The sequence below is a fragment of the Capnocytophaga genosp. AHN8471 genome, assembly GCF_016806945.1.
Taxonomy (GTDB): domain Bacteria; phylum Bacteroidota; class Bacteroidia; order Flavobacteriales; family Flavobacteriaceae; genus Capnocytophaga; species Capnocytophaga periodontitidis.
In genome coordinates, this window is the sequence record NZ_JAESPJ010000029.1 from 57,672 (window position 1) to 115,342 (window position 57,671).

Here is a 57,671-nt window from a genome sequence, read left to right on the forward strand (position 1 = left end):
ATACCGGCTAAGTGTCCTGCTAACTGTTTTATAGTAAAATCAAAAGGTTTTTGGGGAAAATCAGGAATGTATTCGTATAGAGACATATTCCAATCAAATTTTTTCTGCTCTTGCAGGCGCGCTAAAATTACTCCAGTAATGGCTTTAGACATACTTGCCACCCTAAAAATTGTAGTTTTAGGGTCAATAGGCTTTTTTTTAGAAATATCGGCATAGCCGTATCCACCTTGCCATATTGTTTTTCCTTGTTTGGTAACTGTGATAGAAGCGCCAGGAATCAATTCTTCTTGAATGAGATATTGCAATATTTTTTCAGCTTCTTTTTGAGCTTCTTCAAAAGAAGTTACTTCAGAAGGATTTTTACGGAATACATCGGTGTCAAGTAGTTTTTTTTGACCAAAAAGGTTGTTGAAGAAAGATATAATTGTAGAAATCAAAACAATAGATATTAGTTTTTTCATTGTAATGTAATGTTTTACTTTTCGGGGTGCAAAAGTACAAATATTGAATGAGTTAATCAAAAAATGCATAAAAAAACTGTCTAAAAAAGTATATGGAACTTTTTAGACAGTAATCAAACAGTTTGAGTATTTCTATTTTTTGAGTATTTTGGCTACTTTTTCACCTATTTTGGCAGGTGAATCGACTACGTGGATACCGCATTCTTTTAAAATGCGTTTTTTAGCTTCGGCGGTATCATCGGCACCACCTACAATAGCCCCAGCGTGGCCCATAGTACGCCCTTTAGGAGCTGTTTCGCCTGCAATGAAGCTCACTACAGGTTTTTTGTTACCATTAGCTTTGATCCAACGGGCAGCTTCGGGTTCTAACTGACCTCCTATTTCGCCAATCATTACGATACAATGAGTTTCAGGGTCGTTCATCAGTAGTTCTACAGCTTCTTTAGTAGTAGTTCCGATGATAGGATCGCCTCCTATACCGATAGCTGTAGTAATACCTAAACCTTGACGAACGATTTGATCGGCAGCCTCATAAGTGAGTGTTCCCGATTTGGAGACAATTCCTACGTTGCCTTTTTTGAAGATAAAACCAGGCATAATACCTACTTTAGCTTCCTCAGGAGTAATAACTCCAGGACAATTAGGTCCTACCAAACGGCAATTACGGTTTTTGATATAGGCAGCTACTTTTACCATATCAGCAACTGGAATGCCTTCAGTAATAGTAATAATCACTTTGATACCAGCATCGGCAGCTTCCATAATAGCATCGGCAGCAAAAGCAGGAGGTACAAAAATGATAGAAACATCAGCACCTGTAGCTTTTACAGCGTCGGCTACGGTGTTAAATACGGGTTTTCCTAAGTGTGTTTGTCCACCTTTGTTAGGGGTAATACCGCCTACTACATTCGTGCCGTAAGCAATCATTTGCTCAGCGTGAAAAGTACCTTCACTTCCGGTGAAGCCTTGTACAATCACCTTTGAATTTTTATTCACTAATACACTCATTGCGATTAACTTTTAGTTTTAGTTGAAGCAAAGGTAAATGTTTTTTTTGATATATACAATTGTTATGTAATAAAATAAAAAGAATAATATAAAGAAGTTTTATATATTGTTCATAATCAGGTGATTTTGAATTTTAAAATTAATAAATTAACAAAATGATAATTTGACAAATTGGCTAATTGACAAATTATTCCTACTTTTGCCGCGTTTTTTAATACAATAAAAATGCAAATAGAAGTATTGAAATCTAAAATTCACCGTGTGAAAGTTACAGGGGCAGATTTAGATTACATAGGTAGCATTACCATAGATGAAGCTTTGGTAGAGGCTGCAGGAATGATAGAAGGTGAGAAAGTATCAATAGTAAATGTGAATAATGGAGAACGTTTTGATACTTATATCATCAAAGGGAAACGAAATTCAGGAGCTATTGTACTAAATGGACCTGCAGCGCGTAGGGTGCAAAGAGGAGATATAGTAATTATCATCTCGTATGCTTTAATGAATTTTGAAGAAGCAAAAACCTTTAAACCTTCTATAATCTTCCCTAATGAACAAACAAATCTTTTGGAATGAAAAAATGGTTAAAGATTACCCTTCCACTACTTGTGGGAGGGTTTTTATGTTGGTATGCTTATCAGCAATTTACTGAAGAACAATTTACTGAGATAAAAAAAACATTTCTTGTTGCTGATTATTTTTATATAATTTTAGCTGTGTTTTTAGGATTCTTAGCAGATATATCGCGAGCAGTTCGTTGGGAATTGATGTTTAGACCAATGGGGTATAAAACCTCTTTATTACATCGAATAATGGCAGTGTTTATGGGGTATTTAGTAAATGTAACCATACCGCGCTCAGGTGAAGTGTCACGAGCTTTATTAGTAAGCAATTATGATGGAGTACCTTTTGAAAAATCGTTTGGGACAATTATCTCTGAACGTGTGATTGATTTACTCTTGTTATTTTTGTTTACCGCTACAGCTTTTGTATTGCAATTTGAGGTGATAAGCAACTTTATACTCTCTAAAATTCCGTTTGAAAAACTCTTATGGATCTTGCTAATAGGAGGGCTATCATTTGTGATTTTCTTATACCTTATATATACTTCAGAACGCAAGTTTTTTATAAAAGTGAAGACGTTTTTAAACGGTATAAAAGAGGGCGTATTTTCAGTGTTGAAAATACGCCATCGTTGGATTTTTTTGGTACATACATTATTTATATGGGCAATGTACTTTTTGATGTTTTATATTCCTTTCTTCGCCTTACCAGAGACTACTAATATAAGTTTACCAAACGTACTTACAGCTTTTGTCATAGGTAGTTTTGCTATGACTTTCACCAATGCAGGATTTGGTGCTTACCCATTTTTTATAGCAGAAGTATTATATCTCTTTGGAGTTCCAACTCCTATAGGTACTGCTTTTGGATGGCTTGTTTGGACTTCACAATTTGCTATAACACTTCTTCTTGGGGGGGGGGCGTTTGCTTTGCTTCCTTGGCTAAAAGAAAATAACCACAAGTAATGAGCCACGCTATCCAAAAGAGATAAAATCCAAAATGAAAACTGAATTTCATCATCTTATGAGAAGTAGTGGTGAAATCTACATACGAGAGATAGAACCCCACTGCACCTACAACAGCAAGTAAAAGCGCTAAAGCACGAGCAAATCCTGCGCTTACTTTTGAGCGGAAAGTTTGCAGAAATAACAGTAAGATGAATTGTACTATAAATAGCAAGATAGCTGTTTTCCACCACGTTTTAAACACTGCATATTGGCTGTAAAAAGTACTTACCCCTATCTTACCTATAAATGACATTTTAGAGATAAGGATAGCTGAAATGAGGCTCATTACAGCTTGTATGAGAGTAAGGATACTAAAATTTTTCATAGTTTATTTTTTTATGATTTTCCATCCTGATTTCTCGTTATATTTTAATTTAAACTTTTGAGTAATAAAGTTGCTATTGGGATAGGGGTCTTTTCCAAAACTATAGAAAGGAGTTTTTTCCTTATCTAAAACTACTACACAAGTAGCCATTTTTTCAGTACTTTTTTCGAGAGTTATCTTTTTATTATTTAGTTTGTAGATAATGGTCTTTACTTGAGCACTATTTTTGTTTTGTTTTACTAAATAGGGGAGAGCCTCTTCAGTTAGGGTAGGGGAGATCACATATACACTATCCTTAGAAAACCACTTTTTACGTGTTTTTTCATTGTTGATAGCTATCAATCCTTCATCAGATAATCGCTGAATGCTCTCAATGAGTTCTTTATCCTTATTGGTTACTAATTTTTGTTTATTAGTATTGAATTTACCAGTTTCATAGAGGGGATTTTCCTCTAAATATTCAGTGATGAGTGTAGTAGCCTCATCAGTATTGATTTTGTTGCTTGTGTTACAAGCTACCAAAGTAATGAAAATGGTAGCTATCGCTATAAGATTTTTTCTCATTGTTATAGTGTATTAACGTTAATTATTCCATTGTTAGTTGTTACCAAACCATCCTTCACGATCTAAACTTCGATACTGAATGGCTTCACCTATGTGATGAGGTTGTACATTGTCAGTACCTTCTAAGTCGGCAATAGTACGAGCTACCTTCAAAATACGATCATAAGCGCGTGCGGAGAGGTTGAGTTTCATCATTGCATTTTTTAAAAGTTTTAAAGATTCCTCACTTACTTTACAGAATTTTTGTATTTGTTTAGTATTCATTTGAGCGTTGTAATGAATGTGTTCATATTCTTTAAAACGCTCTGTTTGAATGTTACGTGCGGCAATTACTCGCTTGCGTATTTCGCTGCTACTTTCCCCTTTGCGATCATCAGAAAGTTTTTCAAAAGGGACAGGATTGACTTCTATATGAATATCTATTCTATCTAATAGGGGACCTGAAATCTTACTCATATAACGTTGCATTTCGGCAGGAGTAGAGTTTACAGGAGCTTCAGGATCATTGAAATAGCCACTGGGACTGGGGTTCATACTCGCTACTAACATAAATGAAGAAGGGTAGGTGATAGAGAATTTAGCACGCGAAATGGTAACCTCTCTATCCTCTAAAGGCTGACGCATCACTTCTAATACAGCACGTTTAAATTCAGGCAATTCATCAAGGAAAAGTACACCATTATGCGCTAAGGATATTTCACCAGGTTGAGGATATGTACCGCCTCCAACAAGGGCTACATCAGAAATTGTGTGATGTGGACTACGGAAAGGGCGATGACTCATCAAACCTGTATCTTTGATACGACCTACAACACTATGTATTTTAGTAGTTTCGAGAGCTTCGTGAAGTGTCATAGGAGGGAGGATACTAGGTAATCTTTTGGCTAACATTGTTTTACCAGAACCAGGAGGACCTATGAGAATGATGTTATGACCTCCTGCAGCGGCTATTTCCATACAACGTTTTACAGTTTCTTGTCCTTTTACATCGGCAAAATCAAACTCAGGGAATTCTAAATTTTTATAAAATTCTTTACGAGTATCCACTACTGTACGAACAAGTTCTCTTTCGCCATTGAAGAAATCAATTACTTCTTTGATATTTTCAACACCATAAACCTCTAAATTATCTACAATTGCCGCTTCTTTGGCGTTTTGAGCAGGCAAAATAAAACCTTTAAAACCTTCTTTACGTGCTTGAATAGCAATAGGGAGTGCTCCTTTAATAGGTTGTAGCCCTCCGTCTAAAGAAAGTTCTCCCATAATGATATATTTTTCTATTTCGTCACTTTGTATTTGTTCGTTCGCAGCCAATATGCCTATTGCAAGACTAAGATCATAGGCTGAACCTTCTTTACGCATATCAGCAGGAGCCATATTGATAGTGATTTTCTTTCCTGGGATTTTATACCCTGTATTCTGTAAGGCAGCAGCAATGCGAAAGTTACTTTCTTTAATAGCAATATCGGGTAGTCCAACAAGGTGATAGCCAATTCCTTTAACAATATTTACTTCTATAGTAATGGTAGTAGCTTCTACTCCAAACACTGCACTTCCGTATACTTTTACTAACATATTCTTCGGTTGATTTATTTTTTTGACAAAAGTAGTATATTTTTTTGAAAAGACAAGTTTTTAGCAGAGAATTTAACTTGAAAGATTATTTTCAATGCACTTAGCCAACCGCTGAGTAAGGGCTTTACGACTGTATTGTTCTACTTTTTTTGGGTTGGTTTTAAGTGTTTTATGTAGGAATTGATGATAGAACTCTACTATTTTGGCTTTCATCTGAGAGGCATCAGTATATCCCACAAAAGTACCTGTTTGTGTTTCAGTGAGAATAGGTATAACATCCCAGTTATGAGGTCCTATGGCGAGAATAGGTCGCCCCGAAATCATATATTCAAACAGCTTACCCGGAATAATACCTTGTGTTTCTTCGGAATCTATTTCGATGAGCAACAATACTTGCGATTGCTTTTGCAAACCAATAGCTTCTTGATGACTAATATAACCTTTATTAATATAATAAGGTGTAAGTCCGTTATGGCGAATATCTTCTTCGATTTCTTCACTTACTTTGCCTGCAAAACAAAGTGTGAAATCTTCGGCAAAATGAGGTTCTTTGCGTACTAATTCGGCTAATATTTTCCACAGCATTTTGGGGTTTCTATCTGATAATAAGGAACCTATGTGCGAAATAAGGAATTTATTGGATAGGGGAGGGGTGATTGTTTTTTCCTCATCGTAACCATTGGTAATCACCTCAATAGGAGTATTGGTAAGCTGATGAAAGTCTTTTTGCGTCTTGAAACTTGTTGTAATCACCAAGTCTGATTGTTGTAACACTTCTTTTTCCCAATAATGCTGACGTTTATCTGCCCATTTAGTAAGGCGTAAATCTTTGTAATAACCAATAGTTGTCCACGGGTCGCGGAAATCGCTAATCCATTTGAGGTGAGGAATTTTTTTCTTTAATTCATAACCTATAAGGTGTACGCTGTGAGGAGGCGAAGTGGTGATGATAGTTTCTATCTGGTTTTCTTTTATAAACTTATTCAGATACTTTATAGAAGGTTTTACCCAGAATTTACGAGCATCGGGAATAAAGAAATTACCACGTATCCAAAGTAATACTTTATCTAAAATAGAAACTTTTTTACGTGGAATGATACCCGAACTAATTTTTTGGGTTTTCTTTTTAGAGAATAACGAAGCCCAAGCATAAGGTTCCCATATAGGATGTTTGATAATTTGTATATCGGTAGGCAAATCGTTTCCTATTTCATTATCGATGATAGGATAAGTTGGGTTTTTAGGAATATATACAATAGGTTCTATATTAAAATCTCGTAAATATTTTACAAATTTTAACCAACGTTGTACACCAGGTCCGCCAGCAGGCGCCCAATAATAAGTGATGATAAGTACCTTTCTCATATCCTTTTCTTATCCTCTATTTTACATAATATACATTATAGTTTATTTGGTAAAGGTGTTTTTTTGCTATGAAATCACACCGCTACCCACCAATTCATCTCCGCTGTACCAAGCCGCAAATTGTCCCTCAGTAATAGCACTTTGAGGTTCTGAAAAATGAATATATAAACCATTTTTCACTTTGTATAAAACTGCTTTCTGTAATGGCTGACGATAGCGTATACGTACCATAAACTCTTTCGATTCATATACTTTTAATGCTAAATCTTCACGAATCCAATGTTCATCAGGGGTTGCGATAAACAAAGCACTGCGGAACAATCCGCGATGAGTGTGTCCTTGTCCTGTATAGATGATATTCTTCTCAATATCAGTTTCTATGATGAACAAAGGTTCTTTGGTTCCTCCCACATTTAAACCTTTGCGTTGCCCTTTAGTAAAATAATGAGCCCCTTGATGGATACCTACTTTTTTACCGTCTTCGGGGCGATAAACAAAACGTTGTGATAAATATTTTAATTCATCTTCATAAGTTTCAAAAAGGCGTAGCATATCAAAGTCAGTATATCCTTTCCAATCATTGGAGATTTCAATAATATCGCCTTGTTTGGGTTGTAGTTTTTGTTGTAGGAATTCGGGTAAACGCACTTTCCCTACAAAGCAAAGTCCCTGAGAATCTTTTTTATCAGCGGTTATCAAATCTTGAGCTTTGGCAATGGCTCTTACTTCTGATTTCTGCAATTCCCCGATAGGAAAAAGTGCTTTACTAAGTTGCTCTTGTGAAAGCTGACATAGGAAATATGATTGATCTTTATTTTCATCTTTTCCCGATAGCAATCGGTAGATTTTTTTACCGTTTATCTCTATTTCTTCTTTGCGACAATAGTGTCCCGTTGCTACGTAATCGGCACCTAAACTAAGAGCAAGCTTCATAAAGACATCAAACTTGATTTCGCGATTACATAACACATCGGGATTGGGCGTTCTGCCGTGTTCGTATTCATTGAACATATAATCGACAATACGGGCTTTGTAGGGTTCACTCATATCCACTGTCTGGAATGGAATGCTGAGCTTTTCCGCTACTAAAAGCGCATCGTTACTATCTTCTAACCAAGGACATTCATCTGAAATAGTAACCGAATCATCGTGCCAATTCTTCATAAAAAGGCCTATCACTTCATAGCCTTGTTCTTTTAACAAATAGGCTGCTACGCTACTATCTACTCCCCCACTAAGTCCTACTACTACTCTTTTCATTTAATTATTTAGTGTTTCTAATTTATCTAATACTTCTTTGAGAAAAAAAGAAAAATCTGTATAAGCTTCTTGAAAAGTAGTATCTTTCCAGCCATACCACCAATCATTAGATTGAAATTCTCTATCTTTTAGAAAATTGCTGAAAAAGTACTTTATCTCTTCATTTAAGACTGAAGCAGAAAAATGCTTTGCAATACCATAATAAATACCTTCTGAAAACTCATATTCTATTGCTACAATAAAAGGGGCTCCCTTATATTTAAGTTCTAAATAGACATCACACCAACCTTCTTTAATTTTAGCTTTGATATCATAGTTTACAAATTTATTTTTTAATTGTATTTCCCAATCTTTAAAACATTTCTCTCTTGTTATTTCAACTAATGCTTTCAAATGTTTTTGAAGCTCATCAATTTCACTAATTTTTGTGGTAATAATATCTATATTTTTAACATTATTGTCATCAGTTAGTTGTAACTTTTCAACTAAGAAATCTTGTAACTTGTTGTCCATCTCTTTAAATATTTCTCTGCTATTAAAAACGTGCTTCAAATAATCTATATATTGTATTACTGCACTTTTTACAATAGTTTCTCTTTCAGATATTACTTGTAAATATTCCTCAAGCCAAATAATTATATCTTCTTTATAGGCTATTTTTATATAGCGTCCTGCAAAATCACTTTCTTTATAATTTCCCCACGTTTGTATTGTAGGTTTATTTTCAGCATAACGCGTTAGGTATAGAATGTAAATCTGTTTTAATTTATACCCTAATTGTTTGCATACATCAATATAACGACCAATTTGCTCTTTTTGTTCAACAGCATTATGAATCTTGTTTTCTATTATGAAAGCATATTTTCCTTCTTCTTGAACAAGTCCATCAATACGCCATTTTTCTACTGTAAGAATAGGTTTATCAATTAATGATATATCAAAATTTAATTTTTTCTTTGTGAGAAAATTCAAAAAGTGACACAATGCAGGTTTATATTTTAACAATGAAATCAGCAAACGACTATGTGCATTTTCGTTTACATTAAAACTATCCAAAAGATTAGTTCTAAAAGGTATTTTCGATAACTCTTCTTCGTAAATCTTTGAGAAATCAGTCAGTAAAGAACAATTTTCTGTTATTCTTGACAGTTTCTTATCAAAAATAAATTCTTGGAAATCCTGATTCAGTGCTAAAATATCAATGTAGTTTTGCATTATACTTTTCTTATGTTCTTCTCCCTATAAAAATATAATACTGAAAGCATTACCAATATCAAAAGTAATAATGGATACACAAATACTTTTATTTGCCAACTGCTGACACTTTCAGCTACTTTTTGTTTGTCTAAGAAAGCTAATTGAACTTTCTTATTGCGCAAACTCAAAAACTCAGTATCGTCTAAAAGATAGTTTAAAGCATTCTGCAAGAAGGATTTATTGTCATAATATTTGCTTGTCCATTTATCAAAACCGAGTTCTAAGGGAATATTATTTTTGCTATCTATATCGTTTTTGATAATATCGCCATCAGCCACTACAAGCATTTTAGTAGGTTTGCTTCTATCAGCTTTTTCTTTGAGGTTTATGGGACGAATACGGTCTTTATAAACTGAGTTAAACTCACCTTCCAAAAGCACTGCTAAGGGAATATTTCCGTGTTTGTAGGCTTCTTTATTCTGGTTATTGGGGTCGAAGCGCAAGTTGATTTCGCGTGGGGTGCCATCTGCTTTTGAGAAAGGTGAACTGGCGAGAAGCACCGTTTTCTTCACTCCGTTTTTCAACGTATCGATGCTATTGGCAAATTGAAACCTCACTGCATCTAAATGATTGTTGATAAGGTGATTATTACCTGAAAGCACCAGCGGATTATATACCCAAGGGATAGGCATATAACGGGTTTGAGAACCATCACCAGTAGCTACTATAATTTCGGAGAAGTACAAATCGTTTACCAAAGTATAATTGATACGGAAACCATATTGGAAAAACATATCGGTAAGGTTTAGATTGACGGGCATTGCCATAGTCATTCCGCCTGTTTTGTACATATCTTCTAAGGAAACCGCTACATTGTCAATCAGCCATAGAGCACGACCGCCATTCATTATATATTGGTCTACCACCTGCTTTTGGGCATCGGTGAAAGGCTCAGTAGGCTTAGGCACGAGCAGTAAATCGAATTTTTCGAGGTCGTGTAGAGTCTTCTCGGGGTTGGTAGCCACTGAATCGAGGGTAAAAGGTGCTATAAAGTAGTATTCGCGCGCTGTTTTGAGGAAGTCGGCCATATAGATATCTTTTAGGGCACCATTACTTCTAAGTATTGCGATTTTCTTCTTTTTATTTAAGGCAAACTTATAGAGCGCATCGGTAAAATTGTATTCTAACTTCTGCACAGAGTTCTGTACCTGCTCTTGGTCGGTAGAGCCAAGTTTGTTTACAAAGAGACGCACGCGTTCACTCTTCTTGCCATCGCTAATGACTGCCCAAGGGAAAATATACTCAATAGAAGATTTTCCTGCTTCATTTTGAGTGATTTGCAAGGGCTGATAACCATTATTTATCAGTTCTTGAATCACACTTTCGGGGTGCTCCTCCCCTTCTAATGGGTTTACAAAATTGACGATAATGTTGTTATTGGTAGCTGCATACTCGTCTAATAACTGAATTGTTTCAGTCTGTAATTTCTTAAATTCGGTAGGGATATTGCCTTTGAGCAATACATCAATCTCGATAGGATTCTGTATTTTAGCAAGTGTTTTCTTGCTCACCTCAGAGAGCGTATAACGTTTGTCTTGGGTGAGGTCTATCCGCGTGTGCCATTGTTTGGCGATATAATTGACTGCAAGGAGGCATACTAAGGCTATAACTACCTTGCTAATAGAGTTTTGAAAGAGTTTTTTCATCGTTTGTAGGCTTTGAGTGATAAGGTAGTGAGATATATGAAAAATGAGATAACAGAGAGAAAATACACGATATTTCGGGTATCGAGCACTCCCCTACTGATAGCGTCGAAATGCGTTTGGAAGCCTACCCCACCAAAATCTTCGGGGGCTACAAAGGCAATAAGCTGGTCGATACCAAAGAAGAAAAAGAAGCACAGAAAGGCTGCTAACACAAAGGAAATGATTTGGTTACTACTTATAGACGACGCCCATAAGCCTACTGAGGCAAAGGTGGCTACCAGCAAAAACAAGGCAATGTAAGACCCCACAGTGCCTGCTATATCTAAGTTGCCTACGGGGTTGCCCAACACCCATACCATATAGACATACAGGGCTGATGGTAAAAGGATTACAAAGAGCAAGAAGAGGATGCCTAAGTACTTGCCGAGCACCATTTGCAGAGTGCTGACCGGTTTGGTGAACAAGAGGGCTAACATACCGCTTTTTTTCTCTTCGGAGATACTTCTCATCGTAATGGCGGGTACTAAAAAGACGAAAACCCAAGATGAAAGCCTAAAAAAAGGCAACAAATCGGCAAAACCAGCATTGAAAATGTTGTAATCTGTTTTAAAGACCCATAGGAACAAGCCGTTGAGTACGATAAAGAGCCCAATGATAGTAAGACCAATGGGCGAAGTGAAGAAATAACGGATTTCTTTTTTGAATAGTGCGTACATTTTTATAGTTAAGAGGTAAGAGATAAAAAGGTAAAGAGTTGTGAATGCAACTTACCTTTATCCTTAGCGATTTTTCAGAGGGCAAAAATACAAAAATAAAATAACACCACAACAAAAAAGAGTAAGACTACTTATTTAACTGTGAAATATCAAACTTACCATTAATATCTTGAACGCTTATTTTGCCATTGAGAATATCAAAAAAGAAGTCACGGATTTTATTAAGAGTAAGAGTTGCCGTATTACCATTTTTATCTACTCCTAAATCATAAGTTTTGAGAAGCTGAGCTCCTAAACTTGCTGCAGTAAGTAAGAAATGGTTTTCAAACTTATCGGTATCTATCAAATCTACAGCTAATACTTTGCCTACAACAGTATAACTGCGAAGAGTTTTCTGTATTTCGTTATTTACAAGAGTGCTTTTTACCTCGTCGGTTTCAATATCCATTGTTATTTTTCCTGAATTAGGTGTTTGCGGTAATCCTTTGTAGAGAGCACCTAAATCGGCTAAACTGAGGTTGTATAGTTGCGCATCGGCAGTAGCAAGCATTTTTTCTATAGAAAAAGCACTTGGAAGTAATAGATACACAGATCCTTCTATACGTATAGAAGGAGTGTTGAATGTGCCAACCACACTGTTTTTCAAGTCTATTTGTTGAGTAGCGAATACTCCTCCACACACGACACAATTATCTAACACAATTTCATCGGCATAGATGCTACCTGCTATAAAAGCATTGTAAAGAGTTACGCTTTTAGCATTGATGTCGGAATGAAATGTAAGTTTTAATTTATGAGCTCTTGAAACAATAGAGTTAGCAGACCCTACACTTTTTTGGAAAGCTACATTTCCTTGAGCTTCACTATTCACATAGAGTTCTAATTGAGTAAAGACGGCACCTTGAATTTCTAAGTCTCCATTTTGTATTTCGAGTTTATGAGCGTATACAGGGCCTTCTATCACTGTATCTCCTTGTACTGTAATGGTACGAGTGAGCTCTGCTACTTTTTCAGGTAATATGCTTCCTTTTACTAAATTGTCCTTTAGTTGTATATTGTTTTCGTTAAAACGAATTTCTTTTAATTCTTTCATTATAAGGTGATTTTATGGTTATATACATTCTATTTCATTGAGTTGTAGCATTTTTAAAATATGAGCTTTCACTCGTGAACTATGCTCATCGATATTGGAATAACGATTATCTACTTCAATGTTGAAATACCTTTCAATCTGTACGGTGTTTTCTTCAGGTAATTTATACCAATTCTGCTTCAAAAAGTTATCTATAAGCTCATTTGTTGGCATCTGAGGAATAAACTCTTGTTGATACAGCTTTTTATCTATTTGTTTTTGTTCGTTTTCCGTTTCTATAAAACAAATAGGAGTGTATGTTGTAGCATTTTTGCTTTCTTTTAGCATATTTAGGTTGATAAGCTCTTCTAACTGTTTTTGTTTTTGCAAAAAAGTATTAACCTTTTCAATAGTATCAAGTGCTCTTTTTTTGGCTACTGAAGCACTGACTTGCGCTACTAATTCAGCTTCCTCTTTAGCAAAAATAGTTACAGTACTCACTAAATCGTTCTCACAAGTACGATTGTTTTGTTGATTGCTTTGTTTGCAGAAAGTAAAGGCAGGTTTATTCAGTTCATATATACGATTAGAGAGTTCATTATTCAGGTCTTCAAAAGTTTTTAAATAGCGTTTAGCAATGCTATTGTAATCTCTTTCCATCTGCTTTTGTTTCTCTACACAGCGTTGGGCAAGTCCGCGCAAATGTATGAGCGTTGCATCAACTTGTGATTGTAGTTCTGCTATTTGCTGAGTAATTTCTGAACGGATTGTACTGAAAAAACCTTTAATGATGGCACCACTTACTTTTTTAGCATTGGTATTTATTGAAGCTATTTGAGCAACTTCGGTAGCTACAACAGCTTCTGTAAGTCCACCTACCGATTGGTTACAATCATTGATACTTTTTTCAAAAGGATCTGTATCTACTTCTACATTTACCTCTATTTCCTCAGTTACAGTGCCACTGTAACTTACACTACCTCCATTTTGTGAAGGGCCATACGACACACTCCCTGAATAGGGAATCCTCACGGTTTTTCTAATGGTTTTAGTATAACTCATAGCTATTCGTTTTTAATGGTTTGGAAATGAGTTGCTGTAAAAAGTTTGTTAGCCATATCTTTCACTCGTTGTGAGGTATTGCTAGTTGCAAGCATCTTACTAAATTCACTTTTTACTTCTTGGTGAGGCTCGCAGGCATCATTCCATACTAGTTGTTCTAAGTGTTGATTTAGTATATTTTTCATTGCTGATTGTACAGAGGCGTTAAGTTGTTCTTTACAGACAATTACTTCGAGTTTTTTATTATCAAAGCTGTCGAAATTGGATTCACATACTAAGATAGGTATAAGTAATGTTGTATTTTGAACTTTTTCATTTTTTAGTAATACACGTTCTGATAATTTTTTTTGCTCAGAAGTATTAGCTAAAAAGTTAGTCATTGACTCAATCACTTTTTCTGCACGATATTTTACATTAGATATTACAATCTGCTGACTTGTAATAAGCGATTCTAACTGAGAAATAGGTACTGTGGCTGCTAAGTATTTAGTTCTATTTGATACTTTTTCTACTTCTTGAACTGCAAAATTAAACACAGGACGGTCAAGTTCTAAAATGCGTTGTTTGAGATTTTGGTTTATTCCGTTGAATAGTTTTAAATATCTGTCAGAAAGCATATTGTAATTGCGTTCCATACGATTTTTAATTGCTAAGAGTTGTTTGCGCTGTGTGTTGAGTTGCATCAGTTGTGAATCGACTTCGCTTTGCAGTTTAGCTATTTTTTGAGATATTTGGGAACGCATAAGGGTATAAAATCCTTTGTTTACATTTCTGCATACCATATCAGCTGCTTGTTGTTCAGCTAAAACTATAGCAGCTTTCATAGCTACCACGGCTGTGGTAGTGTCATTTATCTGATGGGAGACAGATTTTATTTCTTCTGCCATTGGTTGGGTGTCTACTACACAATCAATTCGAGCCATAATTCTATAGTTTTATTTGTTATTACTGAAATTATTCAAATTGTTGAGTGCATTTTTAGCTATAGCAGGTAAGTTTAATGAAATGTGTTCAAAAGTAACTTCCTCTACATTAGGCACAGGTGGTAATTCAGATGTTTTAGCAAAAAGTGGATTTACAAGAGCAAGAGGTCTTCGGCGATTGTCTAAGTCACGCACTTCATTAGTAGCTACCGCTATTTCATTAGAGTACCCGTCGCGCAATTTAGCATCGTAATACTCTATATGTCCAAACTTCATAGCTTTGAGTTCTATATCCTCTTTTAGGCGTTCCATATATTCCTCGAAGTTATCTTGTATTGTTTTAAATTCTTGAGATTGCATCTCAAAAGCAGCAAGAGTTTCAGCTGAATTGTCAGTTACATTCACTACTGTACTGTTTAAGTTATCTTCTGTTTGTATCATACTATCTTCAGTGCGTTGGTAAGAAATCAAAGTGTTGTATTCAGCTACGTATTTTCGCAAATTTTCTTGCATTAAGTTGATGATATCGGCACTTTCCAATCGGTTTGAGCGATAGAAAGCTTCGGTATCTTTATGCCACTCATTTAGATAATGTGTTTTTTGGTCGTGAATGTGATTGTAGATCTTGAGGCGTTCCAATCGGTTTTCTTGCATTAAGTTTTGTACCATAGGAGCTACAATTTCTTCATAGATTTGATGTACTCCAAAAGGAAGATTGGTAGTGCTACCATCTTCTGCAGTCCACATTCCTGAAGTTAGGTTGTAATACACACGAGAACTCTGTTTTAGATGGAAAGGAATGTACTCTTGTACAGATTCGCTATAATCAAACTTCTCATTGCGAATACGTTCTATTTCTTCGTGTTCTAAAATAGGTGAATAATGATTATAAGGAGATTTCAAGAGTTGATATAACACTTTGTTAGAAGTAGTAATCAATTTGTTGGCTGAAGCTACTTTCAGTGCTGAAATAGCTTGTACAGAAGTAGCTATAGTAAGCATCAAACTCTTTAATATATTTTCGAATTGCTCAGTTTTATTAGATAAAGAATCTCTTAGTTGATTGATTTCCTGAAATTTGTTGATACTATCGGCATATCGTTCTTTGTTGAAAACAGGAATTATAACAGCACCCTGTGGAACATTATCGGTGGCATATTCATTTAGGTAAGCTAAATATTCGCTCTTATCGGCTACTAAAGGCAAAGATACTGAAGTAGTGTTCAAATCATCCATACAATAGGAAATGGTACGCAATGAACGTTCTAAACTTCCAAAATAATCGTGTTGATTGATTTTTTGGAATGAAGTAGAGTATTGGTCGGTTTCAATAGTTTCAGTATCATAAGAAGTTTCTACTATAGGGGCTTGTTCTGATAGTTTTTCAAGTTTTTCAATGGTTTCAACTAGTAAATCGTTTTGACGAGGGATTTGAAGTACAACTTCAGATTCGTCTACTTGTCCTGTATAATCTACTATAAAACTTTTATCAGTGTATTTTATTTGTTCAGCAATAGGCACATAAGCTAAACCAAGTTTGGTTACTTTGTAATCTCTAAAGATTTCGCTATGTTGTTTCTTGAACTCAACAATACGTATTTCTTTGTCGGCAATTTCTTTTTCAAGGGTATTTTTTTTAATATAATACACAAAGAAAAATATTAAGGTGAGAAACCACACCCAAAGTCCATCCATTTGTTTTTGCAACATTGTTTTTTCTTCTTCCAAAATTGCAATTTGTTTTTCGATACGTTCCTCTTCGGCTACTATTTTTTCAGCTGCTGCGCTATAATAATCTAATAGTACTTTAGCTTGATCGTGATAGATACTATCGGATTCTGAAAAGATTTTTCCTAACATATTTTTGGTTTTTTAAATTGAATAGACTGATTTTCTGTTTTGATATAACATTTCCATTTTTTTTAGATGATTTTCAATGGTTGTTGTATTGTACTTATAATTACAGATAACAATTAACATATTGTTAGCTTCTTGGCAAAAAAGATTTTCTATTTCACGAGCTTCTATTGTATTTGCAGGTGAAATGTATCGCAAGTTTTCATTTAAAGAATTAATTTGGTGTACAAGATTTTCTGGTAAATCGGGGAGTGTACTGATTTGTATTTTTAAATTGTTTATCACTTGTTTCATTTCAGAAACACCAGACCTAATACTGTTTTCAGAGATAGGCACCTCCCCTACTCTATCGGCTGCTGATAATACAGCAATCATACCTAAAATTAGTAAGAAAATAAGGGTTGCTTGTATAACGAATTGCAGGACAAAGAACCAACTGAAGAATATATTAGCACATAACATTACTCCTATTGCAGCAAAGGCATAAATCCAAGTGAAAAACCATCTTACTCCCAATGAACCTACTTCAATAGACTGTTGTTTTCCTAAACGTATACAAGGGAAGAGTACGTCAACAAAAAACAAGGCATAGACTAATGAGGTTACTACAATATTTAGAATAAGTATATTCGTAGCTAAATTTGTACCCAATAACAGAAAGGCTGTTATCAACAATATTTCACCTAAAACTAAGGCTATTAATGATAATTTTCGACGTGTATTCATTTTGTTACCTATTATTTGTTTGATGAATATTATCGTTTATTCCCACATTTTGGACAAAACTTTGCTGAAGGAGGGAATACAGTTCCACAACGATTACAAACATCGGCTATAGTTTGCTCAGGAGTAGTATTGTTTGTTTGTTGTAATTGGGTGCCACAACTCACACAACGTTTGGCATTAGTATCGTTGTCGGCACCACAATTAGGACAAGGATTGTAAGGATTGCCACAATGAGGGCAAAAACTACTATTACTTGGATATTTTTTCGCACAATTAGAACAGAAAACCATTTTTATAGGAGCTTGTTCTCCTTGTTGTCCTACTTGTTGATTACCTCCAAAAGTAGGTTGGTTATACTGAGGTTGCATCATTCCTCCTGCCATTCCAGAATTATTCATACCTCCCATCATACTCATTGCCATTAATCCTCCTAATAAGCTTCCATTGCCATTTCTGAATCCTTCAATTGCATTGTTGGCAGTATTGAACATTTGCTCTTGTTGCCAAGTGTGTCCTGTAATTGACATTGAGGCTTGGGTAGCAATCGCCTCAGCTACCTTTCTACCTTCTTCAGTAGATTTATCAATATCGATATTAGTGATATTGAATTGAAGGAGTTCTAAACCTAAGTTCGTCCAAAAAGGATTGAGTACATTTTTGAGATAGCCTGATAATTCATCTAAAAAAGCTGAAATATATTTATACCCTACCCGATGTTTGATAACATATTGGGCTATTTGTGATTTTGTTTTAGTAGAGAATTCTCCAAAAAATTGATTTGTAAGGTCATCTTGTGTAAATTCAGATTTTGTGCCTACAACTTTAAGGAGGAATATTTCGGAGTCGTTTACTTTCAAACCATATCTACCAACGGCTACAAGGGGTAATTGGGTGTTATAATCAGGGTCGTGTATGGGCATTCCACTCACATTCCAATCAATACTAAACGATTGAACTTTGTTTACGAACCATACTTCTGCAGTAAAGGGATTTTTTCCTCCGAAAGGAATTCCGAATAAATTACGCAAAATGGGTATATTTTCAGTGTTGAGGGTGTACTTTCCAGGTCCAAATTTTCCTATGATTTGCCCTTTAGAAAACAATACAGCTTCTTGAGATTCTTGTACAATTAGTTGGGTATAAGTAGCTAAATTAGTTTCGGGGAATTTCCAAGCATAAACTACTCCACTACTTTGAGGAGACCAGCTCACGACATCAATTATAGCCATAATCTTTAATGTTTTTTTGTTATACACTACTACATTATTATTACTTTGCAAAGGTAATAAAAATCACAAATATTTAATATTTCTTTAATAAAAAATATAATTGTCTATTTTTTTTACATTAACGAATTGATGAATTATATAAGTGAGAACTACAAAACGGAACACAGCCGATGACAAAAATAAAGTTTAAGACCTCTATACCCACAAAGGCAAAGTCTAAAGTGAAGTTTTTGATGAGAGGGCGATAAACTCTCTTTTTTGGGAGCAACACCATTCCCTTTTAAAACTATTTTAGGTATAGAGCGAGAATATCCTATGAGGTGTGTTTGCTATCAAATGAAATCCGATTTGTAGTTTTCTAAATAAGTACAAAGCAAATCTGTTATAAGTTAACTATTTTGTTTTGTTCCTAACCTTATTTTTTTAGCAGCCTTTCAATAGTTTCTTTGTAAACATTTGGTACTACTATTCTGTAATTAGCAATAGTTTCTTTGAGTTTAGTAAGCTCTGCAGTCTTTTCTACAACCAAAGCATTTACTTTTGCTTGACGTTCTTGTAGCAAGCATTGTAACTCTTGTTCATATTGCAATTTACAATTGTTCTGGTAAGTACGGAATTGTGTTTTATAGAAGTTTACTTCACTTTCGTACTCACGATGTTCAGCCAGAAGCTGTTCTTGTAACTGTTGTAGTTCAGAGAGTTCGTACAAAGGAGTGTTTTTAACCTTGAAGACTTGCTCGCCTACTTCTTTAAAGGTAATAAGTTCTTTTTTATTGAGTTGGTTACGTACCTCATCAAAATTATGAATGTATTTTCCTATATGAGCAGCTTTAGCTTCTGCCTCTTTATAACAAACCATATCTTCTAAGGAAAGAGTTTTGAGATAATCGTCGATAGTCACGTTTTTAAGCAGATTGAGCGGTTCATAATCAATAGGTTTAACCTCCTCTTCAGCTTTGACAAGTATTTCGTTTAGTTTTTTGTTGACTATTTCTAAACGATTATCTTTTTCTTTGATAGCCGATCGTAAATAAGCTGAAATGGCATATAATGAGCCGATTTCATTGAGTTTACCACCTATATCATCTACCTTTGTGAAAGTATCTAAAGGTTCTCCATCAATGCTGGAGGTATGAGTTTCAATAGAGCTAACAAGATCTTGAATGGGTTTTAGTCGTTCTTTAATACGCTCACATACATAATTAGCCTCTGAGGATGTAAGCCCAGAGACATTAAAATACGGATTTTTAGTTGCTAAATATTTCATTTTTTCACTTGCTATTTTTTATCTATTACTTGGAATTTAAACTCTGTGAAAAACTCATATACCTCATTGGGTAGTAGCACTACATTGTTGAACTGAGGATGTTTAGTAGCATCGGCATAGCCTTGAGCCTCAAAGCAGATACCTTTGTTTTGCCCTAAAGTTTTGCGGTGTGCAGGATGTAACTCTGGCAAATAATAACCTGCATAGATGTGTAACACAGGATGATTGGTACGTACTTGCATTTTTAAAGTTCCCTCTCCATTAATGAGAGTTGCCATTACCTCGTCAGCAGATATTTCACGTATAAAGGAATTATCGGTGTGAGGATATACATTCTGTCCGTTGCGGTAATCTAAAGGTGTACCTACTACAGAAGGGCGCTCGCCAGTAGGCGTGAAAAAACCTTCCTCTAAAGGAACGTATTTTTCAGCTTTTATTTGTAGTGTGTTGTTGAGAACATTATTATCATTCTCATTGAGGTTGAAATAAGTGTGTTGAGTTAAGTTGAGTATAGTAGGGGCAGTAGTAATTCCGTGGTAATCTATTCGTAAACGATTATCAGTAGTAAGCATATAAGTAACTAATACAGTTACCTCACCAGGGTAGCCTTCTTCACCTTCTTTACTAACATATCGTAAAGTTACAGAAGAATTTTCACCTTTTACTTGATCAATCACTTCCCAAAATACACTATCAAAGCCTATAAAGCCTCCGTGTATTTGGTTTTCACCCAAATTGCAATGTAGTTGTATTTCTTTTCCTTCGATAATTACCTTTCCATACTTAATACGTCCTGCATTACGACCGATGATTGCTCCTAAATAAGGGTATTCAGCTCGATAAGTATCACTTACATATTCTTCAAAGGTATCAAATCCTAATACACATTCTACTATTTTCCCATTTACTGGTACTTTTATGGAGTTAATGATTCCACCAAAGTTCATTATACTTACCTCCATTCCGTTAGCATTGCGCAAGTTAATGGTTTGTAATTGTTCTTTATGATATACTTTTTTCATTATTAAGCTTATTTTGGCCACAAATGTATGAAATAATTAAGAATTATAGTCAAAAAAATTAAAATTTAGAGAAGCTATGAGTTTTTTTGATAACATATATACTCATAAAAAGAAGTTAGAGCTGTCTCTAACTCTTAAATTCTGATTGTCTAATAGATACTTAATAAAGATTTTTATTTTTCTAACTAAATACTAGAAATCTATATTTTTCTCTTATAGAAGAATTGAAATAATTTTCATTACCACACCATACTTAGTGAAATACGTTTGCGCACTTCGTCTTTCTCTATAACTTTTACTTGCACTTGTTGGTGAAGTTTAACTACTTCATTTACATCAGAGACATAACCTTCTTTTAGTTGAGAGATGTGTACCAATCCACTTTCTTTAACACCTATATCCACAAAGCAACCAAAGGCAGTAATATTATTTACTATACCAGGCAATATCATTCCTACACGCACATCATCAAAGGTTTTTACATTAGGGTCGAAGGCAAAGGCTTTAGCAGTAGTACGAGGGTCGAGCCCTGGTTTTTCTAATTCCTTTAATACGTCCTTCAAATAAAGTTCACCCACCTTATCTGTTTTGTACTTTTGAATATCAATAGAGGCAATAGCTTGCTTGTTACCTATAAGTTGTGCAACTGAGATACCCGTGTCCTTCGCCATTTGTTTTATGATAGGATAGGCTTCGGGGTGTACTGCTGAATTGTCGAGCGGGTTCTCACTATTATGTACACGTAAGAAAGCTACTGCCTGCTGGTATACTTTATCACCCAAACGAGGTACCTTTTTTAAGTCTTCTCGCTTACTAAAAGCACCATTAGCCGAGCGGTAAGCTACTATGTTTTCAGCCATCTTCTCTCCTATTCCTGATACATAACTGAGTAGTGATTTGCTTGCTGTGTTGAGGTTTACCCCTACCTTATTCACGCAACGCACTACGGTTGCATCGAGCTCCTCTTTCAATAACAACTGGTTTACATCGTGTTGGTATTGACCTACTCCTATGCTCTTAGGGTCTATCTTCACTAATTCAGCTAATGGGTCGGCAAGACGCCTGCCTATGGATACTGCCCCACGTACAGTTACATCGTAATCGGGGAACTCATCGCGAGCTATTTTAGAAGCTGAATAGACCGATGCTCCTGCTTCACTCACCACAAATACTTCTACCTTTTCAGGAAAAGCAATACTTCTTACAAACGACTCTGTTTCACGAGAAGCAGTACCATTGCCTATACTAATGGCTTGGATATTGTATTGAGAGACCATTGTGCTGAGCTTTTTGGTAGCCATAGTCATATCATTTTGGGGAGCGTGAGGGTAGATAACATCGTGCTGCAAAAGGTCGCCTTTTTCATCTAAACACACTACCTTACAACCTGTACGATATCCTGGGTCAATAGCCAAAATGCGCTTTTCACCCAAAGGAGACGCTAATAACAACTGTGAGAGGTTCTCGGCAAACACACTGATAGCTTTCGCATCGGCTTTATCTTTTGCCTCTTGTAGTGTTTCGTTGGAAATAGAAGGTTCTAATAAGCGTTTGTAGCTGTCTTTTACCGTTTTCTTCAAGAAATCGGCTACTTCTCCCCTACTCTTTATGATGTTTTCTTCCATAAAAGGTAAGGTTTCTTCACTATCTACTTGTACTTTTAGTTTTACAAATCCTTCTTTTTCAGCACGCAACATTGCTAATACACGGTGAGAGGGCGCTTTGTTAAGGGCTTCTTCCCAATCAAAATACTGAGCGTATTTCTGAGCTTCTTCCTCTTCGTTTTTACCTTTGGCTACTTCGCTACTGATAATTGCTTTGCGCTGGAATATTCGGCGAAGAGTGCGACGTATAAACGTATTCTCGTTAATCCATTCAGCTATAATATCCGAAGCTCCTTGTAAAGCTTCTTCTTCACTAGGTACTTTATCGGAAAGATAACGCCCTGCTAATAGTTCCAAGTCGGTTACACGCTGACTCATTATCTGTTTTGCAAGAGGTTCTAAGCCGTTTTCTTTGGCTACATCGGCTTTTGTTTTACGTCGTTTTTTGTAAGGCAGGTATAAGTCTTCTAATTCATTGAGCTCAAAAGAGTTCTCAATACGTTTGCGCAATTCGTCTGTAAGTTTTCCTTGTTCTTCAATAGAAGAGAGAATCGTTTCTTTGCGCTTACAGATATTGTCGTAATCAGCTTGGGATTTGGCTATATGCTCAATGGCTACTTCATCTAAATTCTGAGTGCTATCTTTTCGATAGCGTGCAATGAAGGGGATAGTACAGCCTTCGGTTAATAGTGAAAGTGTGTTTTCAATAGCTTTTTCAGGTAGTTGTGTTTGGGCTTTTATATATTGAATGTTTGTCATAGTGATTTATCAAAATTGCTAATTTCTATTGGGTCTTTATCTTTTTCAAACCAACGGGCAGTAAATTCTCCTTTTAAATTTATTTCATCTCCCATTACACGCAGCCAAGAGCCTTCACGCAACCCTATTACTGGTATATTGTTGAACACGTGAAATTCTTTAATACGTGTTTCGCGAGTTTCGCCTTTGTGTTTGCTATGAGGGTCGGGATCAAGATAATGAGGGTTGATATTGAAAGAAATAAGCTCTAAAGTACGGAAAGAAGGAGGATAGACAATAGGCATATCATTAGTAGTTTGCATTGTTTGTCCTGCTATATTACTTCCTGCACTCGTGCCCATATAGGGTGTACCTCCTAATACTACTTTGCGTAAAGAGTTTATAATATCTAATTGATATAGAGCATTTACTAATACAAAGGTATTACCACCTCCTGTAAAAATAGCTTCTGCCTGTTCTATAGCTTGTTTAGGATTGACAAAAGTGTGTAAACCTACTACCTTTTTGTCTAATTGTTGAAAAAAATTAGCGGCCATTTGAGTATACTCATCGTGAGAAATTCCACTGGGGCGTGCATAAGGTACAAAAAGAATTTCGTTAGTTCCTTGGAAAAAATCGCTGAGTTCATCACGCAAATAAGAGAGATAAGTACCACCATATACAGTTGAGGTACTAGCTAATAAAAGTTTTTTCATCGATTGTTGAATGTTAGGCTGCAAAAGTACTAAATAATTATGAGAGAAGCAAAATTACTATCAGTTCCTAAATTGCCTAATTGCTAAATTATCGCTACCTTTGCACCCTTAAAAACACACTATTTATGGATACATTTGAAAAGGAACTCAATAGACTTAATGCACCACAACGTGCGGCAGTACTTCAGAAAGAAGGTCCTATTATCGTAATTGCAGGAGCAGGTTCGGGCAAGACTCGTGTGCTTACTTATCGTATTGCTAACCTAATGCGACAAGGAGTAGATGCTTTTCATATACTTGCACTTACCTTTACTAATAAGGCAGCTAATGAAATGAAAAAACGTATTGCGGATATTGTAGGCAATAGCGAGGCTAAAAATCTATGGATGGGTACTTTTCACTCTGTATTTGCTAAAATATTGCGTTTTGAAGCTGATAAATTAGGTTATCCTCAGAACTTTACTATCTATGATACTCAAGACTCTCAACGACTTATTAATGGAATTATTAAAGAAAAGGAGTTGGATAAAGATGTATACAAATACAAACAAATACAACAACGCATTTCTTCTTTAAAAAATAATCTTATTACAGTACGAGCTTATTTCAATAATCCTGAACTTGTAGAAAATGATGCTATTAGGAAACAACCGCGTTTTGGAGAAATCTATCAGGAGTATGTAGAAAGATGTTTTAAAGCAGGAGCTATGGACTTTGATGATTTACTGCTGAAAACAAATGAATTGCTGAATGTATACCCTGAAGTATTAGCTAAATACCAAAATCGCTTTCAGTACATACTTGTAGATGAGTATCAAGATACAAACCACTCTCAGTATCTTATTGTAAAAGCTCTTGCTGACCGTTTTCACAATATTTGTGTGGTAGGTGATGATGCTCAAAGTATTTATGCTTTCCGTGGGGCAAATATCAATAATATATTGAATTTTAAAAGTGATTATCCTGAAGCTAAAGAATATAAATTGGAACAGAACTACCGCTCTACTAAAAATATAGTGGAAGCAGCTAACAGTGTAATTGAACACAACAAAATACGGTTAGATAAGGTAGTATTCACTGAAAATGAGATGGGAGAGCTTATCAAAGTACATCGTAGTCCTACTGATGCCGATGAAGGACGTTTTGTAGCGAGTTCTATCTTTGAAAATAAGATGCAGCACCAGTTAGCTAATGGTAAATTTGCCGTACTTTATCGAACTAATTCACAATCGCGTGCTATAGAAGATGCTCTTAGAAAACGTGATATACCTTATCGCATTTATGGAGGACTTTCATTCTACCAACGCAAAGAAATTAAAGATATGCTTGCTTATTTGCGTTTGATTATCAACCCTAATGACGAAGAAGCATTGGTACGCATTATCAATTTTCCAGCTCGTGGTATTGGAGAAACTACAATGGAGAAACTTACATTGGCAGCCAATCACTATAAGAAGTCTATCTTTGAGATAATGTACAATGTGAATAAGTTACCTGAATTACATATCAATAGTACAACCAAGCAAAAACTCACAGATTTTGTGGTGATGATACTCAACTTGCAAGCACTCAATCAGCGAGCGAATGTATTTGAAGTAGCAGAACAAGTAGCTAAAAAAACAGGATTATTACAAGAGTTTAAAAAAGATGGTACTCCTGAGGGGATCGCTAAAATGGAAAACATAGAAGAGATGCTTAATGGTATGAAAGACTTTGTGATTGGACAAGAAGATGTAGCGGATAGTATAGGTAGTTTAGCTGAATATTTAGAAGATGTATCTTTAGCTACCGATAGCGATAAAGAGATAGGAGATGACGATCGTGTAGCCTTAATGACAATTCACTTAGCTAAAGGCTTGGAGTTTCCGTATGTATATATAGTGGGAATGGAAGAAGATCTCTTTCCTTTAGCAAAAAGTATACAGTCACGTGATGAATTAGAAGAAGAACGTCGCTTGTTTTATGTGGCGCTTACACGTGCTGAAAAACAGGCTTATCTCACCTATGCTGAAAGGCGCTATCGTTTTGGAAATCTATCAGATACCGAACCAAGTAGGTTTATAGAGGAAATAGATGAACGTTACTTACATTATCTCACTCCCACTTTGTCTAATCCTAACTATCGTTATAAACCTTTGATAGATAGAGATATTTTTGGTGAAGTAGATAAGAGCAAATTGCGTTTACAAAAGCCTATCAGTGGTACCCCCCCCTCTAAAAATGCCCCTACGGGTGATGAACAACAGCGATTACGCAAGCTTAAACCCGTGAATAGTATACAAAATGCTTCACCTAACAGAATTATCTACAACGAATTAGAAGTAGGAACAACTGTTTATCACGAACGTTTCGGTAAAGGAATCATCAAAGCTCTTGAAGGTGTAAGCAATGATAAAAAAGCACAAGTTAATTTTGAGTCAGGAGGACTGAAGAATATACTATTGCGTTTTGCAAAACTCACTATAATAAATGAATAGAAAAAAGGTGTCGTTATGAGACACCTTTTTTCTTGTTATATTTAAAATAATAAGCTAACATTTTGTAGTAGAGTTTTGCAGCTAAGAAAGCAGTTGGTTTTGCTTGCGGACTATCCATTAGTTCTACAATATCAAATGCCACTACATTACATTTTTTAAACACTTTACGCAAGAGTTTGAGCGTAGGATACCATTGTAAACCACCTGGCTCAGGAGTTCCTGTTGAAGGTGCTATTGCTGGATCAAAAGCATCTAAGTCAATAGTGATATATATATTACCAGATACTTTGTCTAATACATCCTCTATCCAATTGTTATTTTTAGCAATTTCGTGAGCAAAGAACACACGACCTTTAGGCAAATATTGTTTTTCTTCTGCATCCATTGAGCGGATACCTACTTGTACCAATTTGTGCTTTTGGTTCGCTTCAAACACAGCACAAGCGTGATTAGAGGTAGAACCATGATACTCAGGACGTAAATCAGTATGAGCATCAAGTTGTAATACAGTGAGTTTTTCATATTTCTCACCTACAGCCCGTATTGAACCAATAGACACTGAGTGTTCCCCACCAAAAAGAGTAAAGAGCTTATCTTCGTGTTTCAATAGTTCTTGGGTCTTTTCATAAACGGCTTGTGTCATTGCTTCAGGTGAACTACTTTCAGTTACTTCACCTGCTAAATACACTCCATTGAGGTAAGGCTCAGTATCAGTTTCAATATCGTATAACTCCATATTTTCTGAGGCATCTAAAAATAATTCAGGACCTTTGTCAGCTCCTTTGCCCCATGTAGATGTACCATCATAAGGTACTGTTACTAACATTACTTTGGCATTTTCCAGTGTTGCATTTTCCTCTGGAATTCCAGCATACGTTCTTTTCATTGTTTATATATTTAGCGAATAAAGTGCAAAGGTAATAAAAAAATCCTAAGTATATATACTTAGGATTTTTTTAACGCACAACACTACTAAGATTATAGGTCTATCGCAATCGGTCTGCAGATTTTACGAGCTTCTCGTCCCGTCTGATAGCCTTGTTGGCCATAAACAAAAAAACGATAGAAAGCACGGGTGCGAAAACCCCAACACCTTTCTCAGAAATAAAGCTTTCTCCAGGTGAGTTTAGCATTCGATATACAAATATTCCTAGTAAAGTAAAATTTATAAGTATATTCAGCCAGTTGAGCCACTGCTGAACACTTCTTTTCTTATATTTAAATATGCTGTAGATAGCCAATACAGCCGAAAGGGCAAAGACTATTGTTCTGATCCAATCCAACCCAAAAAGAACAGGAAGACCTGCTACTATTGCAACTATCAGCATATAAACTGTTTGTATTCTCTGAATCATCTGTTATTGTTTTTTTCAGTGGGCAAATATACTACTTTTCTTGAAAATAGGAAAAATTATTTCAATTTATCAAAGCCATTACCATAAACTCCCATGACATTTGTTTTGGTTACAAACGCTGAAGGGTCTATAGTACGTACTAAGCGGAAAATAGAAGTAGCTTCTGTTCTACGAGCAATTACAATCACTATTTTCTGTGAAGATTTAGAGTACCAACCAATACCATCAATAATAGTACAACCACGTTTTAGTTCACTATTGATATGGTTTGCAATTTCATCGTAGTGTTTTGAAAATATAAATAACTGCACTGATTGTCTTGCCCCATTGATAACAATTTCAACCATTTGCCACATCAATGGAAGAAGGATAAGCCCATAAACAGTTTTTTCAATTGAATTGTCTTGATGTTCTAAAATGAAGAAAGAGGATAATACAATACACACATCCACTACCAAGAGAATACGTGCAATACTCATATTCCAATATTTAGTGAGTATAAATCCTATAATATCGGTACCACCAGTACTTCCATTAGCCGAATATACTAAACCTAAACCTGTACCACAGAGTAAACCACCCATAATTACAGAAAGAAAATCACCACTCAAAGGAGGGTGTTCCAAAAAGTAAGGCATCAAATACTCTTTCCCTGCCCAAATCAATCCTGATAAAATAGATATGGAGATAAAAGTTCGGTAAGTGAACTGTTTGCTCACTGCCTTAAAACCTATTAATAAAAGGGTGATATTAATTGTCCAATAGGTAATAGCAAAATCTAACCCCAATTTGTAATTTAGGATAAGGCAAATACCTGCTAATCCTCCTGTTACTATCCCATTAGGCATTATAAAGCCTGTAATACCCACAGCGTAAGATACTAACCCTACAAATATAGTAAGGTAATCTCTTAGATAAAAAGATTTTAAGTATTTAATAGTTCTACTCTCTGATATAGCCATTGATGTAAGAATTTAAAAGAATAAATGTTCTTATTTTTAAGAAACGGCGCAAAAGTAATACTTTTCATTGAATTGCCAAACAAAATTATTGCAAACTTTCTTTGATACGACGGATAGCTTTTCGCAAATCTTTCTCAGAAGCTGCATACGAGAAACGAATGCAATTAGCATCTCCAAAAGCTTCTCCTGTAACAGTAGCTACCATTGCCTCTTCTAATAGATATAAAGAAAAATCAGTAGCATTGTTTATAACGCGACCTCTTAAGGTTTTACCAAAGAAAGACGATATATCTGGGAACACATAAAAAGCTCCTTCAGGAATGTTGAGTTTAAAGCCTTCAATCTCATTTAAAAGTTGTAATACTAAGTCTCTTCGACATTTGAACTCATCTACCATATATTGTATTTTGCTCTTAGGAGCTTTTAAAGCTACAATAGAAGCTCGTTGTGCTATGGCGTTAGCACCACTCGTTACTTGTCCTTGTACTTTAGCACAAGCTTTAGCAATCCATTCGGGGGCTCCCATATAACCTATACGCCAACCTGTCATTGCAAATGCTTTAGACATTCCATTTACAGTAATAGTACGTTCATAAAGGCCATCGATTTCAGCAACACTAGTTACTCTCTCATTGGTGAAGTTGATGTATTCATAAATTTCGTCAGAAAGAATGAAAATATGAGGATGTTTCCTAAGTACTACAGCAAGGGCTTCTAATTCGGATTTGCTGTAGATAGAACCACTAGGGTTACAAGGGGTATTGAACCATACCATTTTTGTTTTAGAAGTAATAGCAGCTTCTAACTGAGCAGGAGTTATTTTGAAGTTATTCTCAATGGTTGTGTGAACCTCTATTGGAATGCCTCCTGCCATTTTAGCTATTTCCTTATAACTCACCCAATAAGGTGCAGGAAATATCACCTCGTCACCAGTATTGAGCATCGCCAAAGCTACATTTGCCAAGCATTGTTTAGCTCCCGTAGAAACTACAATTTGTGAAGGTTTGTAATTGAGATTGTTGTCTCTTTTGAACTTTTCACAAATTGCCTCTCTCAGCTCCAAATACCCGTCAATAGGTGTGTATTTGCTGTAATTTTGCTGTATAGCCTCAATAGCGGCATCTTTTATAAAATCAGGAATATCAAAATCGGGTTCACCTAAGCTAAGACCGATGATATCCTTGCCTTCAGCTTTGAGTTCTCGTGTTTTAGCTGCCATTCCTAAGGTAGCCGAAACTTCCATAGCGTTGATACGGTCGGATAAATACTGTTTCATATCGTTTTGTTATTTTATTTTAGTTGTAATTGTACCCATACAGGTAAGTGGTCAGAGGGATAGAGACTATCGATGCGGGTTTCTATAATTTTGTATTGTTTGATTTTAATAGATTTTTCTGTAAAAATGAAATCTATATGTCCTTTCAGTGGCTCATCGGTTTTAAAGGCATTAAAAGTACCCATATTAGGTGTTTTGTTAGTGGGAGATAACTGAGTATCATACAGCTGTGTTGCTATCTTTTGTACAGCAGGATGTTCAGTAGGGAGATTGAAGTCACCCATTAAAATAACTTTCCCATTTTTGGCAATTTCTTTGATTTTTCGTAAAACTAAGTCAGCACTTTGTATTTGAGCTACTTTACCTTCGTGGTCAAAATGAAGATTGAATACCCAAAAGGTCGTTTTTTTGTCTTTGAGTTTCACCCAAGAACAGATGCGATTACAGCAAGTAGCATCCCAACCTAAGGAGGGAACATCAGGTGTTTGAGAGAGCCAAAAGTTACCTTTATCAAGTAAGACAAAACGATTTTTTTTGAAGAAGATAGCTGAGTGTTCACCAGCTTCTTTACCATCATCACGTCCCACACCTTCACGTTGATAGGTAGGAAAACGCTCTTCCAAGAATTTAAGCTGATGAGCTAAGGCTTCTTGTACCCCAAAGATATCAGGATTTGCATCGTTGATAATGGTAAATACCTTTTCTTTTCTATTGCCTTCTGTCCAAGAGTTTATACCATCGTAGTTGTTGTCATAGCGAATATTGTAAGTCATTACGCTTAAGTTTTGTGCTACAGTAAAAGCTGGTAAAATACATAAAATAAATAATAATTGTTTCATATAAGTCAGATATTTTAAAGGTCGTATTTTATTAATCTGGAGCATTAATTGTTAGAGTAACTCCTTTATTTCCTTCTTTATAAATCTTGTAATCAATACTTCCTGCTGATTCAATCCAGAGCATATTCACTGTTATACTATCTTTATACAATCGATATTTAATTTCTATAGATTTATTTTTAGTGAATAATGTATCTTTTTTTGGTAATTTCTTTAATAAATTCTGATCTTTTTCAACTGCTCTAAGAGAATCATATAAGGCAGTAAAGTTTGTAACATTAGGGTATTCACATATAGTAGTAAAAGTGAAATTATGATGGTTAGCTATATCTTTACAATTTTTGCGTTTTTCATTAACTTTCTTTTCTATTTGAGATGATACTCCACAAAATGTTTCAAAATCGTATTGGTCTAACAAAGAAGTGTTAAACTTTAGCTCTTTAGGGTTATCGGGATCTGAAAAAATATCATAAAGTTTCTTCTCAGTAACATTCAATTGCAACCAACCTATAGGCATTGTCTTGCTATCTCCATCAGTAGGAAGGTATACGCACATAGTAATGTTATCTAACTCTGCTTCATCTATATAGAGATAACAATCGGCAATAGATACTTCAGCTAAAGGAATAAAATTTGAAGAGCGCATCACTTTTGTAAGCCATTCTTCACAAGAAAGTTGTTCTTTTTGAGAAATGGTATCAGAAATAGAGGTAGACAGTTCCTTTTCTGAGGTTTCTTCTTTAGATTTTTGTTTGCAAGAAGAAATCAGTAAGATACAACATAAGAAGATAAAATAATTAGTTATGTTCTTCATAATACTATTACTCTTTTCGGTAAATTGGATAAATAATTTTATTTTCTTCTTGTACTCCTTCTCCAAAAATACTATCAAAAAAGTTCCAGTTGAAGAAAGAATCAGCAGCAGTAGGTTCCAAGGTTTCTAACAAATATCGTTTGGCAAACTGTGAAGTAGGTACCACATAATCACCTTTGTAAAGCTGCATTTTTTCTTTATGATTACTTACTTGGGTGTCATAATGTAAATAATGCCCTTCAAATGGATGTGTTATAGTCTTAAAGTCTTCTATTTGATAATAATTTACATTCATCAAAGTATCTTTTGTGAGCTCTTTCATTTCTATATTGTGAGCGTTGAGTCGTGCAATTACTTGTTGCCACGCTTTGGGAATTATGTAGTATTCAGATGATACTTCTTTAGCATATGTCTGAGCTTGTTTTATTTTTAGTTGTTTAATATACTGATTATCAGCATCGGCAACTTCTATAATAGTTTTCATAGTTTCATAGTTAGCTTCTACCCGTTGTTTATACGATTGAAATATATGAGTATTTAAGCGAATACCTATACAATTCCAAAGTGAAGCATAGCCAATAGCATTGTTTGCTCTGCCGATAGTATCATCAACAATTAAACGTCGAAAAGGTTTGTGAAGTGTATCTTTTTTGAAAATATCACTTCTATTCAGGAGGGTATCAGCAAGGCGTGGTGTCAATACATTTTCAATATACCCTCCTAAGAAAGCTCCTAACTTTTGTTTGTTAGAAAATGAGTAGCTAAGAGTGTATTGATACTCTTCTTTTCGGCTTACTTGGTTGTCTATAAAAATATCGGGTTGTATTTCTTGAAAGATTTTAGCGAAAGATAAAGTATTTTCTACATCAGCTTTTACAAAATCGTTGTCTAAATTATAGTGAGCAGCACTCTCTTTCCTGTTTTCTTGCATTCCTCCTATATTATAGACAGGAATGGTTACTACCATCACATTCCCAGAAAGTTTGATTTCATTTTGGGCTAAATTACGGAAAAGCAACATCGTAGCGTCCACTCCGTCAGGTTCATCGCCGTGAATTGCATTGTTGATGAAGATAATAGTTCGTTCTTTGCGGTATTTATTGAAGTTAAATTCAGCATCAGGGCTGTATATCACCAAATGCAAGGGTACACCATTATCAGTTTGTCCCATTGTTTTGAAAGATATAGAAGCAAAGTCTTGCGAAAGTTGTTTGTAATAATCAATCACTTCCTCATACGAAGAGCTTTTTAAACCATCTTTATTTTCAAAGGGAGTTTCATATTTCTCAGGAGACGAAAAAAAATGAGTTTCGCAACTTGCAAGGAGTAAGGCTGATAGTATGTAGGTGATATATTTCATTTTATACAATTCATTTTTTACTTTTTAGTATCTGATACCCAATAGTATTTCCCATATTTTTCATTAGGAAGTACTTTTATAAGCCATTTCGTATTGGTATATGTTCCTGTTTCATTCAAAACTACAATACCATCAGCTAATAGATTATCTGGATTATTATTTTCATCAGAGTCAAAATCAAAAACAGAAACTTGCATTCCTTCTTTCAAGCTTATTTCATTGCCATTAGAATCTGTTTTTATATCAGCTTGTGATAGGAAATATAAATCCTCCCAAGGGGTATTAAAGTCTATCCATATTCTTGGTTTATCCAGTAAAGAAGGATCACATTCAGCACCTTTTTGTACATATACAATTGCACCTTCTCTCTGATATGAAATTATTTGAGCCATTTCTTAATTAATAGATCTTATTCCTTTGTCAAACAAATTTACTTTGTAGCCCAAGGCTTTGGCATCATTGGCACTATAAGCTACACAAAAATCACCTGCTAAACCACAAAATACGAGTTCTGTAATACTTTTGTCCTGCAAAAAGCCGTGCAAGCCCGTATTATTAAGTTTGTTATTATCAAAAAAAGCACTGTAACTATCTATTTCGGGGTTCATTCCTTTTCTAAAAATGGCTGATATAGGTCTTATGTCGAGGTCTTTATGTAGTTGAGCACCAAAAGTCCCTTGCACACAGTGGTCTGGCCACAGTATTTGCTCTATACCATTTAACTGAACTACATCAAAAGGCTTTTTACCCTTATGCTGACTTGCAAAACTTTTATGGGTAGCAGGGTGCCAATCCTGAGTAGCAACTACAAGGTCATAACCTTTCTGCATTTCTGCATTGATAAAAGGTATAATTTGATCTCCTTCTTTCACAGGTAAAGATCCTGTAGGCATAAAGTCATTTTGTACATCAATGATAACGAGTGCTTTCATATAGTCGTGAATTTGCGCCCAAAATTACAATATTTTCTAATATTATTACTATCTTTGCCCTAAAAAATATTTTGCTAATGCACTTTTTATCAGAAGATTTAGAAAATTATGCCAACGAACATACTGATAATGAGCCTCTTTTGTTGCAAGAACTCAGTAAGCGTACACACCTTAGTGTACTCCAACCACGAATGATTAGTGGGCATTTACAAGGGCGTTTTCTCAGTTTATTATCTAAGTTAGTACAGCCTAAAGTTATTTTGGAAATAGGTACTTATACGGGCTATGCTACCCTTTGCTTGGCAGAAGGATTATCAACGAATGGAGTACTACATACTATTGATATCAAAGAAGAACTCATCGACTTGCAACGTGAATTTTTTGACCGTAGTGGCTATGGAAGTCAAATAGTACAACATCTCGGTAAAGCTGCCGATATTATTCCTACTCTCAACACTACTTTTGACCTTGTTTTTATTGATGCTGATAAACAAAACTACAGTCTTTATTTTGATTTGGTTATCGAAAAAATGAACCGAGGTGGCATCATTCTTTCGGACAATGTGTTGTGGAGTGGTAAGGTAGTAGAAGAAGTAAAACACAACGATAAGCATACTCAAGCACTAATGATATATAATCAGAAGTTAAAAGATGATCCACGGATGGAGACAGTGTTATTGCCTATTCGTGACGGCATTACGGTATCAAGAATAAAATAAGGAAAATTTGTATATTTCGATAAAAGTATGTATCTTTGTCGCTTGAAACGCTTTAGATAATTAAATGAAATGACTAATATAGAATCTTTTAGAGAAACTATTACTAACGGCTATACCTTTAAAGGTGATGCCATCATCTTAGGTGGTGCAGTATACGAAGGGCAACCTATTGAAAATGCTTTAGTAAAACTACCTTTAAAAACTTTAAACCGCCACGGGCTTATTGCAGGAGCTACAGGTACAGGGAAAACTAAAACACTACAAGTAATTGCTGAAAACCTTTCTAAAAAAGGTGTTCCTGTACTTTTAATGGACTTGAAAGGTGACCTCAGTGGGATTGCAGTATCGGGTGAAGTAAAACCTTTTATTTTAGAACGATTAGGAAAAATAGGATTAGATTTTCAACCACAAGCTTTTCCTACCGAATTACTTACTATTTCAGCTCAGAAAGGAGTGCGTATGCGCGCTACTATTTCAGAATTTGGTGCTGTATTGCTCTCACGTATCTTAGACCTAAGCGATATACAAGAGGGCGTTCTCGCAGTTGTATTCAAATACTGTGATGACCACGCATTACCTCTTTTAGACCTCAAAGATCTCAAAAAAATTCTTCAATATGCTACTGAAGAGGGCAAAACAAGTTTTGAAAAAGAATATGGTTCTATCTCTAAAACCTCTACCAGTGCAATCTTGCGTAAATTAGTAGAGTTAGAACATCAAGGTGCTGATCTTTTCTTTGGAGAGCGCAGTTTTGACCCTCAAGACTTATTGCGTACAAACAACCAAGGTGAAGGCTATGTGAATATCATTAGACTTACTGATATACAAGATCGTCCTAAGATGTTTTCTACCTTTATGTTGAGTCTGTTAGCTGAGATATACACTACTTTCCCAGAAGTAGGTGATATGGAGAAACCAAAATTGGTTATCTTTATAGATGAGGCACATCTTATTTTCAATGAAGCCTCAAAAACCCTTCTCAACCAATTAGAAAATATTGTAAAACTCATACGTTCTAAGGGTGTAGGATTGATATTTTGTACTCAAAATCCAACAGATATACCTGATGCAGTGCTCTCACAATTAGGGATGAAAGTACAGCACTCACTTCGTGCATTTACAGCTAAAGATCGTAAAGCTATTAAGCTAATCGCTGAAAATTATCCTTCATCAGAATTTTACGACACTACAGAAACCCTTACGACACTTGGTACAGGAGAAGCTTTAGTGACTGCGTTAAATGAAAAAGGAATCCCTACACCTTTGGTAGCGACGATGATGCGCGCTCCTATGAGTAGAATGGAGATACTTACCGACACCGAAATAGAAAAACTTGTAAATAACTCTGAATTGGTACGTAAGTACAACGAAGTTATCGATCGTGAAAGTGCTTATGAGTTACTCAATAAAAAAATTGAAGAAGTTCACGAGGAAGAACAAAAGCAAAAAGTAGCTAAAGAAGAGGCAGATAGGACAGAAAAAGTAGAAAAAACATCATCTAACAACAATTCTAAAACTCCAGCAAAACGCTCAGGACAAAACCCATTAGTAAAAATGGTAACCAGTGCTACCTTTATACGAGGTGTATTAGGAATATTGAACAAAATTATCAAGAAATAATGAAAAAGCTTATCATCACCGCTATAGCCTTGATCGGGCTTACTGCTTGTAACAACAGCAAAAATAATTTTCTCATTACTAATAACAGTATAGGGGTACTTCAAAAAAATACACCTATACAAAAATTAGATTCTATTTTTGCTAAGGATTCAATTGTAAATTCTAATGTGGAAGGAGAGTTGCGTTATGCAAGTTCTGAGCGCATTACAATCCTTAGCAAGGATGGTAAAGAACTTCTTGAAATCACACCTACTACCAATGAAAAAGGCGTAGAAGTGATAGAGAGCGTACTAGTACTCTCTCCTTTGTACACTACTGAAAAAGGTATATCATTAGAGAGTACTTTCAAAGATGTGAAAGATAAATACCCTGATTTAGAAATACAACCCTCTATTAGTAGTGTGCTCGTTACTCCTAAAGGTCAAAATTTCTATTTTACATTCGATAAAACTGCAATCAAAACTGCTTTCGGTCTTACTGATAATATCTCTAAAGATGATATAGAAGAGAGCGCAAAAATCAAACATATCACTATCAACTTTTAAAGTTAAGTTATATATTATATAAAAAATGAATAATTTTAAACTAAACAGCATAGAAGAAGCTGTAGAGGATATAAAAAAAGGAAAAGTAATCATTGTAGTAGATGATGAAAACCGTGAAAATGAAGGAGACTTCATAGCAGCAGCTGAGAAAGTAACTCCAGAAATGATTAACTTTATGATTACTCACGGTCGCGGATTAGTATGTGCGCCACTTACTGAAAAACGATGTGCAGAGTTAGACCTACCAATGATGGTGCAGAACAATACCGTACTACACGAAACTCAATTCACTGTATCAGTGGATTTGAAAGGAAATGGTTGTACTACAGGTATTTCAGCTTTCGATAGGGCTAAAACTATCCAAGCATTGGTAAATCCTGAAACTAAACCATTTGATTTAGGACGCCCAGGACATATATTTCCACTCCGTGCTAAACAAGGAGGTGTGTTACGCCGTTCAGGACATACTGAAGCTGCTATAGACCTCACACGTATAGCAGGGCTTTATCCTGCAGGTATTTTAGTAGAAATACTTAATGAAGATGGTACGATGGCTCGCTTACCTCAATTGGTAGAAGTAGCTAAAAAGTTTGATCTTAAAATCATATCTATAGAAGACCTCATTGCCTATCGTATGCGCAAAGATACTTTAGTGGTAAAAAAAGAAGACTTCTTATTGCAAACTCCTTATGGAGAATTTCGCTTGCGTGCTTATGAGCAAACTACTAACAAACAAATCCATTTGGCTTTTACAAAAGGCACTTGGAAAAATGATGAAGCTGTTCTCACTCGTGTACATGCTTCGTTTATTAGTAATGACATTTTAGAAGTGTTAGCAGGTGATAAAGATAATCCATTAGAACGCATCTTTAAGAAAATAAACGAGGAAGGCAAAGGTGCTGTAATTGTAATCAATAAAGAAAGGTATTCTCAGAACCTATTACAACATATTACTCAAATGAAGGAAAACCAAAAAGGAAATCCTCTACCTCAAATAGATAAAGACACTAAAGATATAGGTATGGGAGCTCAAATACTCAATGATTTAGGTATTCGTAAATTGCGATTGCTTAGCAATTCTAAAAATGCGTCAAATTATGTAGGTATGTCAGGCTACGGACTTGAAATCACAGAAGAAATTCCTTATTAAAAACAATTTGATGAAAAAAATACTATTCTTTTTTGTATTATTCAGTTGTGTTTTTACTCATTCACAAGAGCTCAATGCTATAGTAACAGTAAATACACAGCAGGTGAATTTGAGCAATCGTTCAGTATTCAAAACTTTAGAAAAGTCATTGCAAGAGTTTATCAATCAAACGCGATGGACAGATATAAAGGTGCGTGAAAACGAGCGATTGCGTTGTAGTTTTACATTGGTGATTACTAAGTTTGAAAATACACGTTATGAGGCTACTCTTTTGGTACAATCGTCGCGACCTGTGTATAATAGTGCTTATCAATCACCTATTTTTAACTTGCAAGATAAAGAAGTATCTTTTGAATATCAAGAATTTGCACCACTTTCATTTAATGAAAGTACTTTTGAGTCTAATCTTACTTCAGTAGTTGCTTACTATGCTTATTTGTTATTAGGATTTGATGCTGATACTTTTTCAGAAAAAGGAGGGTATCCTTATTTTATCAAAGCCAAACAGATTGCTAATTTAGGACAAAATAGTGGCTATGAAGGATGGACAGATAATGGCAGAAATAATCGGTTTTCACTTATAAATGAACTTATTTCTGAGAATTATGACGATTACCACAAAACTCTATACCAATACCACCGTTTAGGCTTAGACCAAATGAGTTCTAATGAAAAACAAGCTAAAGAAACAATTCAAACTGCTATCTTATTACTAGATAAAATACCAAGTCTTCGCCTTAATTCCTATGCAATGACACTCTTTTTTAATGCAAAAACTGACGAAATTACAGCTATTTTTGCGGGTGGAGTAATGGTAGATACTAAAAAACTAAAAGAAACCTTACAAAAATTAGCCCCTACCCAAGGTGCCAAATGGGGAGAAATTAAATAACGACTATGCTCACATCTCTTTCTATAAAAAACTATGCTCTTATAGATGACTTGAAAGTAGATTTTCCTGAAGGTTTTATTATTATCACAGGTGAAACAGGTTCAGGTAAATCAATTATGCTTGATGCTCTCTCTCTTATTTTAGGGAAACGTGCCGATATGGCTTCCCTTCGTAATAAAGATGAAAAATGTGTAATAGAAGCAGAATTTTCACTACAAAAATACAGCTTTCAATCGTTATTTAACGAATTAGATCTTGACTATGATTTACAAACAATTATTCGTCGAGAGATACTCCCTTCAGGTAAATCAAGGGCTTTTGTAAACGATGTTCCTGCTACTTTAGAAGTACTTTCTCGTTTAGGAGAACTTTTGGTAGATATTCACTCTCAGCATCAAACTTTGGCCTTGAGCGATATTTCTTTTCAGTTTGAAATTATTGATACTATGGCTGATGATCAAGCACTTCTTACAGCATATTCACAGCTTCATCAATTATTAAAAAAGGAACAGAAAAAATTACAAGAACTTATCGAATTTCAAAAAAATGCGACTAAGGAATATGATTATAATCTACACCAATTAAAAGAATTTAAATCAGTTACATTAGAAGAAGGCATTTTGGAGGAATTAGAAGAGAATTATCAAGAAGCTTCAAATATAGAAGATATAAAAGAAAGTGTAGCAGAAAGTATACAGTTGCTTAATGATGAAGAGGTAGGGATACTCAATAAATTACGTGAACTCAAGCGCGCATTTTCTAATCTTGCAGAATACAAACAGCAATACAGAGAACTCTATGAACGTATAGAATCAGCATTTTTAGAACTCGAAGATTTGAACAGTGAAATAGCCTATATAGACGAAAATATAGAAACTGATCCTGAGAGTTTGGAGGAAATATCGGCTCAACTCAACAAAATATATGCACTCCAAAAGAAACACAAAGCAACTACAGTTGCTGAACTTATTAAAATTCAGAAGGAATTAGAACAAGCTGTGTCTAAAACTGAAAGTGTGGATATAGATCTCAATCAACAGCAAAAAGTAGTAGAAGCTCAAAAGCTTGCCACCCTTGAGAAAGCCACCGAGATTCACAATGCACGTGAAAAGGTAATTCCTGCTTTAGATGAGAAACTCACGTACTTTATGCACGAACTCGGTATGCCAAATGGTAAATTTGCCATAGAACTCAAAGCTACTGATAGTTTCTTTACTAATGGTAATGATGAGCTATCATTCCTATTTTCAGCTAATAAAGGTGGAGACTTTGGTACTTTGAAAAAAGTAGCTTCAGGAGGGGAACTTTCACGTATAATGTTAGCAGTAAAAGCTATTATGGCAGAGCATACTGCATTGCCTACTATAATGTTTGACGAAATAGATACAGGAGTGTCTGGAGAAATTTCTCAGAAAATGGGTGATATAATGAAAGCGATGAGTAAAAACCGACAAGTATTTGCAATTACTCACTTACCGCAAATAGCTGCTAAAGGAAATTATCACTTTAAGGTATTTAAAGAAGATGTGAATGGCAAGACTACTACACATTTGAAATTACTCACTGAAGAAGAACGTATTACTGAACTATCAGAAATGTTAGAAGGTAAAAATAGTGGAGTTTCAGCACGAAACCACGCAATAGAGTTATTAAAAAAGGGATGATTAATTCATCCCTTTTTTATTGACTAATCTGATCGTAGAATTTATCAAAAATAATTTTAAACCATTCAGTATATTGATGAGGAAATTTTGTAATATCAGCTTTGATGTTTTTAGGAGATGTCCAACGCCAATTGGATACTTCATCAGGGTTAATAATAGGTGAATCGTTGTAATAACCTATAAGAATATGGTCGAGTTCGTGTTCAGTAAGCCCATTGTCAAAAGGAGCTTTGTAAATAAAACTTAACACTTCACTAAGCTCTGTAACAAATCCCATTTCCTCTTGTAATCGGCGTTTACCAGCTTCAATAGTAGTCTCTCCTTCACGTGGATGACTGCAACAAGTGTTTGTCCACAAATTAGGTGAATGGTACTTATTAGCAGCTCTTTGTTGCAACATAATCTCCCCTTTATCGTTAAGTATAAATACAGAGAAAGCCCTATGCAATAGCGCTTTTTGATGTGCTTCAAGCTTCTCCATCAAGCCTATAGGGTTATCTTGTTCGTCTACTAATATTACTTTTTCTTCCATCGTAAAGGTTTATTTTACTTCTACCCTATCACCTTTATCAATTCCCCATTTATCAGCTAAACCTCCATTAATTTCGAGTACATACATCGCAGGTTTTTCTGAAGGTAAAGAAGTTTCATCGTATGGACGGGCGTTTTTAGCAATACTTACTATCTTCTTATCTTTGTCTAAATAAATAATATCCAAAGAAATTTCAGTGTTTCTCATATAAAAAGAGCGTGGTGCTTCTTCAGAGAATATAAACCACATTCCTTGATGTTCATCCATTGAAGAACGATACATCAATCCTAAGGAACGTTCCATTTCATTTTTTGCAAACTCTACATCAATGGTTTGGATAAGAGAATCGTTTTTGAAAATAGAAAGTTCTCCGTCTTTAGTAAACTGAATGTCATCAGGGGTAATCTCTACGATTTGTTCAGTTTTATTATTGCCAAAAAAACGGGGCAAAATGAGAGCGATTGCAGCTAAGGCAACTAATGCCAAAGCTACTGTTACAAAGTGTTTTCTAAAAAATTGCATTTTTGTTTTTGAATATAATTATACTTTTTGTGTTTTTCTAAATAGTAAATAGAAGCCTGCTATGATAAATGGAATGCTCAGCCATTGACCTGTAGAAAGTAAACCTAAAGAATTTTCAAACCCTCCTTGACTTTCTTTTACAAATTCTACCGCAAAACGAATACTCCACAAAGCTATTAAGAAAAGACCGAAAATAAAGTAAGGTTTATTCTTTTTGTCAGTTTTCCAATACACGTACCACAATACCCAAAACAGACAGAAATAACCAAAGGCTTCATATAGTTGTGCAGGGTGTTGGTAAGGAATAGAGGCTAATATTTCGGAGAAATGTGGGTCGTGAGCAATGAGTTGGTAAGCCGATTGTGGGTCAGACTGTTGAGTAATTTCCATTGCTTGGCGTGGTGAGATAGCTCCTCCTTGTACAAATTTCACCCCTAAAGGAAAAGTGTCACTTACTTCTTTACCATTGATTTCAGAATTGAAAAAGTTCCCAAAGCGCACAAACATTCCTCCAATAGTAATAGGAATTACTACACGGTCTAATATCCACGATAGGCTAATATCCTTATATTTACGCACATATAGTATCATTGCAATAATAATCCCTACGGCAGCTCCGTGGCTCGCTAAGCCTGAAAAGCCTGTAGGCTCCCAACCGCCACCGGGTTTCTCTTTAATAGGTAAAAAGATTTCGAGCAAGTGGTCTTTGAAATAATCCCAATTGTAAAATAAGCAATCACCTAAGCGTGCACCTACTAAGGTAGCAACTGCTGTATAGACAAATAAAGTATCAAGCTGTTGTATAGTTTTACCTTCGTTGAGGTATATTTTTTTAGTCAGATACCACCCCAAGCTAAAAGCGACGATAAACATTAAGCTGTAATAACGAAGAGAAAATGAGCCTACAATAGGTAAGTTTATAGTAGCGAGAATCTCATTAGAATTCCATATAAAATTTAAAGCAATCATATAGTGATAGTTTTGAGGGCGTAAAAGTACAACTTTTTATTGAATGCACAAGCAATTTGTATGTATTCGTATTTTTTAGTACTTTTGTCGCCTGATATAATTAATAAAAAATGCGCATCATTTCAGGAAAAAATAAAGGTAAACAACTGATAGCTCCAGCCAAACTCCCTGTTCGACCTACGACCGACTTTGCCAAGGAGGCTTTGTTCAATATTCTTAACAACTATTACTATTTTGATGAACTTTCGGTACTTGACCTTTTTGCGGGTACAGGAAATATCTGTTATGAATTTGCTAGCAGGGGGTGTCCTTCACTTATTGCAGTGGATAGTCATAGTGGTTGTGTACAGTTCATTAACAAAACAGCACGTGAGCTTGACTATCCTATCACGGTGCTCAAAGCTGATGTGTATGAATACCTCAAACGTACTATACAGCGTTTTGATGTAATCTTTGCTGACCCTCCTTATGAACTTCCTATAGAAAAATTTACTGAGATTGCCGAGCTCGTTTTTGAAAGAGATTTTCTCAATGAAAATGGCACTCTCATTATTGAACATTCTTCTCGTACTGACCTTTCAAATTTACCTCACTTTGTAACCTCTAAAAAATATGGAGGTTGTGTGTTTAGTATGTTTGAATAATTTTAATTTGGCAATTTAAATTGAAGTAAATATTCTTTTGTTTCAGCTGAAATACGCAAACTCTCTCTCGCCTTTTGTATGGTTTTGTTTTGTACAAAAGGCGTAAGTGTTTTAGCTTCTATATAAGGGATTGTAGCCTTGTATTGTTTAGCTAAAGCTGTAGCGAAATACCACGCTATCATCATATTGATGTAATATTCTTCTGAACGTATGGCAGCTACCCAATCTAAATGAGTTGTTTTAAAATGTTCATCTAAGTAATTAGAGAGTAATACTCCAATAGCATAACGCACCGTATAAGTTTCGTTACTTTTGATCCATTGTTGAACATAACTCAACACCTCTTCAGGGTATTTCAAGAAAATTTTAAGGGCAAAAGTATCGCAAGTAGCCCAATTGTTGATATATGGTAAAAATTGTGTGGTGTATTGCATTACCTTTTCAAAATCTTTCAATTGAGCTATGATAAAGGCGTGCAGATTATTTTCTTCGTAGTAATAATGAGGTAATTTTTCCAAGAAAGCCATAGCCTCCTTAGGTTGTTGTTTTAGTAATTCTTTAGCTAAAGAGCGCATTGCTGGGGTTCGTACTCCAATGATACGTTCTTTATCAATGGTAGGGATAAGTTTAGCAGTAAAATCACGGTAAGGAATATCAGCTAAAGCTAAAAGGCGTTCTGTTATAAACATAATGATAATAATTGGTGAGGCAAATGTACAAAATAAAAGATAAATGATAGAAGTTCAGATAAAAAATCTTGCTTTTTATGGAAATAGTTTGTAACTTTGTCGCGTTTAATAAATTATATGTATATGACACAAATATTAAATCACGCCGATATTGAACACAAGATAAGGCGCATTGCTTATCAAATTTATGAAACACATCTTAATGAAGAGGAAATCGTGTTAGCAGGTATCAATGGCAATGGATATGTATTTGCAGAGAAACTCGCAGTAGCATTGGCAGGTATTTCACCTTTAAAAGTAGTTTTATGCCAAATTATAATGGATAAAAAAAATCCATTGATAGGTACTACGATTTCTATTCCTGCTGAACAATATACTGATAAAGCAGTGATAGTGGTAGACGATGTGCTCAATTCAGGACGTACACTTATCTATGGAGTGAAACACTTCTTAGAAGTACCTTTAAAACGACTCACAACAGCAGTGTTAGTGAATCGCAATCATAAAGATTATCCTATAAAAGCTGATTTTAAAGGTATTTCATTATCGACTTCCTTACAAGAACACGTTTCAGTAACTTTTGAGCCAAGTAATTATAGTGTAGATTTGTCGAATTAATCATTTAATTTGTTATGTACACAACACTCATCATTCTCTTTATATCAGCCTTGTTTTTTATGAGCGGTAAAGTCCGTTCCGATTTGGTAGCTATGTGCGCCTTAGTGCTTTTAGTACTTTTTGGTATCCTCACACCCGAACAAGCCTTGTCAGGTTTTTCGGATAAGGTAGTGGTGATGATGATAGGACTTTTTGTAGTAGGAGGTGCTATCTTTCAAACGGGATTAGCAAAGATGATGAGTAGTAAAATCTTGCGTTTAGCTGGTGATAGTGAGGTGAAGCTCCTTGTTCTGGTGATGCTTGTTACAGCTTTTATTGGAGCTTTTGTAAGCAATACAGGCACAGTAGCCTTGATGATGCCTATTATTGTGAGTATGGCAATGAGTGGTAATATCAATAGTAGTAGGTTGCTGATGCCTATGGCTTTTGCAAGTAGTATGGGCGGTATGATGACGCTTATCGGTACACCTCCTAACTTAGTAATCGATGGAGAGTTAGTGAAAAATGGCTATGACAAACTCACTTTTTTCTCATTCACCCCTGTAGGATTGATATGTTTATTAGTAGGGATGTTAATATTGATACCTATTACTAAAATCTTTTTAACTAAGAAAGGAGAAGGAGGAAGTGACAAAGGCAAGAGAGGAAAATCACTGAGTGACTTAGTAGGTGAATATCAATTATCTAAGAACTTATATCGCGTATTGGTAAGCGAAAACACTTTATTCAAAGGAAAGACACTTAAAGAAATAAACCTTTCACAACGTTATCATATTTCAGTACTAGAAATTAGGCGTAAGCCTACTTCTAATAACCCTTTCTTTAAAACAGGTAATCAGGAGGTTGTAAATGCTGATACTGTAATTTATGAAGGAGATATTCTTTATTTACGAGGTGATTTTGAGTCAATTGAACAAATGAATACCGAAAATCATTTGAACTTCCTTGATACACACCATCCTGAACAACGCTTACCTAATGAATTACACTTTCACGATATAGGGATAGCTGAAGTGTTGATAATGCCTGCTTCTAAATTAGTAAATACTCGTATTAGTGATAGCAAACTGCGTGAGCACTATGGGCTTAATATCTTAGGTATTCAACGTAAGGATACCTATATTTTACAGAACTTGAAAGATGAAAAGATGCACGCAGGTGATATATTATTAGTACAAGGGACTTGGGATCATATAGCCAAGTTAGATGCCGAAAGAAGTCAGTTAGTAGTATTAGGTCAACCTCTTGCCGAGGCATCGAAAGTAACCCTCACTCATAAAGCTCCTATAGCAGCCTTGATAATGGTAGCAATGGTAGTAGCGATGATGTTCGATTTTATTCCTATAGCTCCTGTAACAGCTGTGCTTATAGCCTCTCTTTTAATGGTTATTTCAGGAGCTTTACGCAATATAGAAGCAGCTTACAAAACAATTAACTGGGAGAGTATTGTGCTTATAGCAGGTATGTTGCCAATGGCATTAGCCTTAGAAAAAACAGGAGTATCTGCTTTAGTGTCTAATGCATTAGTAGGAAGTTTAGGCGATAAAAGTCCATATATACTATTAGCAGGGGTATATTTCACCACTTCATTAATGACGATGTTTATTAGTAATACAGCCACAGCAGTTCTTTTAGCACCTATTGCTATGAAAACAGCTTTATCATTAGGTTTACAACCTCAAGCATTTATGTTTGCAGTAGCTGTAGGAGCGAGTATGTGTTTTGCTTCACCATTTTCTACTCCACCCAATGCTTTAGTAATGTCAGCAGGACGTTATACATTTTCCGATTATGTAAAAGTAGGCTTACCGTTACAAATTATTATGGGGATTGTAATGGTATTTGTTTTACCACTATTATTTCCATTTTGATAAAAAGTTGTATCTTTGCCGAAAATTTTAAAAATAAAGAATGAAAAAAAGAATTTCAGATTTTTTGTTAGATGTTTCTAAATACGTATTTGCGGGCTTGTTAATAGCTCCATTATTTAACGCTTCTTTTATGTGTAATGAAGCTTGCTGGTGTGCTTTTACAGTCGCTATATTAGCTTTTATAGTAGGACTTTTCCTTTCTAAACAGAAAAAAGGATTAGGAAATAAAAATAACAACAACCGCAATAAAAATTATCGCAAAAATAATAATAACAACAGGAATAATACTACTTCCAACAAAGCATAACAATTTCTCCTTCAAAAACTATGAAAGTCTATTTTGATAATGCGGCTACTACTTCCCTTTATCCTGAGGTTGTAGAAAAAATAACAGAAGTATTGAATAATACTTATGGTAATCCATCATCTACTCACGCCTTGGGGCGTGCTGCAAAATCACTTATTGAATACAGTCGCAAGCAAATAGCAAAAGAACTAAATGCTTTACCCTCTGAAATTATTTTTACTTCAGGGGGTACTGAAGCTGATAATTTTATTCTCCACAGTTGCGTACGTGATTTAGGCGTACAAGTAGTTATTTCTTCACTTATAGAACATCACGCTGTACTACATACATTGGAAGTATTAGCTAAGGAATATCCTATACAAATAGTTTATGTGAATCTTACGGAAAGAGGAGATATAGATCTTCAACATTTAAAGAACTTACTTGATCAATATACTGAAAAAAAGGTATTAGTAAGTTTGATGCATCTAAATAATGAGATAGGAAACATTTTACCTTTGAAAGAAGTAGGTACACTTTGCAAAGAAAAAGGAGCGTATTTTCATTCCGACACAGTACAATCTGTAGGACATTATCCTATTAACTTACAAGAGATTCCTATAGATTTTATCACAGCTTCAGCTCATAAGTTTCACGGACCTAAAGGAGTGGGTTTTGCTTTTATCAGAAAAGGTATAGCTTTACACGGCAGTATTATTGGAGGAGAACAAGAAAAAGGTTTGCGCGCAGGTACAGAAGCTGTACATAATATAGCAGGTATGGAAGTAGCTTTTAGCTTGTGTTATAAGAATTTAGAAGAGAATACTGAAAAACTCAAAAACTTGAAACAATATTTTATACATCAACTCAAACATCATTTTCCTGAGATAGTATTCAACGGGACATCAGAGAGTTTAGAGGAAAGTAGTTATGCTATAGTGAATGTAGGCTTTCCTACATTACAACAGCAAGATAACACTTTGCTTTTTCAGTTAGATCTAAAAGGTATTGCCTGCTCAAAAGGAAGTGCTTGTCAAAGTGGTAGCGTACAAGTTTCACACGTATTATCGGCTTTTATGCCAAAAGAAGCACTACAATATCCTTCGTTGCGCTTCTCATTTTCAGCATTTAATACAATAGAAGAAGTAGATTTTTTTATAGAGAATCTTAAAGAAATCTCCCTTAATAAATACTGATAATAAGCTACTTATGTTTATTGTAGAGATTAAAAGTAAAAATATTTCCAAAAAAAAGTAGGTATTTCAAAATATTGTTGTAATTTAGTAGCGTTTTTAAACAATAGTTGTATTTAAATCTTAGATATGTCAGAGGAAAAAAACACATTAGCCATAGAGGACAATCGTTTAGAAGAAGCTTCATTTGTAAATTATGAAGCAATGTCTCTTAGTGAATTGACTAAAGAGTTGAAAGAACTGCTCCTTACCGAGAAAACTCAAGCTATTAAAAAACAAGTGGATGCTATCCGCTATGAATTTGATAAAAAGTACGATGCGCTGGTAGAAGAGAAAAGAGAAGAGTTTATTGCCGATGGAGGTGAACCTCATAACTTTTCTTATGAAATTCCTATCTATAAGGAGTTCTATACAGCTTTCAATAACTATCGTGAAAAGCGCAATCAGTACTACAAGGAAATGGAAAAAACTCATAAGGAAAACCTTGTTAAGCGCCGAGAAATTATAGAAGAGCTAAAGAACCTTATCAATACAGAGGAACACATAGGCACAACTTTTAAACAATTCCAGCAATTGCAAGAACGCTGGCGCAAAGCAGGAGCTGTTTCTAATGCCGATTATGAAGACTTGTGGAATACCTACCACCACCACGTAGAAAATTTCTATGACTATATCCACCTAAGTAAAGATTTACGTGATATTGACTTCAAACGCAATTTGGAAGAAAAATTAAAAATCATTCAACGAGCTGAAGCTCTCGCTCAAGATGATGTAGATGCGCTACTTGCCTCACGTGAGCTACAAGTGCTACATCGTATTTGGAAGGAAGAAATAGGCCCCGTGGATAAAGAACACCGCGAGAGTATATGGCAACGTTTCAGCGAACTGACAAAAAAAATACACGACAAACGCCAATATTACCTCAAAAATTTAGATAAAATATATGAGGAAAATGCTGTGAAAAAACAAAGCATTATTGAACGTATTAAAAAATTGGGAGAAAAAGAACCTACTACACATAATGCTTGGAAGCAACTCTCTAAACAAGTAGAAGAATTGCGCCAAAACTTCCTAAATGTAGGAAAAGTACCTTTGCAACAAGCTGATGAAGTATGGAAAGCTTTTAATGTAGCTTTGCGAAGCTTCAACAAAAAGAAAAACCAGTTCTACAAAATTCTTAAAAAAGAACAACAAGAAAATTTAACCAAAAAATTAGCTTTAGTAGAAATAGCTAAAGCAAACCAAAATAGCACTGACTGGGAAACTACTACTGAATTGATGAAAAATATTCAGAAAGAGTGGAAAGAAATAGGAAGTGTACCTCTTAGAAATACCGAAAAAATTTGGAAAGAGTTCAAAAAGGCTTGTGACACCTATTTTACTCGTTTGGCAGAAGCAATCCAACATTCTAAGAATAAAGAAAATAATGCTCTTGAGCAAAAGAAAGCTTTCTTGGACAAACTGAAAGAATACCAATTAAGCACTGATAGAGATAGGGAAATAGAAACCTTACAAAATTTTGTGAATGAATGGAATGCTTTAGGAACTACTCATCATTCTAAGAGAACTATCGATATCAAATTCCACAAAATAATCGATGCATTGTACAAAAAACTCAATTTTGATAAACAAGAAATTGAGATTATTAAGTACAACAATAAATTGGAACGACTTATCAATGATGATAATGAGAATTCTCTCAACAATGAGGTGATTTTTGTAAAACGTCGTATTGAGGAACTCAAATCGGAAGTATTACAATTGGAAAATAATTTAGCTTTCTTTGGTAATATTGATGAAAAGAATCCATTGGTACGTGATGTGATTAAGAACATCAATAATCAAAAAGAGGCTCTTAAAACGTGGGAAAATAAACTTCGAGAACTGAAACATTTACAAAAAACACAATTAGCTGAAACAGCTCAAGAAAATACAGAAGAAAAGGAATAGTTTTAGTTGTGAAATTAGTATTTGCTACCCATAACCAGCATAAATTAAGGGAAATACAAGCCCTTTTACCTCCAAACATTCAATTGTTGAGTTTGGATGACATTAGCTGTAATGAGGATATTCCTGAAACAGCTACTACCATTGAGGACAATGCCTTACTAAAAGCACAATACGTTCAAAAACAGTATCACTGTAATGTTTTTGCTGATGATACAGGGTTAGAAGTCCAAGCATTAAATAATGCTCCAGGGGTATATTCAGCACGTTATGCAGGTGAACACAAAAGCGATGTGGATAATGTACAATTGCTTTTGAAAAATATGGAGGGAATCTCTTGTCGAGAAGCTCAATTTAAAACTGTTATAGCCTTGTGCTTAGAAGGTGTTGTATATACTTTTGAGGGTATTGCAAAAGGAAATATAAGCACAACTCCTATAGGAACTAATGGTTTTGGATATGACCCTATATTTATTCCTGAAAACTCTGATAAAACTTTTGCTGAACTCACTCAAGACGAAAAAAATCGTATCAGTCACCGTGGAAAAGCTTTTGGAAAGTTGTTAGATTTTTTAAATCAAAAAATTCAGTAAGGAAAAGATGAGTTTACTAGAAATTAAAAATATCAAACGCGATTTTAGATTAGGTTCTGAAATACTACACGTACTAAAAGGTATCAATCTTTCCATAGAAAAAGGAGAGTATGTTGCTCTAATGGGACCATCAGGATCAGGAAAATCTACCTTAATGAATATCTTAGGCTGCTTAGATACTCCCACTTCTGGTGAATATATCTTAAATGGAAAGGATGTGAGCAAGATGAGTGATTCAGAGTTAGCTGATATACGCAATAAAGAAATAGGTTTCGTATTTCAAACTTTTAATTTGATGCCACGCACTACAGCTTTAGATAATGTGGCTCTCCCAATGGTATACGCTGGTGTTAAGAAAGAAAAACGACACGAGCGTGCTAAAGAAGTATTGAAATTAGTAGGCTTAGACAATCGTATGCTTCACAAACCTAATGAGTTATCAGGAGGGCAACGGCAAAGAGTGGCTGTCGCACGTGCTTTGGTAAATTACCCTTCTATTATTTTAGCAGATGAACCTACAGGAAATCTCGACTCTAAAACTTCTTATGAAATAATGAACCTTTTTGACGAAATCTACCAAAAAGGAAATACCGTTATCTTGGTTACTCACGAGGAAGATATTGCACGGTATGCTAAGCGTATTATCCGATTAAAAGACGGACTTATAGAAACCGATAGTGCTAAGTAAAATGAATATCGGAATTGTTATCCCTGCTTATAACGAGGCAGAAAGCATTGGTACTACACTGCATTCTCTGCTCAATCAAACTTATCCTCCTTTTCAAATTATAGTAGTAGATGATGGTTCTACTGATAACACTGCTCAGGTAGTAAATTACATTGCTTCTAAGTATCCTATAGTACAATTAGTACAACGTGGTGAAAAAGGAGAACACTTACCTGGAGCTAAAGTTGTACAAACTTTTAACTATGGACTTTCTTATCTAAAAGAAGACATAGAAGTGATTTGTAAATTTGATGCAGACCTTATTTTTCCCAATAATTATCTTGAAGTAATGAACCAAGAATATAGCAAAAATCTTCAGTTAGGAATGTTTGGAGGCTTTTGTTATATTGAGAAAAATGGCTTGTGGGTACTTGAAAATCTCACAAATAAAGACCATTTGAGAGGTGCTGTAAAATCATATCGGAAAGCGTGTTTTGAAGCCATAGGAGGATTAAAAATAGCAATGGGGTGGGATACAGCAGATGAGTTATTAGCTCGTTATCACGGATGGACAGTACAAACTGATGAAACTCTTCACGTAAAACATCTTCGTCCTACAGGGGCAGGTTATAAAAGCAATGCCCGTTATTTACAAGGAAGTGTATTTTATCGTATGCGATATGGTGTACTTCTTACATTACTTGCTGCAATAAAATTAGCTGTAAAGAAACGTAGTGGCAAACTCTTCTTAGATTATTGCAAAGGTTTTTACAAAGCAAAACAAGAAAAACAACCTTACTTACTCTCTGCAGAAGAAGGTAAATGGATAAGGCAATATCGTTGGAAAGGAATTTTTAGCAAATTTTATAACAGATAAATGGAACAAACAAAAGGAAATATATACTTAATCCCGAATTTGTTGGGAGATAGCGCTCTTGATGTATTACCAGCACAAGTGAGCAATATACTGCGTTCACTTACTTATTTTGTAGTGGAAAATGAAAAATCAGCAAGAAAGTTTATCAAACTGATGGTACCAGATAAAAAACAAGCTGATTTACAAATTGCTGTAATTGATAAGCACCAGCGTAATAGTGATTTTAGTAACTTTCTCGCTCCTTGTATGGAAGGAAATTCTATAGGTATTATCTCGGAAGCTGGTTGTCCTGGTATTGCCGATCCTGGTGCTGATATAGTGCGTATAGCTCATCAAAGAGGATTAAAGGTTATCCCCTTAGTAGGTCCTTCTTCACTTTTATTAGCAATGATGGCAAGCGGACTCAATGGACAAAATTTTGCTTTCAATGGCTATTTACCTATTGATAAGCAAGAACGCAAGAAAATACTGAAAGCCCTAGAACGCAAAGCAAGTGAAGGACAGTCTCAACTATTTATAGAAACACCTTATCGTAACCAACAAATGTTTAATGACCTTATGGATAACTTACAAGCTGATACTCTTTTATGTATAGCTTGTGATATTACACTTCCTACTGAAGAAATAAAAACACTCCCAATACATCTTTGGAGAAAAGTAAATATTGATATACAAAAACGACCTACAATCTTTATAATAGGGGCTTAAAAAGGTAAATACACTATTTTCTTAGTCTCGAAGAAAGGTTCATCGTAATAACTACTGATATCAGTCAGTTCTGCCTTAGGAAAAGGTGCTAACTCCTCAGTAAGGTCACCGCCTTTTAAGTAAAGAATACCATTAGGGAGGTCGTTTTTGGAAGTCTTCTTGAACTTTCCTTTTACCCAAGGCACAAAGTCCTTCATTTGAGTAACGGCACGACTTACCACAAAGTCGTAAGTATCTTTTAGTTCTTCGGCTCTTATCTGCATAGCCGTTACATTGGTGAGCCTTAAAGCTTTTACTACTTCTTGTACTACTTTTATTTTCTTTCCGATAGAATCGACCAATGTAAACTGACAGTTAGGAAACATTATAGCCAAAGGTATGCCAGGAAAGCCTCCACCAGTACCGACATCTAATAGTACTGTGCCATCAACGAACTGAATGCGCTTAGCTATTGCCAAGCTATGCAACACGTGTCGCTCGTAGAAATCGTCTATATCTTTGCGAGAGATGACGTTTATTTGAGCATTCCACTTTTCGTATAGCGGTTTGAGCTCTGCAAATTGTTGTTGTTGCAACTCACTAAGTGAGGGAAAGTATTTGAGTATGATTTTCATAGTTGCTAAAAATGTATTACTTTTGCACCCGTTTTTACATATTATAATGAATTTACGAGCCTTATTATTGATTTTTTTTGGGGGAGGTTGCCTTTCGTTCTTTGCACAAGAGCGGGATACTACCTACATTCAACCTTATCCGCAAGAAATATGGCTCAGAGCATATACTCCTACCAAAATGCTCATACTTACGCAAGGGAAAGAGGCTTATTCACCCAACTACCCATTTAGTTTAGGAGTTGGAATAGGTTTGCGCAAGATATTAGGGCTTAACGTACTTATGCACAGAACTTATTCCGACTAAAAAATGAAACAAATCTAAAAACTCGCAGTATTGATATACAAGCACATAAATACGGTAAACGCATACTTATAGATGCTTATTATCAAGACTATACAGGATTTTATATCGATAGAGGTAAAAGGAATTACACCCTCTTCCCTACCCTTTCTACCCAGCAAATAGGTGTAGAAAGCACTTACGTATGGCGTGCAGACAAGTTCTCGGCGCGAGCTGCCTTTGAGCAAAGCGAACGCCAAGTGAAATCGGCGGGGAGTTTGCTTTTTGGCAGTGGTTTCTATTGGCATCGCATAGAGCCTGATGCTAAAACAGAGAATGTGAGTAGCGAGGCTTTTGAGAATTTCCAAATAGGTTTTCACGTGGGCTATGGCTATTCCTGGGTAGCTAGCAAACACTGGTTACTTACAGGGGCGTTTATCGGAGGATTGAATTTTGGTAACCAAATGGACATACTGCAACAGCTGAACATTAAGGTTTATCCTACTTCTGTGACCCGCTTTTCGTTTGTATATCTGAAAGATGATTGGACTGTAGCCTTATCGGGAATTTTTAATAACAAGTCAGTTTATCCTACGGATAGCAAACCTATTCGCTTGATTACTCCCAGTGTACAACTATCGTTTACTAAGCATTTTTACCTCAAAAGAAAAAACTTTCTCACTCGATTACCTTCCCTAAAAGTACGACCAACCCCTCAACGGAACGGGTAAAGATAAGATATTCATTACCACCTTCCACGATATGGTATTTCCTTTTAATTTCTGCTACCGATAACGGATAGTTTTTAGAGAGAATACAATATTTACTACCTTTTTTTAACTCTTTAAGATTGATAGGAGTTACCTGCAAAACACGTCCGGCAAAGGGCTTTTTTAGCTGCTCGGAAGTGTATAGATGGGTATTTACGTCCAACTTCTCTACCTCAAAATGCTGCGTTATATAATTAAAAGCTCCTGATTTCAACAAAGCATTATTAGGAATATATAAGTACTCTTTAGGTTTGCTATACACCACTTGAGGAGTATGTAATGCTGCTTCTGTAAATTGCAAAATAGGCTCTTCATTCTCCAAATTCACACAATGTATTTGTACTTGCGTTTCTTTTTTAGGTTCTTGTACTACCAATACCTCCTTTACTTCATTGCGCAAGGCTACCAAATGAATATGTGTTATCTTGGGTAGCGTATGCAACAGATAACTAATATCTATCATAGGTGATAGTTTGGTAAACACTTTATCTGCTTTTTGCAATAGTACAGACTGTAACTCTAAGATATTAGGTGAGAGGTCTTCTAAGAGAAACTTCTTTTGTTTGAGTATGTCTCTACGGGCAGGATCGAGATAAATAAGATTGTAATGTGCTGTTGTGGCTTTCAAAAAAGCTTCTGCGCTTCCATTTATAAATGTAGCCTTGCGCCCTAGAACCTGCCAATTATGCTCTACTTTACTGAGAAGTTCCTTATTTTGTTCTACCAACGTAACTTCTTTAAACTTCTCTGAAAGAAAAAATGCATCAATACCGAATCCACAAGTAAGGTCTAAAAACCGTTCTCCGTGCAAGCCTTGTACCTTGTACTGAGCGGTCATATCGGAGGAGGTTTGCTCTAAATTAAGTGTTGGAGGGAACAATATACCTTCCGCAGTAAGCAAAAAAGGAAGTTTTTTAGCTGCTGTACGTCTGCCTTCAATCTGTTGTGCTAACTCTTTGTTAGAAATACCATTGAACACAGGTTTCTTGAGGAGCAATGTTGTAGTTGTCCCCTCGTATTCCCTGATAAAGCGTTGTACATTCTCGTCTAACAAATTCATAGCGCACAAAGATAGTACATTTTCACAAAAATCAAAGCCATTTTTTGCGTTTGAAGTAGAAAATCATTGCTACTGAAATACTTATCATTACCAACCATACTAACGGATATGCCCACCATACTTCTAATTCAGGCATATACTTGAAATTCATACCGTATACTCCCACAATAAAAGTAAGCGGAATAAAGATAGTAGAAATAAGGGTGAGCAAGCGCATAATGTTGTTCATCTTGTTACTCATTGCCCCCATATAAGTATCCGTAAGTCCCCAAAGGATATCGCGGTAGGTGCTGAGTGTTTCGACAATTTGTACCGTATGGTCGTGGAGGTCACGGAAATAGTGCTTAGTATCGGTGTCGATAAGATGATGAGGGGTTTTCTCAATCTTGTTTACTACCTCACGCGAAGGCACAATCGATTTTTGCAAAAATATAGCACTCTTTTTTAGCAACTGAATTTCGGAAATCATATCTTCACGAGGGTGAATAATAATCTCGTCTTCAATGGCTTCAATCTTATCGCTTACTTTATCCAAAATCACAAAATAGTTGTCTACAATAGCATCTAAGAGTCCGAATAACAAATAATCAGCTGAGCGTTTACGCAAACTGCTATCAGTATTTTGCAAACGTTTACGGACAGGTTCAAAGACATCTTCACCTTCACTTTCTTGAAAAGTGATGAGGTAGTTTTTGCCCAATAATAACGCTAAGTGTTCTGAAATGAGTTGCTCATCTTTACCGTAGTAAAGCATTTTGATTATCACTAAAATATGGTCGTCGAGGATTTCCACTTTCGGACGGTGCTCGGTATCGAGTATATCTTCCAAGAGCAGGTTATTTAAATGAGTATAAGCCCCAAACTTTTTTACTTCCTCGATATTGTTCAAGCCGTTTACATTTACCCACGTGATATGATTGTCGGTTATAAATCTAAGGGCTTCTTCAGCTGAAAAGACTTTCTTTACCTGACAAGAATGCTCGTTGTAGGTAATGACTTCTATATTGAGAGGCTTCTCTTTATTACCGAAATACACCAGACTACCGGCAGGCAAACCTACCTTTTTGGAGCGATTTGCCTTGCGTTTCCTCTTGGTAGTAGAGACTATATTTTTACTCATATATAATTATTATATTAAAATATTGGTTATTAATATTTTATTAAAACATTTTAAAGTTAAAGTATAAGTATTATAACAAAAACGAAAGCGTTAGTAAGCGTAATAAATGCTTGTTACTTTTGTTTAAATTGGTGGTTAATATACTGATTATTAGATTATTTTCACATTTATATACATAGTAAATAGATACTTTATAGAATATACATTAAATAAAAGATTTATATTTTTATTATAAGTTACTTATATTCAGTAACTATTAATTTATAAAGTACCCAACCTTGCATTCTTTCTTCTTGTATTAAGGATAGTCCTACTGAGTTTAAAAATTGACTAAAATCTTCTGTTCTTTTTAGTTTAGGAAGGTAATAACTAATCTTTGCATATTCACAAGCAATGAGAAAAATACCTTTGTCTGAGAGTATGCGTTTGACTTCCCAAAAAGCCTCTTTGAGGTCTTGCCAATGGAAGTGTGTTTGAAAAGCAGTTATCAAATCAAAGGTTTTATCACCAAATGAGGTATGCCGAATGTCCTCTAACTGAAAGATAGCCCTTGTATGAAGCTTCTCTGCTTCCTTAATAGCGATTTCGGATATTTCAATTCCCCAAACTTCACTATGAGGAAAATATTCAGTGAGTAGGACAGTTGATTTGCCATTTCCTACCCCTATATCTAATATTTTTCGTGGAGCTTCTGACGGTTTATAAAGTCCTAATGCCCATTGTACCATTGGTATATAAACACGATTAAAAAGTCTCATCATTATTACACCTACAAAACCCGAAGGCTTTTTAGACTGCTGAATTAGGTAATAAAGCAGGAGTATTAAGATTGAGAAAGTAAGGGCTGTTAGAAAAATAATTTTCACTTGTTAATTGTGGTTTTAAGAGAGTACCTTACCGAACTCTTCAGAGAATTTGGTAGGAGTAAACTCAATAACCTGGTAGGTTGCTATTTGGTGCTGATAAAAAGGGTCTTGGGCAATGATAGTTTCTACCTCTCCCCTACTACCTGCCTTGCACAAAATTATACCACCTACACGAGGTACTTGTGCTCCTGAAGCAACAAAATGTCCTGAAGCATAATGCTTATCTAAATAAGCGCGATGTGCTTCTAAATGTTTTTCAACCTCTGAAAGGTCTTT

General features: G+C 35.3%; 59 protein-coding genes (2 of these 59 cut by a window edge). 21 read left to right on the top strand and 38 right to left on the bottom strand.

The annotated features are described in order from the left end of the window. Positions 1-461, bottom strand: partial view of a serine hydrolase domain-containing protein gene (locus tag JMN12_RS12350; protein WP_203139529.1) — the 5' end (the start) only. 691 nt of this gene lie to the left of the window's left edge; the window shows 461 of its 1,152 coding nt (coding positions 1-461); the start codon lies at positions 459-461; its stop codon lies off the left edge, out of view. Positions 462-593: 132 nt separating this feature from the next. Further along, complete coding sequence (sucD, locus tag JMN12_RS12355; RefSeq protein ID WP_203139531.1) at positions 594-1,469, bottom strand: succinate--CoA ligase subunit alpha; 876 nt, start codon at positions 1,467-1,469, stop codon at positions 594-596. 225 nt (positions 1,470-1,694) lie between these two features. Between sucD and panD the strand changes: the two genes are divergently transcribed. Beyond that, a complete protein-coding gene (panD, locus tag JMN12_RS12360) occupies positions 1,695-2,045 on the top strand; it encodes an aspartate 1-decarboxylase (protein WP_009751096.1) in 351 nt (116 codons plus the stop codon). Next, positions 2,042-2,998: a YbhN family protein gene (locus JMN12_RS12365; protein ID WP_203139533.1), complete on the top strand. Its 957-nt coding sequence runs from the start codon at positions 2,042-2,044 to the stop codon at positions 2,996-2,998. Before panD ends, JMN12_RS12365 begins: the two co-directional genes overlap by 4 nt. Here JMN12_RS12365 and JMN12_RS12370 read toward each other — a convergent pair. The 18 genes from JMN12_RS12370 to pepE form a co-directional block, all read right to left on the bottom strand. Then, entirely contained in the window at positions 2,928-3,365 is a 438-nt protein-coding gene (locus JMN12_RS12370) for a hypothetical protein (RefSeq protein ID WP_088594311.1), read from the bottom strand. The genes JMN12_RS12365 and JMN12_RS12370 overlap by 71 nt on opposite strands. A 3-nt stretch (positions 3,366-3,368) precedes the next feature. Beyond that, the gene (locus JMN12_RS12375; RefSeq protein ID WP_088594310.1) at positions 3,369-3,929 is read right to left on the bottom strand and encodes a hypothetical protein; all 561 of its coding nucleotides are present in this window, start codon (positions 3,927-3,929) and stop codon (positions 3,369-3,371) included. A gap of 33 nt (positions 3,930-3,962) precedes the next feature. Continuing rightward, complete coding sequence (locus JMN12_RS12380; RefSeq protein ID WP_088594309.1) at positions 3,963-5,504, bottom strand: YifB family Mg chelatase-like AAA ATPase; 1,542 nt, start codon at positions 5,502-5,504, stop codon at positions 3,963-3,965. A 72-nt stretch (positions 5,505-5,576) separates the two neighbouring features. Continuing rightward, entirely contained in the window at positions 5,577-6,869 is a 1,293-nt protein-coding gene (locus JMN12_RS12385; protein WP_088594308.1) for a glycosyltransferase family 4 protein, read from the bottom strand. A gap of 66 nt (positions 6,870-6,935) precedes the next feature. Next, entirely contained in the window at positions 6,936-8,129 is a 1,194-nt protein-coding gene (gene mnmA / locus JMN12_RS12390) for a tRNA 2-thiouridine(34) synthase MnmA (RefSeq protein WP_203081384.1), read from the bottom strand. Further along, positions 8,130-9,344, bottom strand: a complete 1,215-nt coding sequence (locus JMN12_RS12395; protein ID WP_203081385.1) for a PD-(D/E)XK nuclease family protein — start codon at positions 9,342-9,344, stop codon at positions 8,130-8,132. Further along, positions 9,344-11,032, bottom strand: a complete 1,689-nt coding sequence (gldG, locus tag JMN12_RS12400; protein ID WP_088594305.1) for a gliding motility-associated ABC transporter substrate-binding protein GldG — start codon at positions 11,030-11,032, stop codon at positions 9,344-9,346. The genes JMN12_RS12395 and gldG overlap by 1 nt, the downstream gene beginning before the upstream one ends. Continuing rightward, positions 11,029-11,748, bottom strand: a complete 720-nt coding sequence (gene gldF / locus JMN12_RS12405) for a gliding motility-associated ABC transporter permease subunit GldF (protein WP_088594304.1) — start codon at positions 11,746-11,748, stop codon at positions 11,029-11,031. Before gldF ends, gldG begins: the two co-directional genes overlap by 4 nt. Positions 11,749-11,875: 127 nt before the next feature. Then, positions 11,876-12,841 (bottom strand): hypothetical protein, encoded by a 966-nt coding sequence (locus JMN12_RS12410; protein ID WP_088594303.1) that lies wholly within the window; start codon positions 12,839-12,841, stop codon positions 11,876-11,878. Positions 12,842-12,859: 18 nt separating this feature from the next. Continuing rightward, a complete protein-coding gene (locus tag JMN12_RS12415) occupies positions 12,860-13,882 on the bottom strand; it encodes a hypothetical protein (RefSeq protein ID WP_088594302.1) in 1,023 nt (340 codons plus the stop codon). A 2-nt stretch (positions 13,883-13,884) separates the two neighbouring features. Then, a complete protein-coding gene (locus JMN12_RS12420) occupies positions 13,885-14,805 on the bottom strand; it encodes a hypothetical protein (RefSeq protein ID WP_088594301.1) in 921 nt (306 codons plus the stop codon). A gap of 12 nt (positions 14,806-14,817) precedes the next feature. Beyond that, positions 14,818-16,665 carry a hypothetical protein gene (locus tag JMN12_RS12425; RefSeq protein WP_088594300.1) on the bottom strand — a complete coding sequence of 616 codons (1,848 nt, stop codon included), beginning with the start codon at positions 16,663-16,665 and terminating at the stop codon, positions 14,818-14,820. 12 nt (positions 16,666-16,677) lie between these two features. Continuing rightward, a complete protein-coding gene (locus JMN12_RS12430; protein WP_088594299.1) occupies positions 16,678-17,388 on the bottom strand; it encodes a hypothetical protein in 711 nt (236 codons plus the stop codon). 29 nt (positions 17,389-17,417) lie between these two features. Then, entirely contained in the window at positions 17,418-18,617 is a 1,200-nt protein-coding gene (locus JMN12_RS12435; protein ID WP_088595302.1) for an SPFH domain-containing protein, read from the bottom strand. A 415-nt stretch (positions 18,618-19,032) separates the two neighbouring features. Continuing rightward, complete coding sequence (locus JMN12_RS12440; protein WP_088594298.1) at positions 19,033-19,884, bottom strand: hypothetical protein; 852 nt, start codon at positions 19,882-19,884, stop codon at positions 19,033-19,035. 11 nt (positions 19,885-19,895) lie between these two features. After that, complete coding sequence (locus JMN12_RS12445; RefSeq protein ID WP_203139535.1) at positions 19,896-20,906, bottom strand: aldose epimerase family protein; 1,011 nt, start codon at positions 20,904-20,906, stop codon at positions 19,896-19,898. A 239-nt stretch (positions 20,907-21,145) separates the two neighbouring features. Continuing rightward, entirely contained in the window at positions 21,146-23,269 is a 2,124-nt protein-coding gene (locus JMN12_RS12450; RefSeq protein WP_203139537.1) for a Tex family protein, read from the bottom strand. Beyond that, on the bottom strand, positions 23,266-23,964 hold the full coding sequence (gene pepE / locus JMN12_RS12455) for a dipeptidase PepE (RefSeq protein ID WP_203139538.1): 699 nt from the start codon (positions 23,962-23,964) through the stop codon (positions 23,266-23,268). The genes JMN12_RS12450 and pepE overlap by 4 nt, the downstream gene beginning before the upstream one ends. Positions 23,965-24,089: 125 nt before the next feature. On the opposite strand from pepE, the gene JMN12_RS12460 reads away from it, so the two are divergent. Beyond that, positions 24,090-26,441, top strand: a complete 2,352-nt coding sequence (locus JMN12_RS12460; RefSeq protein ID WP_203139541.1) for an ATP-dependent helicase — start codon at positions 24,090-24,092, stop codon at positions 26,439-26,441. A 13-nt stretch (positions 26,442-26,454) separates the two neighbouring features. Here the strand turns inward: JMN12_RS12460 and speB are convergent, their stop codons facing one another. The 9 genes from speB to pncA all read right to left on the bottom strand — a co-directional run bounded on the left by speB (position 26,455) and on the right by pncA (position 33,979). After that, complete coding sequence (gene speB, locus JMN12_RS12465; protein WP_198465934.1) at positions 26,455-27,327, bottom strand: agmatinase; 873 nt, start codon at positions 27,325-27,327, stop codon at positions 26,455-26,457. 100 nt (positions 27,328-27,427) lie between these two features. Next, complete coding sequence (locus tag JMN12_RS12470) at positions 27,428-27,796, bottom strand: DUF4293 domain-containing protein (protein WP_040361118.1); 369 nt, start codon at positions 27,794-27,796, stop codon at positions 27,428-27,430. A gap of 56 nt (positions 27,797-27,852) precedes the next feature. After that, positions 27,853-28,758, bottom strand: coding sequence for a YitT family protein (locus JMN12_RS12475; RefSeq protein WP_009751121.1), 906 nt, complete (start codon positions 28,756-28,758; stop codon positions 27,853-27,855). An 85-nt stretch (positions 28,759-28,843) separates the two neighbouring features. After that, the gene (locus JMN12_RS12480) at positions 28,844-30,034 is read right to left on the bottom strand and encodes a pyridoxal phosphate-dependent aminotransferase (RefSeq protein WP_198465935.1); all 1,191 of its coding nucleotides are present in this window, start codon (positions 30,032-30,034) and stop codon (positions 28,844-28,846) included. Between the two features lie 14 nt (positions 30,035-30,048). Beyond that, complete coding sequence (locus JMN12_RS12485; protein ID WP_198465936.1) at positions 30,049-30,873, bottom strand: endonuclease/exonuclease/phosphatase family protein; 825 nt, start codon at positions 30,871-30,873, stop codon at positions 30,049-30,051. Between the two features lie 31 nt (positions 30,874-30,904). Continuing rightward, positions 30,905-31,687 carry a hypothetical protein gene (locus tag JMN12_RS12490; RefSeq protein WP_227002864.1) on the bottom strand — a complete coding sequence of 261 codons (783 nt, stop codon included), beginning with the start codon at positions 31,685-31,687 and terminating at the stop codon, positions 30,905-30,907. A gap of 7 nt (positions 31,688-31,694) precedes the next feature. Continuing rightward, the gene (locus JMN12_RS12495) at positions 31,695-33,047 is read right to left on the bottom strand and encodes a M14 family zinc carboxypeptidase (RefSeq protein WP_088594290.1); all 1,353 of its coding nucleotides are present in this window, start codon (positions 33,045-33,047) and stop codon (positions 31,695-31,697) included. Between the two features lie 17 nt (positions 33,048-33,064). Next, positions 33,065-33,439, bottom strand: a complete 375-nt coding sequence (locus JMN12_RS12500; protein ID WP_088594289.1) for a hypothetical protein — start codon at positions 33,437-33,439, stop codon at positions 33,065-33,067. A gap of 3 nt (positions 33,440-33,442) precedes the next feature. Continuing rightward, complete coding sequence (gene pncA / locus JMN12_RS12505) at positions 33,443-33,979, bottom strand: bifunctional nicotinamidase/pyrazinamidase (RefSeq protein WP_009751127.1); 537 nt, start codon at positions 33,977-33,979, stop codon at positions 33,443-33,445. A 77-nt stretch (positions 33,980-34,056) separates the two neighbouring features. On the opposite strand from pncA, the gene JMN12_RS12510 reads away from it, so the two are divergent. The 6 genes from JMN12_RS12510 (at position 34,057) to recN (ending at position 40,569) form a co-directional block, all read left to right on the top strand. Continuing rightward, complete coding sequence (locus tag JMN12_RS12510) at positions 34,057-34,698, top strand: O-methyltransferase (RefSeq protein WP_088594288.1); 642 nt, start codon at positions 34,057-34,059, stop codon at positions 34,696-34,698. Between the two features lie 69 nt (positions 34,699-34,767). Continuing rightward, positions 34,768-36,318, top strand: a complete 1,551-nt coding sequence (locus JMN12_RS12515) for a helicase HerA-like domain-containing protein (RefSeq protein WP_203139542.1) — start codon at positions 34,768-34,770, stop codon at positions 36,316-36,318. Next, positions 36,318-36,863 carry a hypothetical protein gene (locus tag JMN12_RS12520; protein WP_203083479.1) on the top strand — a complete coding sequence of 182 codons (546 nt, stop codon included), beginning with the start codon at positions 36,318-36,320 and terminating at the stop codon, positions 36,861-36,863. The genes JMN12_RS12515 and JMN12_RS12520 overlap by 1 nt, the downstream gene beginning before the upstream one ends. Before the next feature lie 25 nt (positions 36,864-36,888). Further along, complete coding sequence (gene ribB, locus JMN12_RS12525) at positions 36,889-38,013, top strand: 3,4-dihydroxy-2-butanone-4-phosphate synthase (protein ID WP_009751131.1); 1,125 nt, start codon at positions 36,889-36,891, stop codon at positions 38,011-38,013. Positions 38,014-38,023: 10 nt separating this feature from the next. After that, positions 38,024-38,905, top strand: coding sequence for a DUF4835 family protein (locus JMN12_RS12530; RefSeq protein WP_034556004.1), 882 nt, complete (start codon positions 38,024-38,026; stop codon positions 38,903-38,905). 5 nt (positions 38,906-38,910) lie between these two features. Continuing rightward, on the top strand, positions 38,911-40,569 hold the full coding sequence (gene recN / locus JMN12_RS12535) for a DNA repair protein RecN (RefSeq protein WP_203139544.1): 1,659 nt from the start codon (positions 38,911-38,913) through the stop codon (positions 40,567-40,569). A gap of 16 nt (positions 40,570-40,585) precedes the next feature. Here recN and idi read toward each other — a convergent pair whose 3' ends face one another. Genes idi through lgt form a run of 3 tightly spaced genes read right to left on the bottom strand, consistent with a single transcriptional unit; the run spans position 40,586 to position 42,592 of the window. Then, the gene (gene idi / locus JMN12_RS12540) at positions 40,586-41,101 is read right to left on the bottom strand and encodes an isopentenyl-diphosphate Delta-isomerase (protein WP_009751134.1); all 516 of its coding nucleotides are present in this window, start codon (positions 41,099-41,101) and stop codon (positions 40,586-40,588) included. A gap of 9 nt (positions 41,102-41,110) precedes the next feature. Continuing rightward, positions 41,111-41,623, bottom strand: a complete 513-nt coding sequence (locus tag JMN12_RS12545) for a DUF192 domain-containing protein (protein WP_203082196.1) — start codon at positions 41,621-41,623, stop codon at positions 41,111-41,113. Between the two features lie 18 nt (positions 41,624-41,641). After that, on the bottom strand, positions 41,642-42,592 hold the full coding sequence (gene lgt, locus JMN12_RS12550) for a prolipoprotein diacylglyceryl transferase (protein WP_203082197.1): 951 nt from the start codon (positions 42,590-42,592) through the stop codon (positions 41,642-41,644). Positions 42,593-42,702: 110 nt separating this feature from the next. Here lgt and JMN12_RS12555 point away from each other — a divergent pair, with 110 nt between their 5' ends. Then, entirely contained in the window at positions 42,703-43,236 is a 534-nt protein-coding gene (locus JMN12_RS12555) for an RsmD family RNA methyltransferase (protein ID WP_203139545.1), read from the top strand. Positions 43,237-43,238: 2 nt separating this feature from the next. On the opposite strand, the gene JMN12_RS12560 is transcribed toward JMN12_RS12555, so the two are convergent. Continuing rightward, positions 43,239-43,925 (bottom strand): DNA alkylation repair protein, encoded by a 687-nt coding sequence (locus JMN12_RS12560; RefSeq protein WP_203139547.1) that lies wholly within the window; start codon positions 43,923-43,925, stop codon positions 43,239-43,241. 123 nt (positions 43,926-44,048) lie between these two features. On the opposite strand from JMN12_RS12560, the gene JMN12_RS12565 reads away from it, so the two are divergent. From JMN12_RS12565 to JMN12_RS12605, 9 genes are all read left to right on the top strand, one after another. Then, entirely contained in the window at positions 44,049-44,543 is a 495-nt protein-coding gene (locus JMN12_RS12565; protein WP_034555991.1) for a phosphoribosyltransferase family protein, read from the top strand. 14 nt (positions 44,544-44,557) lie between these two features. Then, the gene (locus JMN12_RS12570; RefSeq protein WP_203139548.1) at positions 44,558-46,414 is read left to right on the top strand and encodes an SLC13 family permease; all 1,857 of its coding nucleotides are present in this window, start codon (positions 44,558-44,560) and stop codon (positions 46,412-46,414) included. A 40-nt stretch (positions 46,415-46,454) separates the two neighbouring features. Continuing rightward, the gene (locus JMN12_RS12575; RefSeq protein WP_009751141.1) at positions 46,455-46,721 is read left to right on the top strand and encodes a DUF6722 family protein; all 267 of its coding nucleotides are present in this window, start codon (positions 46,455-46,457) and stop codon (positions 46,719-46,721) included. A gap of 20 nt (positions 46,722-46,741) precedes the next feature. Beyond that, positions 46,742-47,896 (top strand): cysteine desulfurase family protein, encoded by a 1,155-nt coding sequence (locus tag JMN12_RS12580; RefSeq protein ID WP_009751142.1) that lies wholly within the window; start codon positions 46,742-46,744, stop codon positions 47,894-47,896. Between the two features lie 126 nt (positions 47,897-48,022). Continuing rightward, complete coding sequence (locus JMN12_RS12585; RefSeq protein ID WP_009751143.1) at positions 48,023-49,843, top strand: DUF349 domain-containing protein; 1,821 nt, start codon at positions 48,023-48,025, stop codon at positions 49,841-49,843. Between the two features lie 8 nt (positions 49,844-49,851). Next, positions 49,852-50,433 carry a non-canonical purine NTP diphosphatase gene (locus JMN12_RS12590; RefSeq protein WP_088594275.1) on the top strand — a complete coding sequence of 194 codons (582 nt, stop codon included), beginning with the start codon at positions 49,852-49,854 and terminating at the stop codon, positions 50,431-50,433. Between the two features lie 7 nt (positions 50,434-50,440). Further along, positions 50,441-51,121, top strand: coding sequence for an ABC transporter ATP-binding protein (locus tag JMN12_RS12595; RefSeq protein ID WP_203082205.1), 681 nt, complete (start codon positions 50,441-50,443; stop codon positions 51,119-51,121). A 1-nt stretch (position 51,122) separates the two neighbouring features. Continuing rightward, positions 51,123-51,977: a glycosyltransferase gene (locus tag JMN12_RS12600; protein WP_203139550.1), complete on the top strand. Its 855-nt coding sequence runs from the start codon at positions 51,123-51,125 to the stop codon at positions 51,975-51,977. Beyond that, positions 51,978-52,685: an SAM-dependent methyltransferase gene (locus JMN12_RS12605; protein ID WP_203139552.1), complete on the top strand. Its 708-nt coding sequence runs from the start codon at positions 51,978-51,980 to the stop codon at positions 52,683-52,685. Here JMN12_RS12605 and rsmG read toward each other — a convergent pair. After that, the gene (rsmG, locus tag JMN12_RS12610) at positions 52,682-53,299 is read right to left on the bottom strand and encodes a 16S rRNA (guanine(527)-N(7))-methyltransferase RsmG (RefSeq protein WP_203082208.1); all 618 of its coding nucleotides are present in this window, start codon (positions 53,297-53,299) and stop codon (positions 52,682-52,684) included. The two genes, JMN12_RS12605 and rsmG, sit on opposite strands and share 4 nt — an antisense overlap. A 46-nt stretch (positions 53,300-53,345) precedes the next feature. Here rsmG and JMN12_RS15360 point away from each other — a divergent pair, with 46 nt between their 5' ends. Together JMN12_RS15360 and JMN12_RS12615 are read left to right on the top strand one after the other, a co-directional pair. Beyond that, the gene (locus JMN12_RS15360) at positions 53,346-53,603 is read left to right on the top strand and encodes a DUF4421 domain-containing protein (protein WP_238423911.1); all 258 of its coding nucleotides are present in this window, start codon (positions 53,346-53,348) and stop codon (positions 53,601-53,603) included. A 35-nt stretch (positions 53,604-53,638) separates the two neighbouring features. Beyond that, positions 53,639-54,310: a DUF4421 family protein gene (locus tag JMN12_RS12615; protein ID WP_317193630.1), complete on the top strand. Its 672-nt coding sequence runs from the start codon at positions 53,639-53,641 to the stop codon at positions 54,308-54,310. Here the strand turns inward: JMN12_RS12615 and JMN12_RS12620 are convergent. The 4 genes from JMN12_RS12620 to JMN12_RS12635 form a co-directional block, all read right to left on the bottom strand. Beyond that, on the bottom strand, positions 54,258-55,409 hold the full coding sequence (locus JMN12_RS12620) for a class I SAM-dependent methyltransferase (RefSeq protein WP_203139553.1): 1,152 nt from the start codon (positions 55,407-55,409) through the stop codon (positions 54,258-54,260). The genes JMN12_RS12615 and JMN12_RS12620 overlap by 53 nt on opposite strands. 31 nt (positions 55,410-55,440) lie before the next feature. After that, the gene (corA, locus tag JMN12_RS12625; RefSeq protein WP_203139555.1) at positions 55,441-56,529 is read right to left on the bottom strand and encodes a magnesium/cobalt transporter CorA; all 1,089 of its coding nucleotides are present in this window, start codon (positions 56,527-56,529) and stop codon (positions 55,441-55,443) included. A 236-nt stretch (positions 56,530-56,765) separates the two neighbouring features. Next, positions 56,766-57,290: a class I SAM-dependent methyltransferase gene (locus JMN12_RS12630; RefSeq protein WP_238423912.1), complete on the bottom strand. Its 525-nt coding sequence runs from the start codon at positions 57,288-57,290 to the stop codon at positions 56,766-56,768. A 120-nt stretch (positions 57,291-57,410) separates the two neighbouring features. Further along, a protein-coding gene (locus tag JMN12_RS12635) for a YciI family protein (RefSeq protein ID WP_088594268.1) crosses the window boundary here: on the bottom strand, positions 57,411-57,671 show its 3' portion. 27 nt of this gene lie beyond the right edge of the window; the window shows 261 of its 288 coding nt (coding positions 28-288); its start codon lies beyond the right edge, outside the window; its stop codon occupies positions 57,411-57,413.

Excerpts from the sequence above, each read along its gene's own strand:
- sucD (WP_203139531.1), bottom strand. The coding sequence starts at position 1,469 with ATGAGTGTATTAGTGAATAAAAATTCAAAGGTGATTGTACAAGGCTTC.
- panD (WP_009751096.1), top strand. The coding sequence starts at position 1,695 with ATGCAAATAGAAGTATTGAAATCTAAAATTCACCGTGTGAAAGTTACA.
- JMN12_RS12365 (WP_203139533.1), top strand. The coding sequence starts at position 2,042 with ATGAAAAAATGGTTAAAGATTACCCTTCCACTACTTGTGGGAGGGTTT.
- JMN12_RS12370 (WP_088594311.1), bottom strand. The coding sequence starts at position 3,365 with ATGAAAAATTTTAGTATCCTTACTCTCATACAAGCTGTAATGAGCCTC.
- JMN12_RS12375 (WP_088594310.1), bottom strand. The coding sequence starts at position 3,929 with ATGAGAAAAAATCTTATAGCGATAGCTACCATTTTCATTACTTTGGTA.
- JMN12_RS12380 (WP_088594309.1), bottom strand. The coding sequence starts at position 5,504 with ATGTTAGTAAAAGTATACGGAAGTGCAGTGTTTGGAGTAGAAGCTACT.
- JMN12_RS12385 (WP_088594308.1), bottom strand. The coding sequence starts at position 6,869 with ATGAGAAAGGTACTTATCATCACTTATTATTGGGCGCCTGCTGGCGGA.
- mnmA (WP_203081384.1), bottom strand. The coding sequence starts at position 8,129 with ATGAAAAGAGTAGTAGTAGGACTTAGTGGGGGAGTAGATAGTAGCGTA.
- JMN12_RS12395 (WP_203081385.1), bottom strand. The coding sequence starts at position 9,344 with ATGCAAAACTACATTGATATTTTAGCACTGAATCAGGATTTCCAAGAA.
- gldG (WP_088594305.1), bottom strand. The coding sequence starts at position 11,032 with ATGAAAAAACTCTTTCAAAACTCTATTAGCAAGGTAGTTATAGCCTTA.
- gldF (WP_088594304.1), bottom strand. The coding sequence starts at position 11,748 with ATGTACGCACTATTCAAAAAAGAAATCCGTTATTTCTTCACTTCGCCC.
- JMN12_RS12410 (WP_088594303.1), bottom strand. The coding sequence starts at position 12,841 with ATGAAAGAATTAAAAGAAATTCGTTTTAACGAAAACAATATACAACTA.
- JMN12_RS12415 (WP_088594302.1), bottom strand. The coding sequence starts at position 13,882 with ATGAGTTATACTAAAACCATTAGAAAAACCGTGAGGATTCCCTATTCA.
- JMN12_RS12420 (WP_088594301.1), bottom strand. The coding sequence starts at position 14,805 with ATGGCTCGAATTGATTGTGTAGTAGACACCCAACCAATGGCAGAAGAA.
- JMN12_RS12425 (WP_088594300.1), bottom strand. The coding sequence starts at position 16,665 with ATGTTAGGAAAAATCTTTTCAGAATCCGATAGTATCTATCACGATCAA.
- JMN12_RS12430 (WP_088594299.1), bottom strand. The coding sequence starts at position 17,388 with ATGAATACACGTCGAAAATTATCATTAATAGCCTTAGTTTTAGGTGAA.
- JMN12_RS12435 (WP_088595302.1), bottom strand. The coding sequence starts at position 18,617 with ATGGCTATAATTGATGTCGTGAGCTGGTCTCCTCAAAGTAGTGGAGTA.
- JMN12_RS12440 (WP_088594298.1), bottom strand. The coding sequence starts at position 19,884 with ATGAAATATTTAGCAACTAAAAATCCGTATTTTAATGTCTCTGGGCTT.
- JMN12_RS12445 (WP_203139535.1), bottom strand. The coding sequence starts at position 20,906 with ATGAAAAAAGTATATCATAAAGAACAATTACAAACCATTAACTTGCGC.
- JMN12_RS12450 (WP_203139537.1), bottom strand. The coding sequence starts at position 23,269 with ATGACAAACATTCAATATATAAAAGCCCAAACACAACTACCTGAAAAA.
- pepE (WP_203139538.1), bottom strand. The coding sequence starts at position 23,964 with ATGAAAAAACTTTTATTAGCTAGTACCTCAACTGTATATGGTGGTACT.
- JMN12_RS12460 (WP_203139541.1), top strand. The coding sequence starts at position 24,090 with ATGGATACATTTGAAAAGGAACTCAATAGACTTAATGCACCACAACGT.
- speB (WP_198465934.1), bottom strand. The coding sequence starts at position 27,327 with ATGAAAAGAACGTATGCTGGAATTCCAGAGGAAAATGCAACACTGGAA.
- JMN12_RS12470 (WP_040361118.1), bottom strand. The coding sequence starts at position 27,796 with ATGATTCAGAGAATACAAACAGTTTATATGCTGATAGTTGCAATAGTA.
- JMN12_RS12475 (WP_009751121.1), bottom strand. The coding sequence starts at position 28,758 with ATGGCTATATCAGAGAGTAGAACTATTAAATACTTAAAATCTTTTTAT.
- JMN12_RS12480 (WP_198465935.1), bottom strand. The coding sequence starts at position 30,034 with ATGAAACAGTATTTATCCGACCGTATCAACGCTATGGAAGTTTCGGCT.
- JMN12_RS12485 (WP_198465936.1), bottom strand. The coding sequence starts at position 30,873 with ATGAAACAATTATTATTTATTTTATGTATTTTACCAGCTTTTACTGTA.
- JMN12_RS12490 (WP_227002864.1), bottom strand. The coding sequence starts at position 31,687 with ATGAAGAACATAACTAATTATTTTATCTTCTTATGTTGTATCTTACTG.
- JMN12_RS12495 (WP_088594290.1), bottom strand. The coding sequence starts at position 33,047 with ATGAAATATATCACCTACATACTATCAGCCTTACTCCTTGCAAGTTGC.
- JMN12_RS12500 (WP_088594289.1), bottom strand. The coding sequence starts at position 33,439 with ATGGCTCAAATAATTTCATATCAGAGAGAAGGTGCAATTGTATATGTA.
- pncA (WP_009751127.1), bottom strand. The coding sequence starts at position 33,979 with ATGAAAGCACTCGTTATCATTGATGTACAAAATGACTTTATGCCTACA.
- JMN12_RS12510 (WP_088594288.1), top strand. The coding sequence starts at position 34,057 with ATGCACTTTTTATCAGAAGATTTAGAAAATTATGCCAACGAACATACT.
- JMN12_RS12515 (WP_203139542.1), top strand. The coding sequence starts at position 34,768 with ATGACTAATATAGAATCTTTTAGAGAAACTATTACTAACGGCTATACC.
- JMN12_RS12520 (WP_203083479.1), top strand. The coding sequence starts at position 36,318 with ATGAAAAAGCTTATCATCACCGCTATAGCCTTGATCGGGCTTACTGCT.
- ribB (WP_009751131.1), top strand. The coding sequence starts at position 36,889 with ATGAATAATTTTAAACTAAACAGCATAGAAGAAGCTGTAGAGGATATA.
- JMN12_RS12530 (WP_034556004.1), top strand. The coding sequence starts at position 38,024 with ATGAAAAAAATACTATTCTTTTTTGTATTATTCAGTTGTGTTTTTACT.
- recN (WP_203139544.1), top strand. The coding sequence starts at position 38,911 with ATGCTCACATCTCTTTCTATAAAAAACTATGCTCTTATAGATGACTTG.
- idi (WP_009751134.1), bottom strand. The coding sequence starts at position 41,101 with ATGGAAGAAAAAGTAATATTAGTAGACGAACAAGATAACCCTATAGGC.
- JMN12_RS12545 (WP_203082196.1), bottom strand. The coding sequence starts at position 41,623 with ATGCAATTTTTTAGAAAACACTTTGTAACAGTAGCTTTGGCATTAGTT.
- lgt (WP_203082197.1), bottom strand. The coding sequence starts at position 42,592 with ATGATTGCTTTAAATTTTATATGGAATTCTAATGAGATTCTCGCTACT.
- JMN12_RS12555 (WP_203139545.1), top strand. The coding sequence starts at position 42,703 with ATGCGCATCATTTCAGGAAAAAATAAAGGTAAACAACTGATAGCTCCA.
- JMN12_RS12560 (WP_203139547.1), bottom strand. The coding sequence starts at position 43,925 with ATGTTTATAACAGAACGCCTTTTAGCTTTAGCTGATATTCCTTACCGT.
- JMN12_RS12565 (WP_034555991.1), top strand. The coding sequence starts at position 44,049 with ATGACACAAATATTAAATCACGCCGATATTGAACACAAGATAAGGCGC.
- JMN12_RS12570 (WP_203139548.1), top strand. The coding sequence starts at position 44,558 with ATGTACACAACACTCATCATTCTCTTTATATCAGCCTTGTTTTTTATG.
- JMN12_RS12575 (WP_009751141.1), top strand. The coding sequence starts at position 46,455 with ATGAAAAAAAGAATTTCAGATTTTTTGTTAGATGTTTCTAAATACGTA.
- JMN12_RS12580 (WP_009751142.1), top strand. The coding sequence starts at position 46,742 with ATGAAAGTCTATTTTGATAATGCGGCTACTACTTCCCTTTATCCTGAG.
- JMN12_RS12585 (WP_009751143.1), top strand. The coding sequence starts at position 48,023 with ATGTCAGAGGAAAAAAACACATTAGCCATAGAGGACAATCGTTTAGAA.
- JMN12_RS12595 (WP_203082205.1), top strand. The coding sequence starts at position 50,441 with ATGAGTTTACTAGAAATTAAAAATATCAAACGCGATTTTAGATTAGGT.
- JMN12_RS12600 (WP_203139550.1), top strand. The coding sequence starts at position 51,123 with ATGAATATCGGAATTGTTATCCCTGCTTATAACGAGGCAGAAAGCATT.
- JMN12_RS12605 (WP_203139552.1), top strand. The coding sequence starts at position 51,978 with ATGGAACAAACAAAAGGAAATATATACTTAATCCCGAATTTGTTGGGA.
- rsmG (WP_203082208.1), bottom strand. The coding sequence starts at position 53,299 with ATGAAAATCATACTCAAATACTTTCCCTCACTTAGTGAGTTGCAACAA.
- JMN12_RS15360 (WP_238423911.1), top strand. The coding sequence starts at position 53,346 with ATGAATTTACGAGCCTTATTATTGATTTTTTTTGGGGGAGGTTGCCTT.
- JMN12_RS12620 (WP_203139553.1), bottom strand. The coding sequence starts at position 55,409 with ATGAATTTGTTAGACGAGAATGTACAACGCTTTATCAGGGAATACGAG.
- corA (WP_203139555.1), bottom strand. The coding sequence starts at position 56,529 with ATGAGTAAAAATATAGTCTCTACTACCAAGAGGAAACGCAAGGCAAAT.
- JMN12_RS12630 (WP_238423912.1), bottom strand. The coding sequence starts at position 57,290 with ATGATGAGACTTTTTAATCGTGTTTATATACCAATGGTACAATGGGCA.